This is a genomic window from Rahnella sp. JUb53 (genome assembly GCF_004346065.1).
GTDB lineage: Bacteria > Pseudomonadota > Gammaproteobacteria > Enterobacterales > Enterobacteriaceae > Rahnella > Rahnella variigena.
On record NZ_SLYT01000010.1, the window covers coordinates 1 to 57671 of the forward strand.

The 57671-nt window shown below is 52.8% G+C and carries 54 protein-coding genes (1 of these 54 running past the window's edge); 13 read left to right on the forward strand and 41 right to left on the reverse strand.

What is annotated here, in order from left to right; translation table 11 throughout:
• Positions 1-72: 72 nt before the first annotated feature.
• Positions 73-2490 carry a glycoside hydrolase family 31 protein gene (locus EC840_RS20090; RefSeq protein ID WP_132966758.1) on the reverse strand — a complete coding sequence of 806 codons (2418 nt, stop codon included), beginning with the start codon at positions 2488-2490 and terminating at the stop codon, positions 73-75.
• Entirely contained in the window at positions 2487-3800 is a 1314-nt protein-coding gene (locus EC840_RS20095; RefSeq protein WP_113875986.1) for an MFS transporter, read from the reverse strand. Before EC840_RS20095 ends, EC840_RS20090 begins: the two co-directional genes overlap by 4 nt.
• Before the next feature lie 214 nt (positions 3801-4014).
• Between EC840_RS20095 and EC840_RS20100 the strand changes: the two genes are divergently transcribed.
• The 3 genes from EC840_RS20100 (at position 4015) to EC840_RS20110 (ending at position 6613) form a co-directional block, all read left to right on the forward strand.
• Entirely contained in the window at positions 4015-5097 is a 1083-nt protein-coding gene (locus EC840_RS20100; RefSeq protein ID WP_132966760.1) for a LacI family DNA-binding transcriptional regulator, read from the forward strand.
• A gap of 136 nt (positions 5098-5233) precedes the next feature.
• The gene (locus EC840_RS20105) at positions 5234-6268 is read left to right on the forward strand and encodes a M4 family metallopeptidase (protein ID WP_132966762.1); all 1035 of its coding nucleotides are present in this window, start codon (positions 5234-5236) and stop codon (positions 6266-6268) included.
• On the forward strand, positions 6269-6613 hold the full coding sequence (locus EC840_RS20110; protein WP_113875984.1) for a protealysin inhibitor emfourin: 345 nt from the start codon (positions 6269-6271) through the stop codon (positions 6611-6613).
• A gap of 2 nt (positions 6614-6615) precedes the next feature.
• Here the strand turns inward: EC840_RS20110 and EC840_RS20115 are convergent, their stop codons facing one another.
• The 16 genes from EC840_RS20115 to trmJ form a co-directional block, all read right to left on the reverse strand.
• Positions 6616-6837, reverse strand: coding sequence for a zinc ribbon domain-containing protein (locus EC840_RS20115; RefSeq protein WP_112288922.1), 222 nt, complete (start codon positions 6835-6837; stop codon positions 6616-6618).
• A 12-nt stretch (positions 6838-6849) separates the two neighbouring features.
• On the reverse strand, positions 6850-7806 hold the full coding sequence (locus tag EC840_RS20120; RefSeq protein ID WP_132966763.1) for an AEC family transporter: 957 nt from the start codon (positions 7804-7806) through the stop codon (positions 6850-6852).
• 66 nt (positions 7807-7872) lie between these two features.
• A complete protein-coding gene (gene der / locus EC840_RS20125; protein ID WP_113875981.1) occupies positions 7873-9357 on the reverse strand; it encodes a ribosome biogenesis GTPase Der in 1485 nt (494 codons plus the stop codon).
• A 210-nt stretch (positions 9358-9567) separates the two neighbouring features.
• Complete coding sequence (bamB, locus tag EC840_RS20130; protein WP_113875980.1) at positions 9568-10749, reverse strand: outer membrane protein assembly factor BamB; 1182 nt, start codon at positions 10747-10749, stop codon at positions 9568-9570.
• 11 nt (positions 10750-10760) lie between these two features.
• Positions 10761-11381 carry a YfgM family protein gene (locus EC840_RS20135; RefSeq protein ID WP_112288926.1) on the reverse strand — a complete coding sequence of 207 codons (621 nt, stop codon included), beginning with the start codon at positions 11379-11381 and terminating at the stop codon, positions 10761-10763.
• Between the two features lie 13 nt (positions 11382-11394).
• A complete protein-coding gene (gene hisS, locus EC840_RS20140; RefSeq protein ID WP_113875978.1) occupies positions 11395-12669 on the reverse strand; it encodes a histidine--tRNA ligase in 1275 nt (424 codons plus the stop codon).
• A gap of 261 nt (positions 12670-12930) precedes the next feature.
• Entirely contained in the window at positions 12931-14052 is a 1122-nt protein-coding gene (ispG, locus tag EC840_RS20145; RefSeq protein ID WP_112288928.1) for a flavodoxin-dependent (E)-4-hydroxy-3-methylbut-2-enyl-diphosphate synthase, read from the reverse strand.
• 42 nt (positions 14053-14094) lie between these two features.
• Positions 14095-15093, reverse strand: a complete 999-nt coding sequence (gene rodZ / locus EC840_RS20150) for a cytoskeleton protein RodZ (RefSeq protein ID WP_132966765.1) — start codon at positions 15091-15093, stop codon at positions 14095-14097.
• Positions 15083-15820, reverse strand: a complete 738-nt coding sequence (pilW, locus tag EC840_RS20155; RefSeq protein ID WP_181955543.1) for a type IV pilus biogenesis/stability protein PilW — start codon at positions 15818-15820, stop codon at positions 15083-15085. The genes rodZ and pilW overlap by 11 nt, the downstream gene beginning before the upstream one ends.
• Before the next feature lie 100 nt (positions 15821-15920).
• Complete coding sequence (locus EC840_RS20160; RefSeq protein ID WP_243701102.1) at positions 15921-17120, reverse strand: bifunctional tRNA (adenosine(37)-C2)-methyltransferase TrmG/ribosomal RNA large subunit methyltransferase RlmN; 1200 nt, start codon at positions 17118-17120, stop codon at positions 15921-15923.
• Positions 17121-17378: 258 nt separating this feature from the next.
• Positions 17379-17804 carry a nucleoside-diphosphate kinase gene (gene ndk, locus EC840_RS20165; RefSeq protein ID WP_013574367.1) on the reverse strand — a complete coding sequence of 142 codons (426 nt, stop codon included), beginning with the start codon at positions 17802-17804 and terminating at the stop codon, positions 17379-17381.
• Positions 17805-18027: 223 nt separating this feature from the next.
• Entirely contained in the window at positions 18028-18891 is an 864-nt protein-coding gene (gene sseB / locus EC840_RS20170) for an enhanced serine sensitivity protein SseB (RefSeq protein WP_113875976.1), read from the reverse strand.
• Between the two features lie 82 nt (positions 18892-18973).
• Entirely contained in the window at positions 18974-20284 is a 1311-nt protein-coding gene (gene pepB / locus EC840_RS20175; protein WP_165353151.1) for an aminopeptidase PepB, read from the reverse strand.
• Positions 20285-20365: 81 nt separating this feature from the next.
• Complete coding sequence (locus EC840_RS20180; protein ID WP_132966767.1) at positions 20366-21535, reverse strand: IscS subfamily cysteine desulfurase; 1170 nt, start codon at positions 21533-21535, stop codon at positions 20366-20368.
• A gap of 323 nt (positions 21536-21858) precedes the next feature.
• Positions 21859-22353 (reverse strand): Fe-S cluster assembly transcriptional regulator IscR, encoded by a 495-nt coding sequence (gene iscR / locus EC840_RS20185; protein ID WP_113875975.1) that lies wholly within the window; start codon positions 22351-22353, stop codon positions 21859-21861.
• 215 nt (positions 22354-22568) lie between these two features.
• Positions 22569-23306, reverse strand: a complete 738-nt coding sequence (gene trmJ / locus EC840_RS20190; RefSeq protein ID WP_113875974.1) for a tRNA (cytosine(32)/uridine(32)-2'-O)-methyltransferase TrmJ — start codon at positions 23304-23306, stop codon at positions 22569-22571.
• A gap of 127 nt (positions 23307-23433) precedes the next feature.
• On the opposite strand from trmJ, the gene suhB reads away from it, so the two are divergent.
• On the forward strand, positions 23434-24237 hold the full coding sequence (suhB, locus tag EC840_RS20195; RefSeq protein WP_112288934.1) for an inositol-1-monophosphatase: 804 nt from the start codon (positions 23434-23436) through the stop codon (positions 24235-24237).
• Between the two features lie 106 nt (positions 24238-24343).
• Here suhB and EC840_RS20200 read toward each other — a convergent pair whose 3' ends face one another.
• Positions 24344-25363, reverse strand: a complete 1020-nt coding sequence (locus tag EC840_RS20200; protein WP_132966769.1) for a nickel/cobalt transporter — start codon at positions 25361-25363, stop codon at positions 24344-24346.
• The gene (locus EC840_RS20205; protein WP_243701108.1) at positions 25354-25932 is read right to left on the reverse strand and encodes a DUF1007 family protein; all 579 of its coding nucleotides are present in this window, start codon (positions 25930-25932) and stop codon (positions 25354-25356) included. The genes EC840_RS20200 and EC840_RS20205 overlap by 10 nt, the downstream gene beginning before the upstream one ends.
• Positions 25933-26204: 272 nt before the next feature.
• On the opposite strand from EC840_RS20205, the gene csiE reads away from it, so the two are divergent.
• Entirely contained in the window at positions 26205-27485 is a 1281-nt protein-coding gene (gene csiE, locus EC840_RS20210) for a stationary phase inducible protein CsiE (protein WP_113875970.1), read from the forward strand.
• Here the strand turns inward: csiE and EC840_RS20215 are convergent.
• Together EC840_RS20215 and glyA are read right to left on the reverse strand one after the other, a co-directional pair.
• Positions 27482-28642 carry a 3-phenylpropionate MFS transporter gene (locus EC840_RS20215; protein WP_129639133.1) on the reverse strand — a complete coding sequence of 387 codons (1161 nt, stop codon included), beginning with the start codon at positions 28640-28642 and terminating at the stop codon, positions 27482-27484. The genes csiE and EC840_RS20215 overlap by 4 nt on opposite strands.
• Before the next feature lie 163 nt (positions 28643-28805).
• On the reverse strand, positions 28806-30059 hold the full coding sequence (gene glyA, locus EC840_RS20220) for a serine hydroxymethyltransferase (RefSeq protein WP_113875968.1): 1254 nt from the start codon (positions 30057-30059) through the stop codon (positions 28806-28808).
• Between the two features lie 319 nt (positions 30060-30378).
• On the opposite strand from glyA, the gene hmpA reads away from it, so the two are divergent.
• A complete protein-coding gene (hmpA, locus tag EC840_RS20225; RefSeq protein ID WP_112288970.1) occupies positions 30379-31605 on the forward strand; it encodes an NO-inducible flavohemoprotein in 1227 nt (408 codons plus the stop codon).
• A gap of 67 nt (positions 31606-31672) precedes the next feature.
• On the opposite strand, the gene EC840_RS20230 is transcribed toward hmpA, so the two are convergent.
• The 8 genes from EC840_RS20230 to EC840_RS25300 all read right to left on the reverse strand — a co-directional run bounded on the left by EC840_RS20230 (position 31673) and on the right by EC840_RS25300 (position 40479).
• Entirely contained in the window at positions 31673-33076 is a 1404-nt protein-coding gene (locus tag EC840_RS20230) for a cytochrome c (RefSeq protein ID WP_112288940.1), read from the reverse strand.
• A 10-nt stretch (positions 33077-33086) separates the two neighbouring features.
• Entirely contained in the window at positions 33087-34688 is a 1602-nt protein-coding gene (locus tag EC840_RS20235) for a GMC family oxidoreductase (RefSeq protein WP_113875966.1), read from the reverse strand.
• A 26-nt stretch (positions 34689-34714) separates the two neighbouring features.
• Positions 34715-35236 (reverse strand): sorbitol dehydrogenase family protein, encoded by a 522-nt coding sequence (locus EC840_RS20240; RefSeq protein WP_112288942.1) that lies wholly within the window; start codon positions 35234-35236, stop codon positions 34715-34717.
• A 416-nt stretch (positions 35237-35652) separates the two neighbouring features.
• Complete coding sequence (glnB, locus tag EC840_RS20245) at positions 35653-35991, reverse strand: nitrogen regulatory protein P-II (protein WP_013574351.1); 339 nt, start codon at positions 35989-35991, stop codon at positions 35653-35655.
• 154 nt (positions 35992-36145) lie between these two features.
• Positions 36146-37483: a two-component system response regulator GlrR gene (glrR, locus tag EC840_RS20250; protein ID WP_112288943.1), complete on the reverse strand. Its 1338-nt coding sequence runs from the start codon at positions 37481-37483 to the stop codon at positions 36146-36148.
• Positions 37480-38256 carry a two-component system QseEF-associated lipoprotein QseG gene (qseG, locus tag EC840_RS20255; RefSeq protein WP_132966773.1) on the reverse strand — a complete coding sequence of 259 codons (777 nt, stop codon included), beginning with the start codon at positions 38254-38256 and terminating at the stop codon, positions 37480-37482. Before qseG ends, glrR begins: the two co-directional genes overlap by 4 nt.
• Positions 38257-38287: 31 nt before the next feature.
• A complete protein-coding gene (locus EC840_RS20260) occupies positions 38288-39724 on the reverse strand; it encodes a HAMP domain-containing sensor histidine kinase (protein ID WP_132966776.1) in 1437 nt (478 codons plus the stop codon).
• Between the two features lie 605 nt (positions 39725-40329).
• A complete protein-coding gene (locus EC840_RS25300; protein ID WP_159282031.1) occupies positions 40330-40479 on the reverse strand; it encodes a hypothetical protein in 150 nt (49 codons plus the stop codon).
• A gap of 400 nt (positions 40480-40879) precedes the next feature.
• Here EC840_RS25300 and EC840_RS20265 point away from each other — a divergent pair, with 400 nt between their 5' ends.
• Positions 40880-41635: a hypothetical protein gene (locus tag EC840_RS20265; RefSeq protein WP_132966778.1), complete on the forward strand. Its 756-nt coding sequence runs from the start codon at positions 40880-40882 to the stop codon at positions 41633-41635.
• 14 nt (positions 41636-41649) lie between these two features.
• Here the strand turns inward: EC840_RS20265 and mrdA are convergent, their stop codons facing one another.
• Positions 41650-43596 carry a penicillin-binding protein 2 gene (mrdA, locus tag EC840_RS20270; RefSeq protein WP_132966780.1) on the reverse strand — a complete coding sequence of 649 codons (1947 nt, stop codon included), beginning with the start codon at positions 43594-43596 and terminating at the stop codon, positions 41650-41652.
• Between the two features lie 221 nt (positions 43597-43817).
• Positions 43818-44183, reverse strand: a complete 366-nt coding sequence (locus EC840_RS20275; protein ID WP_112288972.1) for a hypothetical protein — start codon at positions 44181-44183, stop codon at positions 43818-43820.
• Positions 44184-44497: 314 nt separating this feature from the next.
• On the opposite strand from EC840_RS20275, the gene EC840_RS20280 reads away from it, so the two are divergent.
• The gene (locus tag EC840_RS20280; protein ID WP_132966782.1) at positions 44498-45274 is read left to right on the forward strand and encodes an alpha/beta hydrolase; all 777 of its coding nucleotides are present in this window, start codon (positions 44498-44500) and stop codon (positions 45272-45274) included.
• 1 nt (position 45275) lies between these two features.
• Here EC840_RS20280 and EC840_RS20285 read toward each other — a convergent pair whose 3' ends face one another.
• From EC840_RS20285 to EC840_RS20310, 6 genes are all read right to left on the reverse strand, one after another.
• The gene (locus EC840_RS20285) at positions 45276-45839 is read right to left on the reverse strand and encodes a DNA-binding protein (RefSeq protein ID WP_113875959.1); all 564 of its coding nucleotides are present in this window, start codon (positions 45837-45839) and stop codon (positions 45276-45278) included.
• A gap of 48 nt (positions 45840-45887) precedes the next feature.
• Positions 45888-46118 carry a hypothetical protein gene (locus tag EC840_RS25585; RefSeq protein ID WP_120161506.1) on the reverse strand — a complete coding sequence of 77 codons (231 nt, stop codon included), beginning with the start codon at positions 46116-46118 and terminating at the stop codon, positions 45888-45890.
• A 155-nt stretch (positions 46119-46273) separates the two neighbouring features.
• The gene (locus EC840_RS20295) at positions 46274-47287 is read right to left on the reverse strand and encodes an ABC transporter substrate-binding protein (protein WP_132966784.1); all 1014 of its coding nucleotides are present in this window, start codon (positions 47285-47287) and stop codon (positions 46274-46276) included.
• 18 nt (positions 47288-47305) lie between these two features.
• Positions 47306-49438 carry a TonB-dependent receptor gene (locus EC840_RS20300; protein WP_132966786.1) on the reverse strand — a complete coding sequence of 711 codons (2133 nt, stop codon included), beginning with the start codon at positions 49436-49438 and terminating at the stop codon, positions 47306-47308.
• A 14-nt stretch (positions 49439-49452) separates the two neighbouring features.
• Positions 49453-50229, reverse strand: a complete 777-nt coding sequence (locus tag EC840_RS20305) for an ABC transporter ATP-binding protein (RefSeq protein ID WP_132966788.1) — start codon at positions 50227-50229, stop codon at positions 49453-49455.
• Positions 50226-51275, reverse strand: coding sequence for an iron ABC transporter permease (locus EC840_RS20310; protein WP_132966790.1), 1050 nt, complete (start codon positions 51273-51275; stop codon positions 50226-50228). Before EC840_RS20310 ends, EC840_RS20305 begins: the two co-directional genes overlap by 4 nt.
• Positions 51276-51635: 360 nt before the next feature.
• Between EC840_RS20310 and EC840_RS20315 the strand changes: the two genes are divergently transcribed.
• From EC840_RS20315 to EC840_RS25305, 3 genes are all read left to right on the forward strand, one after another.
• Complete coding sequence (locus EC840_RS20315; RefSeq protein ID WP_113875953.1) at positions 51636-52886, forward strand: OFA family MFS transporter; 1251 nt, start codon at positions 51636-51638, stop codon at positions 52884-52886.
• Positions 52887-53022: 136 nt separating this feature from the next.
• Positions 53023-53226 (forward strand): hypothetical protein, encoded by a 204-nt coding sequence (locus EC840_RS20320; protein ID WP_113875952.1) that lies wholly within the window; start codon positions 53023-53025, stop codon positions 53224-53226.
• Positions 53227-53739: 513 nt separating this feature from the next.
• Complete coding sequence (locus EC840_RS25305) at positions 53740-53877, forward strand: hypothetical protein (RefSeq protein WP_165353153.1); 138 nt, start codon at positions 53740-53742, stop codon at positions 53875-53877.
• Between the two features lie 607 nt (positions 53878-54484).
• Here the strand turns inward: EC840_RS25305 and cspA are convergent.
• Both cspA and EC840_RS20330 read right to left on the reverse strand, forming a co-directional pair.
• Positions 54485-54697 (reverse strand): RNA chaperone/antiterminator CspA, encoded by a 213-nt coding sequence (cspA, locus tag EC840_RS20325; RefSeq protein WP_056781364.1) that lies wholly within the window; start codon positions 54695-54697, stop codon positions 54485-54487.
• 365 nt (positions 54698-55062) lie between these two features.
• The gene (locus EC840_RS20330; protein WP_165929053.1) at positions 55063-56124 is read right to left on the reverse strand and encodes a DUF1615 domain-containing protein; all 1062 of its coding nucleotides are present in this window, start codon (positions 56122-56124) and stop codon (positions 55063-55065) included.
• A gap of 176 nt (positions 56125-56300) precedes the next feature.
• Between EC840_RS20330 and EC840_RS20335 the strand changes: the two genes are divergently transcribed.
• Complete coding sequence (locus EC840_RS20335) at positions 56301-57029, forward strand: DUF3053 domain-containing protein (protein ID WP_132966794.1); 729 nt, start codon at positions 56301-56303, stop codon at positions 57027-57029.
• A 90-nt stretch (positions 57030-57119) separates the two neighbouring features.
• The gene (locus EC840_RS20340; RefSeq protein WP_113875950.1) at positions 57120-57392 is read left to right on the forward strand and encodes a hypothetical protein; all 273 of its coding nucleotides are present in this window, start codon (positions 57120-57122) and stop codon (positions 57390-57392) included.
• 68 nt (positions 57393-57460) lie between these two features.
• Here the strand turns inward: EC840_RS20340 and EC840_RS20345 are convergent, their stop codons facing one another.
• A protein-coding gene (locus EC840_RS20345; protein WP_243701103.1) for a sensor domain-containing diguanylate cyclase crosses the window boundary here: on the reverse strand, positions 57461-57671 show its final stretch. The gene runs 1412 nt beyond the window's last position; the window shows 211 of its 1623 coding nt (coding positions 1413-1623); its start codon lies beyond the right edge, outside the window — the gene reads right to left on this strand; it ends in the stop codon at positions 57461-57463.

The following is a 57671-nucleotide window of genomic DNA, read 5'->3' on the forward strand; positions in this document are numbered from 1 at the left end:
ATATGTGGCGACCTCATACCCATCTTGGTGGTCTTTCACCAAACGAATATGAGGTCGCCGCTTAATGGGGTGTCAACTTTTACTAGACCAGAACATCACACCATTGACCAACACTTCGCGCGTTTCACCTTCCGGCAACACGATATCCAGCGTTTTCCAGGCAGGTTTGAAATCGCCGCGCTGCGTCAGCGTGATATTGATTCGCTGCTCGTCACTGCAAATATCCCAGTTGAGCCACAGCGCATGATTCTGCTCCCAGCGATGGCTTTCGCCGTCGTCCTCAAACAACATGCCGGAAGAGGTCGCCTGACCCGGAGCCGGATACACATGCAATTCACGCAGTGCATCTTTGCTGGCATCAACATGTGCGAGACGGCAGGATTGCGGCAGTGCAGCGCCCGCGCGAACCAGCAGCGGCAATCTGTCCAGTGGTGCGTCGAGGATGATGGTCTGGCCACCCGCAAACCATTCGCCGGTATAGAAATCGCACCAGCCAATGCCGTTATCCGGCAGGTAAACATTCCGTTCACGCAGCCCTTCATCCACCACGCTGGCGACAAGTAAATCACGTCCCATCAGGAAATCGTCGGTTTCCGCGAAGGTGTTTTTGTCGTGCTCGTGATCGAGGAATGTAGGGCGCAGCATCGGCTCGTCATCCGCATGAGCCTGCCAAAGCAAGGTGTAGAAATACGGCAGCAGACGGTATCGCAGACGAATAGCGTCGCGAATAAGCGGCGTCACCTGCGGATACATCCACGGCTCATTAACGGTGTGATCGTCATTCCAGGAATGAATGGTGAAACGCGGATGCATCACGCCGTTTTGCACCCAACGGACAAACAGTTCAGCATCCGGCTTATCCCCTGAGAATCCGCCAACATCGTGCCCGACGTTATACAAACCGGATAAACTCATGCCGATGCCCATGCGCGTGTTGTAGCGCAGAGTCTGCCAGTTAGTGCGGTTATCACCGCTCCACGTTTGCACATAACGCTGCATCCCGGCGCAACCGGAACGTGAAATCAGATACGGGCGGGTTTCCGGCGCAAAACGTTGCTGCGCTTCAAAAGACGCCCGCATCATCAGCAACGGCATCACCGGACGGATATGTTTGATGGCGATAGACTTGCCGAAACCGTGGCAACGCGCATCGCTGTCCCAGACTTCGTATTCGTTATTATCATTCCACGTCGAACCAATGCCTTTTTCCAGCAACTGTTGCGTTACGCCTTTCTGCCACCAGCGCACTGCAGAAGGATGGGTGAAATCGAGGTGCGACCCCTCGTCGTCCCAGAAAACAGAACGTTCCGGCACATTGTTTTCGCTGTCACGGATAAACAGCCCCTGTTCCGCCACCTGCCCGTACTGCGGGTGATCCTGCAACAGACACGGTTTGATGTTGGCGGCCAGACGGATACCTGCATCGAGAAATGCCTTCGACATCACTTCCGGTTCCGGCACTTTGTCGTAGTTCCAGTTGAACACGTAACGCTTGTTGCCGATCGAGGTGTAACCCGATGAAAGCTGGAAGGAATCGCAGGGAATTTCATGTTGCTGACATAGCGTGATGAATTTCATCAGTTGCTGCTGGGCGTCCGGCGCATCGGTGTAATACATGGTAGAGCCGCTGTAACCGAGACTCCATTTCGGCCCGAAAGTGGTTTTACCGGTCAGGCGGACCAGCTTTTTGGTGACTCCCAGTGACGTCGGCCCGATGAACAGGTAGTAATCCAGATCGCCCGCTTCAGCACTGAAACGACGATAGGGCAGATGGTAATTATCCAGTTCATTGCCGAGATCAAGCCAGACATTGCTGAGATTGTCGTAGAAAACGCCAAAACTCACTTCATTGCGGCGCGTCATTGTAAACGGAATATGTTTGTACAGCGGATCGGTGCTGGCGGCGTTATAGCCCATGGCATCCAGATTACGCATTTCGAAACGACGACCGCTGCGGTTCAGATCGCCGGCTTTCTCTCCCAGTCCGTACACGCCGTCCTGCGCCTCACGCAGCTGATAGTGCGCCGACGCGTCGTTTTTCACGCCGAGCATATACGCGCCGGTTTTACGATCTTTCACCAGCGGTTGCCAGGCACCCGCCTCGTTTTTGTATTCCCATTCCAGCCACAATGGCTGATGAACAGTGACACGTAGCGCGTCAGTGGTCACTGTCAGACGGTCATCACTTTGTTCCAGCTGATAGCCCGGCAATGAAAAGCCTTCGTTGCTCAGACGGTCACGCCCTTCCCAGGGCACATCGTTCAGGGGCGCGATACTATTTTCGGGTGCGGTACTATTTTCGGGTGCGGTACTATTTTGCGGCGCGATGCTCCAGGTACGATCCAGCGCCAGTTCGCCGTTGCGCTGAATGAATACGCGGACTAAACCTTGTTCCAGTACACGCAGAGAAAACAGATGTTTGCCATCAACGCGCAAATCCACGCCTGCGTCATCCTGCCCGGCAAGCTCCCAGTGTTTTAACGTCTTCATACACTCTCCCTTTTTGCCGGATTGCGGCGTTCAGCGATCAGGGCAATCAGGAAGACTGCGCCAATCAAATCAAAGAAACCCATCGCGATAAACAGCGGATTGAAACCCATTTTGTCGGCAACTGCGCCGATCAACAGTGAAAACAGGAAGCTGGCGATCCATGCGGAAGAACCGCGCATACCGTTGACCGTCGCTACCTGACTTTTATCGAATGTCTCCACCACGACCGCGCTTAACATGCAGGAAATCACCTGATGACCGAATCCGCCGATGGAGATCAGGGCAATGGCGGCGTACGGGCTTTGCGTGACGGCGACCAGCGCCAGCGACAGCATCATGAATGCGCCCGTGACAGAGCTGGCAACAATGGAGTTGATGCGTGTGCAGCCAAATACTTTGCGGTACAGCGTGGTGAGATAGCCGCTGGCAATACTGCCCAGATCGGCGGCCAGGAACGGCAGCCAGGCAAACATCACGATGTGTTTTAAGTCCATCCCGCGTTCGTTGGCGAGATACAGCGGCACCCAGAAACTGAATACAGCCCATGCGGGTTCGGCCAGAAATGCCGGAATGGCGATACCGTAAAATTTCTTGTTTTTACAAACGATTTTCAGTGATTTGATAAACGGCAGTCGCGTTTGTTGCGGTTCGTTATCGGAACGGATCAGCGCCAGTTCATCTTTGCTTAAGTTCGGATGCGTTTCCGGTGAATGGTAGAACTTCCACCACAACAGAACCCACAGCATTGACAGCACACCGCAGAACAGAAACGCTCCGCGCCAGCCAAACGACACATGTGCGACCAGAATAATCGGCGGTGCCAGCATGGCACCAATCGAGAAGCCTACGCCCGCCCAGCCTGCAGCAACCGGACGTTCCTTACGCGGAAACCAGTCAGAAATCGCTTTGGCGTTGGCCGGTGTGGCCGCCGCCTCGGCGCTGCCCATAAAGAAGCGCAGAACGGCAAGCTGGATCCAGCTGCCGGCACCCGCGTGCATCATGCAAACTACCGCCCAGATTGAGGCACAAATCAGAAAGCCCAGCTTCAGGCCGATCACGTCAATCAGCCAGCCGCATAAAGGCTGGAAGATGGTGTATGCCGCCTGAAATGCCGCAACGATGTAAGAATATTGTTCAGTGGTCATGTTCAGGCTGGTTTTCAGTTCAGCCGCCAGCAGACCCAGAGAATTTCGCGTGACATAGTTCACCGTCACGCCAAGGAGAAACAGCGCCAGCATCCACCAGCGTAAGGCTTTTATTTTCCTGCGTTGTACAACCGCAGCCGTCCCGGTATTTATTTGAATTGTCATGTCCGCTCTCCCACCCGTCGGCCTGGCCGCAGATGATGTGTTATGTGAGGTACTTCTGCAGAGTAGGCAGCTGGATTTGTGAGTGAAACGTGATTTTTTGCAAAAGCTTTCACGCTATAACTGCAGGAGGAAGTCAGGGAGGATAAAAGCTCACAGGCAGCACATCTTCTGATATGAAAAATTTTGCATGGACGATTTTGAAGGAGATCACAGTTTGAAAGGAAAGTTAAATATCCAGCAAATTGCCGACCAGACAGGGCTGTCGATCAGTACCGTTTCACGTGTTTTAGCCGGAAAAAATAACACCAGCAGCAAGGCGCGCGACAGCGTGCTTGAGTGTGCCAAATCTCAGGGCGTGCTCAATCGTCTTTCCACCGGCAGGCTGATGCTCAATAACATTTTGATTTTCGCCCCCGCCCGCGCTTTTGATGTACGCAGCGATATTTTTTACTACAAGGTGATCCAGGGCATTCTGGCTGCCACCGCCCATCATGAAGTGCGTGTCCGCTACTGCGCGCTGGAGGAGGAAAACGCCGACGCCGCGCTGTTCATCACCAAAATGACCGATCCTCAGACCGAAGCCATATTGCTGGTCGGTATAGACGACCCGCATATTCATCAGCTGGCGGCCGAAATGGGCAAGCCGTGCGTGCTGGTCAATTGCCATGACCGGCACATGCGCCATGACAGCGTCAGCCCGGACCATCAGACGATGGGCGATTTCGCCTGCGACTACCTGTTTTCTCAGGGGCATAACCACATCGTGACCGTACAATGCCTGCGTCGTCATACGATGGAACTGCGCCTGACCGGCATCAGACAGGCGTTCGCCCGCCATCATCTGACTTTCAGTGACAGCCAGCATTTGCTGAATACCTCAGGATTCGGCGCGCAGGAAAGCGAACAGACATTACTGGAATACCTCGATGGTTTACCGCCCGGCCAGCCGATGCCAACGGCGATCCTGGCCGGTGGGGATTTTATGGCTTCCGGCGTAGTCGCCGCGCTGGCAAAGCGAGGTTTCTCTGTACCCGACGATATCAGTGTGATCAGCACCGACGGATTCAATCTGGCAGAAATTCATGACGTACCGCTGACGGCGGTGCATGTGCCACGCGATGAACTGGGCGCTGAAGCTATTTCCCTGTTGCAACGACGGATGTTGAGACCCGATGCGCCCCATACCACCCAGCTTTTACAGGGAAAACTGGTGGTGCGCGAGTCAGTCAGAAAAGCCAGCGGACGCGCCGTGACCTGTCATCCGCACACGTTGTATGACCCGCAGCCGGACAGATAAATCTTATCTTTAACAGACGAATCGCCCGACAGTCCTATACTGACCATTGATGACTAATCATTAGCCGTCTTTCAGTATCAGTCGGTCAGAACACCTTGCCTTCACCTTCGGGTGACCCTTGATAAGGAGATTCACGATGAATCATAGTTCAGCGAAGCGTTACAACAGCGTTATCCCGCCATACATGCTCAACCGCATTATTGAGCACGGCTCAGAACCTCAGCGCCGTTGCGCGAAACAGACTCTGGTCCACGTCAATACGTTAATGGCGCAGCCTTATGCGAAACCGCAGAAGATTGTGACTGCCAAAGCGGGTCAGGTTGAGCGTGATATTTACGATGCCAAAAACACCACGCACCTGCCCGGTGAATCGGTTCGTAAAGAAGGTCAGGCCAGTAACGGCGATGTATCTGTTGATGAAGCCTATGACTATCTTGGTGTGACCTATGATTTCTTCTGGCAGGCGTACCAACGCAATTCGCTAGACGGCAAAGGGCTGGCGTTGCTAGGCACGGTTCACTACGACAAAGGGTATCAGAATGCTTTCTGGAACGGTCAGCAGATGGTGTTTGGTGACGGCGACGGGGAAATCTTCAACCGCTTCACTATCGCCATTGATGTGGTGGGACACGAACTTTCCCACGGTGTGACTGAATCTGAAGCCGGTCTGAACTATAACGGACAATCGGGAGCGCTCAATGAATCCCTGTCAGACGTGTTTGGCTCGCTGGTGAAGCAGTTCCATCTCAGGCAAATCGCCGATAAAGCGGACTGGATCATTGGTGAAGACTTGCTGGCAAAAGGCATTCATGGAACCGGCCTGCGTTCGATGTCCCACCCCGGTACGGCCTATGACGATCCGTTACTCGGCAAAGATCCGCAGCCTGCCGACATGAAAGGCTATGTGAATACCCGTGACGATAACGGCGGTGTACATATCAATTCGGGGATCCCTAACCGCGCATTTTATCTGGCGGCCACTAAACTGGGAGGTAACGCCTGGGAACGTGCGGGTTACGTCTGGTATGACACGGTCTGCGATAAATCCCTGTCGAAAGATGCTGACTTTGTCGCCTTCGCTCAACTCACTGTCAAAAACGCGGGCAAACGCTTTGACGATTCAGTCGCACAAGCCGTTCGTGAAGCCTGGGAGCAGGTTGGAGTGATGTAAATGAAACCTTTAGATTCGCTGGAAAGTAATACGGTAATTGAAATCTACCGTGAGGGAGGGGTTGCTTTTATCCCCAAACTCAGCGGACCGCGACGGGTTGAGCTTTCAGGTATGAGTGATGACAAACGGCGGGAAATTTGCCAGCTCATCAACAAAGCTCTGCCTTATGCTCAGGAAAAAGAAAACGCCGGTCGGGGTGACCAGCGTTATTTCCGTCTCGAGATTTATTACGCGTCGGCAGAGCATTCCGCCAGTCTGGTGGTGATTATTCCCGAAACCGAGACTCCCGAAGAACTGGTGGATTTATGGAAACAGGCTCCGCCCGACGATCACTCTTGCGAATAGGGTCAACAGGGTGAATAGGTAAACGTTACCCGTTTTTTAGAAATCATTCCGTGCCCGTTTTGGCAGAAATAATCCACCGCGCCGCAGGCTTTCAGTTCCTGCAACGGTTGCTGACAATCCGGGCATAATGCCGTTTGCTGATAATCGGTATGGCACGCATCACAATGAAAGTGACCGCTTACCCAGCTCATCGGCTGGCCGCAAACCGGACAGAGCGCATCCATCGTACTTCCCCTCTAAATGACGCCCAGCGTCCGCAGTAAATACAGACCCAGAGCCGTCGTGAAAAATGATCCCAGCGTCGTGACGGCAATAATATTGGCCGCCAGCGTAGCATTACCGCCCATCGCACGGGTCATGACATAGCTGCCCGCCGCAGTGGGTGTACAGGAAAAGAGAAATATAACGCCGAGCGCCGCATCGCGAAAGCCAAACAGCCATGCACCGAAAGTCATCAGCGCGGGAACAAATATCACGCGTGAGGCTGAAGACCAGGCCGCCACGTTTGAGCTGCGGAACATCGCTTTCCAGTCAAGGCTTGCCCCGGCACACAACATCGCCAGCGGCAGCGCCATACCTGAAATAAAATCACCGGTGCTGGCAATCGTCGCTGGCATCGGTAAATGGCTGTACTGAAACGCCAGCCCGAGCACCAGTCCGATAATCAGCGGATTAGTGACGATGCCATGCATGATGGGTTTAAGGCCGATACGTTTGCCCTGCCCGCCTTTCAGGCTGCGGGTCAGCGTAATCACGGACAGCACGTTGAAGAGGATCACTGTGACCGCCAGATACATCGACCCCAGCGCAATACCCTCGCTGCCAAACGCCAGCGACGCATAAGCCAGCCCGGCAATACCGGTATTCGCTCGAAATCCGCCCTGCACAAAAATGCCGCGCTCACGCGGGTCTTTTACCAACTTAATCGCCACCAGTTCCAGCAGCAAAAAAGTCACGACGGTACCAAGTCCGCCATAAATGACGAGCGGCAAGTTAGAACCCGAGGAATCATGCCCTTGTGCCACGCTGAAAAAAAGCAGGCAAGGTAAGGCGATATTGAATACCAGACGGCTGGCTTTCTCGTTAAAACTGTCATCCATCAGGCCAGTGCGGCGTAAAAACACGCCCAGCAGCAAGATCAATAAATTGGGAATCGTAACGCCAAATGCAAAACTCCAGGTCTGCCAGAACATCCAGCCAGCTCCTTGCGGGAAAATGAAGACAAAAAAATGGGGTACATTTTCATGCACCCCATTCGTTTAGGATTTGTTTTTCAGGTGCTGCATCAGACGTCGGCGCTTACGCTGCTGGTGAGGAGAAAGCGAGTTTTTCTTGCCTTCATACGGGTTCTCACCTTCTTTGAACTGGATGCGGATTGGCGTACCCATCACTTTCAGTGAACGGCGGAAATAGTTCATCAGATAGCGTTTGTAGGAATCAGCCAGATCTTTCACCTGGTTACCGTGGATAACCACGATTGGCGGGTTATAACCCCCGGCGTGAGCATATTTCAGCTTAACGCGACGACCGTTAACCAGTGGTGGCTGGTGATCGTCAGCGGCCATCTGCATGATACGGGTCAGTAAGGAAGTACTTACACGCGTGGTCGCACAGGTATAGGCTTCGTTCACGGATTCAAACAGGTTACCTACGCCGCTGCCGTGCAGGGCAGAGATGAAGTGAATACGCGCGAAATCGACGAAACCAAGGCGCAGTTCCAGCTGGTCTTTCACCTGCGCACGCGCTTCTTCGTTCATGCCGTCCCACTTGTTGACGACAATCACCAGTGAGCGCCCGCTATTGAGGATGAAACCTAACAGCGAGAGATCCTGATCGGAAATACCTTCGCGGGCATCGATGACCAGCATCACCACGTTGGCGTCTTCAATCGCCTGCAGGGTTTTGATTACCGAGAATTTCTCAACGGTTTCAGTCACTTTTCCGCGCTTACGCACACCGGCGGTATCAATCAGAACGTATTCACGCTCGTCACGCACCATCGGGATATAAATACTGTCACGGGTCGTGCCCGGCATGTCGTATACCACGACGCGCTCTTCGCCCAGAATACGGTTAGTCAGTGTGGACTTACCTACGTTCGGACGCCCCACGATAGCCAGTTTGATTGGCAGAGACTGCGGGTCGAAATCGTCTTCCACGTCTTCAGGGATTTCATCCCCGGTGCCTTCCTGCTCAGCCCAGTAAGCGGCATTCGCCTCTTCTTCGGTGAGTTCGACTTCTTCCGGCTTTTCGCCCACGAACGGGATCAGAACGTGTTCGATAAGCTGCGTGACGCCACGACCGTGGGATGCGGCGATGGCATAGACTTCGCCAAGGCCCAGCGAGTAGAAATCGCCGGTGGCGCTGTCCGGATCCAAACCATCAGTTTTGTTGGCGACCAGGAAAGTGGCTTTTTCACGGCTGCGCAGATGCTGGGCAATGCCCTGATCGGCAGGCATCAGACCCGCACGGGCATCGACCATGAACAGCACGATATCCGCTTCTTCGATAGCGAGCAGAGACTGCCCCGCCATGCGGGTTTCAACGCCGTCTTCGGTACCGTCGATACCGCCGGTATCCACGATGATGAATTCATTACCCTCAATTTCGGCACGACCATACTTGCGGTCACGCGTAAGCCCCGGGAAATCCGCAACCAACGCGTCACGCGTTTTGGTCAAGCGGTTAAATAAAGTGGATTTACCCACATTCGGGCGCCCTACAAGCGCAACGACAGGTATCATTTTGAAGCCTCAGTTTTTTTAATATGGTGCAAAACGCAAATAGCGGGCCTGCAGAATTTCAATACAAACCACTATAATTCAAATTGTTACAACGCAATCGGTTTAAACCGTTTACGCAGATTTCAGAATACGAAACGGCCCCTGAGCAATTCAGGAGCCGTTTTAAAGCCCGGGATCAACCGATCTCAGAGCCTGACGCAAGTCGCGATATTAACGGGTGAAGGAGTAAACTTCGCCACCTTTCGCCTGCACGACCAGCTTGTCACTGGCCACAATCGGTCCGCTCAGGAAGCCATCACTGTCGACTTTCTGCTGAGCCACAAAGCGACCGTCTGTGGTGTTAATCCAGTGCAGATAACCTTCGGAATCACCGACCACAATGTAACCATTATACAACACCGGGGCTGTCAGGTTACGGTGCAATAATTCACTCTGACGCCACACGCTGACACCGCCCTGGGTATCAAGCGCCATCACGCGGTCATCCTGGTCAACCATATAGATACGGCCGCCATCAACGATGATGTCGTTGACTGAACCCACATCACGCTTCCACATGATCTGACCAGAACGAAGATCCATCGCCACCAGGTTGCCGTTATAGGCCAGTGCATACACAATGCCATCAACGATAACCGGTGTGGTATCCACATCGCTCAGACGGTCAATTTCAGTTGTACCGGTAGTCTGAGAGATACGTTGTTGCCAGATCAACTGGCCTTCTTTCATCAGCACTGCGCTGACACGACCGTTGTCACCACCGACGATAGCCGCACCAAACGCCACGGCCGGAGCCGATTCGCCACGCAGGGAAAGTGTTGGCATATCGAGGTTAGCTGTCCACTGGATAGTACCATCGGACTCACTCAGCCCCTGCAACATACCGTTGCCGGTATGCACCAGCACCAGACCATCGCTGACGACAGGACGGGAAAGCGCCTCACCCGCGACTTTAGTCTGCCATGCCACGGTGCCGTCAGTGGTGTTCAATGCATACACCACGGCTTTCTCGCTGCCGACATACACATGGCTACCGGAGACCGTCAGGCCGCCAGAAAGTTGTGCTGAAATATTACGGGAGAGGAAGCCGGTCTTTTGAGACAGATTCACGCTCCATTTTTCTTTACCGCTGTCAGCATCGAGTGCTTTAACCACACCAAAACGATCAGCAGCATAAATAGTGCTGTCCTGCCAGGCCGGACGCAGGTGGGAGTAGAAATCGCCTACGCCGTCGCCTACGGATTTGCTCCAGACTTTGGTCGGAGTAAATTGATTCTCAACTTTTGGCAGCGGAGACATTTTTACCACGTCTTCTTCGCTGTTAAACAATGAACAGCCACTCAGCAGGGCAACTGAAACCCATCCTACCAAGAGTGTTTTACGCAATTGCATCGGGGTTCCCCTTAGCTGGCTAAGTTGTTCAATTTCATACGCAGCATAGTTTGCAGCGTTTGAGAGGGTTTAGAATCGAGTCCTTTGCTGTAGGCTTCACGTGCGCCTTTTGCATCGCCTTTCGCAAGCAGAACATCACCACGGATGCCTTGCTGCATAGCCGCCCAGCCTTCACCCTTCACGCCATCTAACGTTTTGAGTGCATCATCAAATTTGCCTTGCTGCATCTGGATACGAGCCAGACGTAAATTCACCAGCGAACGTAAATTGTCTTCTTTAGCCTGACCTTGCGCCTGGACTAACTGCTTTTCAGCATTCGCGAAATCTTTGGTCTCAACGAAATGATCAGCCAGTTGCAGGGCAGCAAACACCCCGTAATTATTGTCATTGCTCTGAGCAAACTTCTCGAGACTGGCCACGCCTTGCGCATTATTACCCGTCATCGACTGATTCGCTTTCTGGAAAGACGCAGAAGCTTCCGTCAGGGCTGTGTCCTGGTGACTCTGCCAGAAACGCCAGCCGCCCAGGGCTGCAATACCCAGAACAACGCCGATGGCCAGCGCTTTACCATTTTCGGCAAAGAAGCGACGTACAGCATCAACCTGTTCATTCTCAGTGGTATAGACTTCCACAGTGTCCTTCTCCTTAACCCAACATCGAAGCCAGACGCGCGGCGATTTCGCTCTGCGCCAGCGTTTCTTGCGTTCCACTTTGCAGGTCTTTTACTACAACCTGCTGATTAGCAACTTCATCTTCGCCTAATACCAGGGCAACGCGCGCACCCCATTTATCTGCACGGGCGAATTGCTTTTTGAAGTTACCACCACCGTAGTTAGTCATTACTTTCAGCTCAGGCAGCGCGTCACGCAATTTTTCAGCCAGTTGCATGGCCGCGCTTTGCGTTCCGGCACCGGAAGAAATCACGTAAGCGTCAACAGTTGCCGGTGCTTTGAAGTCCGGGTTTACGGCCTGAACCAGTAATACCAGACGCTCCAGTCCCATCGCAAAACCGACGGCCGGCGTTGCACGACCGCCCAGTTGTTCGACCAGACCGTCGTAACGACCACCGGCACAAACGGTACCTTGCGAGCCTAAGCTGTGAGTTACCCATTCGAACACGGTGCGGTTGTAATAATCCAGACCGCGCACAAGTCGCTGATTAACCGTATATGGGATACCAGACTGCTCTAAAAGTTCACACAGACCTGCAAAGTGTTCTCTTGATTCTTCATCAAGATAATCACCGAGTTCCGGTGCATCGTTTAATAACGCCTGAATGTCCGGATTTTTAGAGTCCAGAACGCGCAGCGGATTGCTGTACATGCGACGTTTGCAGTCTTCATCCAGCTTGTCTTTATGCTGTTCAAGGAAAGCCACCAGCGCGTCACGATAGTTGGCGCGTGCTTCCAATGAACCGATAGAGTTCAGTTCCAGTGCGACGTGTTCGGAAATCCCCAGCGCACGCCACCAGCGGGCTGTCAGCAGGATTAATTCTGCATCAACGTCCGGGCCTTGCAGACCAAAGACTTCCACACCCAGCTGATTAAACTGACGATAGCGGCCTTTTTGCGGGCGCTCGTAGCGGAACATCGGACCGATGTACCACAGACGCTGTTCCTGATTGTACAGCAGACCATGTTCAATACCGGCGCGCACGCAGCCCGCCGTACCTTCCGGACGCAGCGTCAGGCTTTCACCGTTGCGGTCTTCAAAGGTATACATTTCTTTTTCCACGACATCGGTCACTTCGCCGATAGCGCGTTTAAACAATGGGGTCTGCTCTACAATCGGCATACGGATTTCATTGTAGCCGTAGCTGCCAAGCACCTGTTTCAACGAACCTTCGATGCGTTGCCACAGTGCAGTGTCTTCTGGCAGGTAGTCGTTCATGCCGCGAATGGCCTGGATATTCTTTGCCACGTCAGTTCTCTATCGTTTTATAAAAAATGAACCCGATTATAGGGGCTTTATGGGCTGTGGTTCAACGCACAGACGCCATTACCCCATTCGGGTTCAATATAATTATGCAGGTCTATACCCGTCATTCTTCGAGTCGCAGATGCGTTGGCCGCCTTCACTTATCCGAATCACTTACCTGAGTAAGCTCATCGGGATTCGTTCGATTGCCGCCTTTGTGCATCACGAATTATTGGGTATAAGTATTATGACCCGCAACCGATGTTACTTTTCAAGATGATTGATAACGATACGTTTACTCTCATCCATCAGCGCTGCTTTGGCGCGAATTTTAGCTTCTAACTGGTCGATCATGTCGTTGTTGTCAAAGCGCTCTCTCTGACGAACACCGTCTTCGTAGAAACCGCTTTTGTTATGACCGCCGGTCACGCCCATAGTGGAAACCAGCGCTTCGCCCGGACCGTTAACCACACAGCCGATAATCGAAACGTCCATTGGCGTGATGATATCTTCCAGACGTTGCTCCAGCGCATTAACGGTGCCGATGACATCAAACTCCTGACGCGAACAGGTCGGGCAGGCAATAAAGTTGATACCACGGGAACGGATACGCAGGGATTTGAGGATATCAAAGCCGACCTTAACTTCTTCAATCGGATCAGCCGCCAGCGAAATACGCAGCGTGTCGCCGATGCCTTCAGACAGCAGCAACCCTAAGCCAATCGCCGATTTAACGGAACCTGCACGCAGGCCACCCGCTTCCGTAATCCCCAGATGCAATGGCTGAACAATCTGTTTGGCCAGCAAACGGTATGACTCAACGGCCAGGAATACGTCAGATGCTTTAACGCTGACTTTAAACTGGTCAAAGTTGAGACGGTCGAGAATATCGACATGACGCATCGCCGATTCCAGCAGCGCCTGCGGCGTGGGTTCGCCGTACTTTTCCTGGATGTCTTTTTCCAGAGAACCGCCGTTCACACCGATACGGATAGGAATATTTTTGTCGCGCGCGCAATCCACCACAGAGCGGATGCGGGATTCGTTACCAATGTTACCCGGGTTAATACGCAGGCAATCTACACCATATTCTGCAACCTGCAGGGCAATGCGGTAATCGAAATGAATATCAGCGACCAGCGGGACATTAACCTGCTGTTTGATAAGTTTGAATGCTTCTGCTGCATCCATCGTAGGCACAGAAACGCGAACAATATCGACACCCACGCGTTCCAGTGATTTGATCTGTGCGACAGTCGCCGCGACATCTGTGGTGCGGGTGTTGGTCATCGATTGCACTGCAATCGGTGCTCCGTCACCTACAGGCACCTTGCCGACATAAATCCGGGTTGATTTGCGACGGGTAATGGGTGACTGGTTATGCATTACTTCACTCTCCATCGTTGCAATCGTCTGACAAACTGCCGATTACTCGGCAGCTAAGGTCAGGCGCGCAACACGGCTTGATTTTACAAAACGACTTAAATCAACCGGTTTGCCCTGGAACTGGATATCTACTGCACCCGGCGCACCGATTTTCAGTTTATACGGCGCAGTGCCCTTCACGCTGAAGGTTTCACCGCCTTTCTTCATGCCGCTGAACAGGGTTTTGCCTGACGCGTCATCAATCTGGAACCAGCAGTCAGCTTTAAAGGTAAAAGTGACCGCTTGTGGATCCGCACCCGCTGCCGCAGCAGTTTGTGCATCGCCGGTTGGCAGACCGTTTTCAGCGGTGGCTGCTGGCTGGCTGGTAGAAACGGCAGCAGGTGCCTGTTCAGCTGGCGCAGTCGTCGTCGCTGGCGCACTGTTGGCGGTCACCGCCGGTGCTGTGTTCAACGGAATGCTGTTCTGTGCTTGCGGTGCATTTGCAGCAGTCGCTGGCTCAGAAGCCGTATCGTCTGTGGTCGGTGCAGAATTTGCGTTATCGCCCAGAGGAATGGTCTGCCCCTGGCCGTTATCCTGATTCAGCTGTGCCGATGACTGATCGGCCATGGTGGCGATTTCCTGCTGCTGCGCCTGATGATTTTGCCACCACCACGCACCCGTCAGGCCAATCACGACAAACACCACCAGCCAGGTAAAGCCCATCAGCCAGCCATCGCGTTTTTTGCGAGACTTACCGAGAGAGAACCCTTGCATTGACGCCACTTTAGGCACTTTGATCGGCGCTTGTTTACCGATCAGACCTAATAATTCTTCTTCAGGTACATGAACCAGCTTGGCATAAGAACGGAGATAACCACGCAGGAAAGTCGGCGCAAGATCGGCCGGCGTCGTTTCTTCTTCAATTTGGCGAATAGTCGAGACTTTCAGACACAGGCGTTCTGCAACGGCCTGATGACTAAGACCTAACTGTTCACGAGCCTGACGCAGACGTTCGCCTGTTGTCAGTTTTGCATTATTTTCTTGAGGGGCTTCAGTATTCATTGGCTAAGAACTGCTGGTACTGTTTAGATTGTGGATAACTACGCGCAAGTTGCTTACCGTAGCGTTGAACGCTATCCGGGTTGCCCGCTAACGCAGCGAATCGAATTTGCAACATGAGACTCTCAGCGGTGGCTGGCAGAACATGTTGATATACATCCAGTAAAAGTTTCGCCTGAGCGCGGTTCCCTTCCCCAAATTCTTTGGTTGCCTCAGTCAGCAAGGGTGCGCCTTTATCGGGATCAACTTTCAATGCCCGGCTCAGTAACACTCGCGCTTCCTCATTCTGATTGGCCTTCAGAAAACAGTAGCCTGCATTTTCCAGACTGTCAGCAACCTGACCGTAATCAGGCGCATTAGCTGCGGCGCTAAACTGCTGTTGTGCCGGTACATACTGCCCTAAACTACACAAAAACGCACCGTAATTATTTAACACCGTCCCATTTTGCGGCGCCAGCTTCAGCGCCTGCTGGTAGCGGCTTTCTGCGGCTTTCTGATTGCCGTTTTTTTGCTCGTAAAGCGCCATCCCCAGCTGCGTCCGATAATCCTGCGGCGCACCGTCAACGGCTTTCTGCAAATTCTGTTTTGCCGCGTCCATGTTCCCCTGATTCAGGTAAGCCATACCCAACTCCAGGCGCGTTTGTGCTGCGCCACTGGCCGGTTGCGACTCCTTGGGTGAACTGGAACAGCCTGCCAGCAAAGCCACCGACATGCCTGCAGCTATCAACATTTTCACACTGCCCTTCATTGTCATGCTTAATTCCCTTTACCCTGCCAGCGACAATAAAACAGCGGGCTTCGACGGAATACCGTGGCGAAGCCCATTGGAATCAGACGGCTTTTACGGAAATCTGTTGCTCGCCTGCCATTTTTTTCTTCAATGTACGTTTGGTACGGTCGATAACATCACCGGCCAGCTGACCACACGCGGCATCAATGTCATCGCCACGTGTTTTGCGCACGATAACTGTAAAGCCATAATCCATCAGCACTTTAGAGAAACGATCGATACGGCTGTTGGAGCTGCGGCCATACGGCGCGCCCGGGAACGGGTTCCATGGGATCAGGTTAATCTTGCATGGCGTGTTTTTCAGACGCTCTGCCAGTTCGTGCGCATGCTCGGTGCCATCATTGATGTGATCCAGCATAACGTACTCGATGGTGACGCGCCCCTGGTTGGCGTTAGATTTGCCAATATAGCGCTCAACCGCTGCCAGGAAGGTATCGATATTGTATTTGCGGTTAATCGGCACGATTTCGTCACGAATGGTGTCGTTCGGCGCGTGCAGGGAAATCGCCAGTGCGACGTCAATCATATCGCCCAGTTTATCCAGCGCAGGCACGACGCCTGATGTGGAAAGCGTTACGCGACGTTTTGACAGACCAAAACCGAAATCGTCGAGCATGATTTCCATCGCCGGAACCACGTTATTCAGGTTCAGCAGAGGTTCGCCCATGCCCATCATCACCACGTTGGTAATAGGACGCGTACCGGCCACTTTCGCGGCACCGATAATTTTTGCCGCACGCCACACCTGACCGATAATTTCGGACACGCGCAGGTTACGGTTAAAGCCCTGTTGCGCCGTGGAACAGAAAGTACATTCCAGCGCACAACCAACCTGAGAAGAAACACAAAGCGTCGCACGGTCGCCGTCCGGGATATACACGGTTTCGACCAGTTGTCCGCCTACCTGAATGGCCCATTTGATGGTGCCGTCAGTGGAACGTTGTTCTGAAGCGACTTCCGGTGCACGAATTTCGGCAACGCGGGCCAGCTTTTCACGCAGCACTTTGTTGATATCGGTCATTTGCTCGAAATCATCGCTGCAGTAGTGGTACATCCACTTCATGACCTGATCAGCACGGAACGGTTTTTCGCCCATGTTGATGAAGAACTCACGCATTTGTTTGCGGTTAAGGTCAAGAAGGTTAATTTTTGCGGCAGCAGGCGCGACAACGACAACGGCTTCTGCGGAAGCTTGGGTAGTCTCAGACAAGGTTTGCTCGGGCGTGTTGAATTCTGACATGAAAAAATGGCCTCGTTGTTACACGTTATGGCGTATTGGAAGTGCAGAGCCGGATGTATCTTTTGCATATATCTTTTACATATAGTGCAATCAGTACAAACAGATGGCCTGCAAATAAATTGCGCCCCGAAGAGGCTGGCTCATTCGGGGCGCAACATTGTACAAATTTTAGGGCACGGTTGCCATGTTTGGTAGGCGCCTGTTACAAAATTCTTACGAATTTGCGGCACATCTTCCAGCAAAGCTCACCCAAAAATCTTAACGCGGGCAGATTTCGCTTTCGGTGAAGAAATAAGCGATTTCGCGTTGTGCAGATTCTACAGCGTCAGAACCGTGAACCGCATTAGCAGTGAAGCTGTCAGCGAAGTCTGCACGCAGGGTGCCTGCCAGAGCGTTGTCCGGGTTAGTTGCGCCCATGATGTCACGGTTACGCTGAACTGCGTTTTCGCCTTCCAGAACCTGAACCATGATCGGGCCAGAAGTCATGAACTCAACCAGACCGTCGAAGAAAGGACGGCCTTTGTGTTCTGCGTAGAAGCCTTCAGCTTGTTCTTTAGTCAGTTTCAGCATTTTAGACGCGATGATAGTGAAACCTGCGCGTTCGAAACGTGCGTAGATAGCACCGATGTCGTTGTTAGCTACGGAGTTTGGCTTGATGATGGAGAAAGTACGTTCGATAGTCATGAAAAAACCTCTGTCTGACTTTTATAGGTAGGGCCGGTTAATTTAATGTTATACCTGCCGTAAAATGGCGGTGATTATAGGGAGCGAAGTTAAGATTGCCTACCCGAATCACAACATTTAATTAAAAAAATGTGTGATTGATTCACTATCAAACCTAAACCGCCTATTTCCCTTAAACAAAACAAGGGCAAAACGGCGTTCTGCCCTGCTTTATCCCCTGATTCTATGCCTGACCGGACGACGGAATAATGTTCCGTAACCAGCTTCCCCACTTGCGCTGGTAGAACGGCTGCGTGTGGCTGATCAGATAATGGCTGATACCGCGCTCCTTTTCGGAAACGATACAGAAATCCACCGGACGATCATCGGGTGACGTTTCGCTCGCCACATTCCCCGCCTCGCGGATCAGCGCATCGATTTCCTGCTCATCACCGTCAGCCTCAACACCAATTAACAGGTTCGGCTGATCGTCCACGGCTTTATCATGGATCAGTGCCATAAAGGCGCGGCGCACCGGCTTTTTCTGCGTGAACAGTGTGGTCAGCGCGTCGATCATAGCGGAAGGATATTCCTCCGGCTGACCAATCAGCAGCTGGCTTTCTTTATCCAGCACCAGCTCCGACGGCGCATTCAGCCCGCCATTGCTCAGCAACAGCGTGACTTCATTTGGGGTGAATTCTTTGCCGTATTCCGACTTGGGATTCAGAAACAATTCTTCCCCTTGTGTCATTTCAAACAACACACGGGCAGGCAGCGCGACAAACGCCTGTTCATCCGGGCTTTCACCGGCACTGGCTTTTTCCAGGACATCAACCGAAGAAAAGAAAGGAATGATCGAACTGCCATCCTGCTTTTCCCAGTGCAAAATATTCAGTTCACTGCCTGCGGTGATCGCCACACTGCCCTGCTTTTCAGCGTCATCCTGCCCTGCATCACCCAGCACAAAAACGGTGGATTCCAGCAAAGTTTGATAAAACGCCGGACGCCATGCCGGTGCGGTGACAGACAGGCGAAGCAGACGCTCCAGCTCGTTTTCACCGTCGGTAGCCGCCGCGCCAGCAGGAAGATGATCGTGTGGGACACTCATGATTCTTGACTCCGGTAGTAGTATAAAACGGGGCGCCGTTAAGCGCCCCGTTGTGCATCATGTATGCATTGCTTTCTGAAACTTACTTCGCTTTAGCTAACAACAGGTTAGCCACGGTACGCACACCCAGACCGGTTGCACCGGCAGACCACTGATCCGCTGCGCTTTTGCGATAAGTCGCAGAACAGTCGATGTGCAGCCAGCCTTTCTTATATTCAGTGACGAAATGAGACAGGAACGCCGCCGCCGTGCTCGCGCCCGCAGTGTGTGCAGGACCGGCAATGTTGTTCAGCTCTGCAAAGTTAGACGGCAGATGTGAACGGTGGAACTCTTCCAGCGGCAGGCGCCAGAACGGTTCGTGTTCAGCTTTCGCGCTTTCCAGCAGTTCACCTGCCAGTGCATCGTCAAAGCTGAACAGCGCGTGATAATCGTTGCCCAGTGCCGTTTTTGCCGCACCCGTCAGCGTTGCCGCATCAATGATCAGTTCAGGATTTTGCGCAGACGCGTCGATCAGGCCATCGGCCAGCACCAGACGGCCTTCGGCATCGGTGTTCATCACTTCTACGGTTTTGCCGTTACGGTAACGGATGATATCGCCGAGTTTCAGCGCGTTGCCGCTGACCATGTTATCCGCGCAGCACAGGTAGAGTTTTACGCGCTTGTTCAGGCCGTTAGCCGCCGCCAGCGCCAGTGCGCCAGTCAGGGTGGCTGCGCCGCCCATATCGGCTTTCATGGAATCCATGGAAGCGCTTGGTTTCAGGCTGTAACCACCGGTATCGAAGGTGATACCTTTGCCGACCAGACAGGCATAAACCGGGGCATCCGCGTCGCCGCTCGGGTTGTAATCCAGTGCCAGCAGGACCGGCGGACGGTCAGAACCACGACCGACGGTGTGGATCCCCATATAACTTTGCTGACGCAGATCGTCGCCTTTGGTGATGCGGTAGCTGACTTTTTCGTTGCCAAATTCACACATCAGATCAACGGCGCGGGTCGCCAGTTGTTCAGGAGACAAATCTTCTGCCGGGGTATTGATGGTGTTACGCACCCAGTCGATAATTTTCAGACGTTGTTTCAGCGTGTTCGCGTCATCTTCAGACAGTTCAGCCCATTCAACATTGCGTGTGCCTTTCGGACCACGGAAGCCCTGCCAGAATGCCCAGCTGTTTTCGAGATCCCAGCCTTCACCCGCCAGTTTGACGTTTTTAACGCCCTGACCGTCGATGCGGCGGGCAGCGCGGGAAATAGCCGTCAGCGCCTCGCCGTCTTTCAGGTGAATGGTCATACCGGCGGAATCCGTGCTCAGTGTTGCCTTTTCGCCCCAGCGTGCATCAGCTGGCTCAGAGGAAAGGAAGACGGACATCGCTTCATTGGTCGTTACTTCGGAACTCATAACAGGACTCCTGATTGTTTTTATCTTCAATGAATATTCATTATCAATGACAGGCAAATCACCCGTTCAGCGGGTGGCACTTCATTTCGTATAAACAGGGGGCAACTCACGCAGGCGGCGGACTGATTTCACCACCAGCGCAATCGCATAATCAATTTCTTCTTCCGTTGTCCAGCGCCCGAGGGAAAAACGGATTGAGCCATGTGCCAGCTCTTCGCTTAATCCTATGGCTCGCAAAACGTAGGAAGGTTCAAGGCTGGCAGACGTACAGGCAGAACCGGACGACACCGCCAAATCTTTCAGCGCCATAATCAGGGATTCACCTTCAACATCGGCAAAACTGACGTTAAGAATGTTTGGCGCGGCATGTTTCGGCGTACCGTTGAGAAACACCTGATCAAGCTGCTGAATGCCTTTCCACAACCGATCGCGCAATGCGCTCAGACGCGCTACTTCCGTGGTCATTTCCTCTTTGGCGATACGATACGCTTCGCCCATACCGACAATCTGATGCACCGGCAAGGTACCTGAACGCATACCGCGCTCATGACCGCCGCCGTGGATTTGCGCGTCTATCCGCACTTTCGGTTTACGGCTGACATACAGCGCGCCAATCCCTTTCGGGCCATAAATCTTATGCGCGGAAAATGACATCAGATCCACTTTCAGCTCACTGACATCAATCGCAATCTTGCCCACGCTCTGGGTTGCATCCACATGGAAAAGAATGCCACGACTGCGGCACAGCTCACCGCTTGTCGCAATATCCTGCACCACGCCGATTTCATTATTTACCTGCATGATGGATACCAAAATGGTGTCCGGGCGCAGTGCCGCTTCAATCATAGCTGGAGGGATAAAACCGTCAGCCTGAGGCGCTAAATAGGTGACGTCGAAGCCTTCGGTTTCCAGCTGAGCACAGGTGTCCAGCACCGCTTTGTGCTCCGTCTGGCTGGTGATGATGTGTCTGCCTTTCTCACGCTGCGCGTGGGCGGCACCTTTAATCGCCAGATTGTCCGATTCTGTCGCGCCAGAGGTGAAGACAATTTCACGCGGGTCGGCATTAATCAGCTCGGCAATCTGGTTGCGCGCCACATCCACCGCCTCTTCGGCCTGCCAGCCAAAACGGTGAGAACGGGAGGCCGGATTACCGAAAGTACCGTCGAGTGTTAAACACTGCATCATCATTTTCGCCACACGCGGATCAACCGGCGTGGTAGCAGAATAATCGAGATAAATAGGTAATTTCATGGCAGGTAAGCTCCGGACTGCGCGTTCGGCTTCGAACGAAAGAATTAAAAAAACGACAACCAGTTTAAAACGGGTTCACAGATTCTTAAAAGGGAAATGACACTTTGCGGGCACTAATCGGTAAGAATTGACGCCTGAAAAGCAAAAGCCCGCGGGAATCTGCATTTCCGCGGGCTTTTAGAACATAAATATACGGTGTAATCCCTAAATCATTAGAGTTGTATCAAGGCGGCAACTGAGTGAATCCCTGGAGCATACACAAGTATGTGACCGGGGTTCGCGAAGGCAGCCAACGCAGAGACAGCTCGAAAGATGACGGGGTATCAGGCGCGTAAATTTACATTAATCGTTTCGATTTGTCGGCCATTCGGCTGACGACGGATTTCACCGTTCTGACGGTCGGCCACTTCCAGGATTTCCTGGTTGTTGACCAGTTCTGCCAGTGTAATGTTGTTCAGGAAGCCGCTGATGCGCTCGCTAAGATCACGCCACAACGTGTGAGTCAGGCAACGTTCGCCATTCTGGCAGCCTTCTTTACCCTGGCAACGGGTCGCATCGACAGATTCGTCAACGGCTGTGATCACAGCACCTACCGCGATATCGCCAGAATCTTTGCCTAACAGATAACCACCGCCCGGACCGCGAACACTGGCAACCAGACCATTTTTGCGTAAGCGCGAGAAAAGCTGCTCCAGGTAAGAAAGGGAAATACCCTGACGCTCAGAAATGTCAGCCAGTGGTACTGGTCCTTCCTGTGAATGCAGTGCAACGTCGAGCATAGCGGTCACGGCATAACGGCCTTTGGATGTCAGTCTCATAGCATGGTTACCTGTTTAAAATGACTTAAAAATTCAATAGTGCGGAACATGCAAACGAGTCTGCCATTCCCGAGTAAAACAGTCAACTATTTAACCTACTGTTTTACTCAAGTATTACAAACCCGGCCATTACGCACTAATTTTGTCATTCACGAACAACGCATAACCTTTTGATTAAAAAACTGAATACTGTTTTTATAATCAAATCCCTTTGCTTATTCTTTGTTGCTATTTGTCTTTTCAATCGACGTCAGGATACCGCGCAGGATGTTTAATTCCTGAGATTCAGGTCGCGCACGGGTAAACAGACGGCGTAATTTGCTCATCACCTGCCCCGGATGTGCCTGACGAATAAAGCCGGTTTCCAGCAAGGTTTTTTCCAGATGCTGATAGAAACGTTCGAGATCGTCGACCAGCGGATACGGCGTTTCTTCGTATTCGATTTGCGGTTTTTCCGCTTCCAGCAACGCCAGATGCGCAACGCGCACTTCATAGGCAATAATCTGCACGGCCATCGCCAGATTCAGCGAGCTGTATTCAGGGTTCGCCGGAATACACACGTGGTAGTTACATTTTTGCAGTTCTTCGTTAGTCAGCCCGACGCGTTCGCGACCAAACACCAGCGCAACCGGCGCGGTTTGTGCCGCTTTCGCACTGTGCTCACCACATTCACGCGGCTCAAGCATCGGCCACGGCAGTGTGCGGGAACGCGCACTGGTGCCGATCACCAGACTACAACCGGCCAGCGCTTCGTCGAGGGTATCAACAATTGTCGCATTACCGATGACATCACTGGCACCGGCCGACAAAGAGATAGCCTGAGAGTCAGGTTTTACCAGCGGATTCACCAGATAAAGACTTGATAAACCCATGGTTTTCATGGCACGGGCGGTAGAGCCCATATTGCCAGTGTGAGACGTTTCTACTAATACAATGCGGATATTGGGCAGCATAGGAACTCTTAGCCAGACGGAAAATCACAACAGCCTAACACAACGGTAGTTAATTTTCAGAACCCCTGCTATACTGCGCGCCGTTTCCCGTATTCCCGTTCTTTAACATCCTAGTTGGAAGATATCCATGCATCCGATGCTCACCATCGCCGTGCGCGCTGCGCGCAAGGCCGGTAACCTGATTGCCAAACATTACGAAACGCCAGACTCTGTAGAATCTACACAAAAAGGTACCAACGATTTTGTTACCAACGTAGACCGCGATGCAGAACACATGATTATCGATGTCATTCGCAAATCCTATCCAAAACACACCATCATCAGTGAAGAGTGTGGCGAACTGGAAGGCGAAGACAAAGACGTACAATGGATTATCGACCCGCTGGATGGCACCACCAACTTCGTTAAACGCTTCCCACACTTCGCTGTTTCTATCGCCGTGCGCATCAAAGGCCGCACTGAAGTCGCGGTAGTTTACGATCCAATGCGTAACGAACTGTTCACCGCAACCCGTGGTCAGGGCGCACAGCTGAACGGTTATCGTCTGCGCGGTACTAACGCGAAAGATCTCGACGGCACCATTCTGGCGACCGGCTTCCCGTTCAAAGCAAAACAACACGCGACCAGCTACATGAATGTGGTTGGCAAACTGTTCACCGAATGTGCAGATTTCCGTCGCACCGGTTCTGCTGCGCTGGATCTGGCTTACGTGGCGGCTGGCCGCGTTGACGGTTTCTTCGAGATCGCCCTGAAACCTTGGGATTTCGCCGGTGGCGAACTGCTGGTTCGTGAATCAGGCGGCGTTGTGACTGACTTCGTTGGCGGCCATAACCACTTCTCGTCTGGCAACATCGTTGCAGGCAACCCACGCGTCGTTAAAGGTATTCTGATGACCATGCGTGATGAACTGAGCGAAGCGCTGAAGCGTTAATTTCGCCGGTTATTGATAGAAAGAAATACAAAGAAAAACGGACGTCCTTTCGGGCGTCCGTTTTTTTATGTCTGCTGTTTATCCCATGAAGGTTGCGCCCCGGAACTTATCCCCGGAAAGGTCCGCCGGTGATTGGCGAAACGTCTCCGCCGCCGGTGCTGTAGAGCACTATCCCCGCCACCAGCAATACCATCCCACCGGTCAGCGCCAGCAACGACCAGGTGATCCGCTGCCAGGCCGCAGGCGTGCGGGTTGCGCTCAGTTTCACCGCCAGCGCACGGCTGTAAAACACCAGTACGCCAATCAGCGAGACGGTCAGCGAGGTGCCGATGGCCATCGTAATGGCTGAAATCACGCCCCAGCTGTACACGCCGATCACTTTGGAAAACAGCAACACCATGATCGCACCGGAGCACGGGCGTAATCCCATCGCCAGCACAATCGCTATCTGTGTGCGTAAATCGCCGCCCGCCTGAAGTTGCTGATCGCTCGGTACATGCTGATGTCCGCAGCCGCAATGTTCATCGTGGACATGTGTTTCACTGCCCATCGGCGACAGGCTGTGGATTTTCATTGCCGGCGCGGGACGCAGACTTTTTATCGTCTGCCACACCCGTTTCAGCGCCCGCCAGCACAGCAATAACCCGAGCAACATCACCAGAATGAAGCTGCCCCGCTCCATCCAGAAACTGCTCTGATGCAGCTGACGCGAGGAAAGTTGCAGCACACCGAGCACCACGCTGACCAGCAATATCGCCACCAGTCCCTGCACTATCGCCGAGGCAAACGTCAGCTTGAGGCTGCTTTTCAGTCGCGAAGGATGGGTTGCCAGATAGGTGGTGATGACAATTTTACCGTGCCCCGGCCCGATGGCGTGGATCACGCCATAAATCAGGCTGAAACCGGCCAGCGTCATGCCCGACTGCATCGGATTTTCTTTCACCTGCCGCAACAGCCCGGCCAGTTCCTGATGCAATTCCCGCTGCCAGATAATGCTGCTCAGCAAAATCCTCGGCCAGTAGTGGATGAGAAGAAAAATGCCGCCCGCCAGCAGCAACAGAAATATCGCCAGCGGCCACAGATCGCGCCATGACAGTGTTTTCGGTGGTGTGGAGATTAATGACATTCCAGCGTGACCTTCTGAGCAAATTGCTGACCAAGATCCATATCTTCCGGCGGGGCATCAGCCTTATCGAGAGACAGCGCGTAGTTTTGCAGCGAGGCATCAGGCTTGGGCGTAAACAGCGCCAGCGTGCAACGTTTTTCCAGTTCCGGCGGCAGATGCAGTGCGGTTTTATCCTTATACGTCATATCAACAAAATACGAAGGATCGAAGGTAGAGAATTCCATCGGTTTACCGGCCAGTGTCTGAGGCTTCGCCAGCGGCAACACGAATTCCAGCACCGCCTGATCGCCTCTACGCGACAGCTGATATTCGCTTGGCAAGTCGAGATATTTAACCGGTTTACCTTCGCGATAAAAGTCAGTGAAGTAATGCTGACTGAGCACCCGCGCCATGACTTCCGCCGCCAGTTTTTTCCAGATATCTGAACCGGGTTTGGCGTTCTGCGCGTCGTACAGCAAATCTGCGGATGTAATTTCGTCCATCGTCCAGACCATTTTCAGCCCGGTCAGCGAGGTGTCATTCGCCACCAGCGTCGTCTGCATATCGATGAAACTGTGCGGGTGCGCCATGACCGTGGCGGGCAGGCAGAACAGCGCAACTCCCAGCCATTTGCCGTAACGGGAGAAAGGCCGGTTCCGGGCCTGGTGTAACGTCATTTCCATATCAGCGCCATATATTGTTACTAAGTAACACTATTTTGCTGTGCATTTAAGCGGTCGTCAAAAATATCTGTGATCTGAGTTGTAAGCCGGAGTAAAACCCAATCCCCGCCCCCTAATGCGGGCTTTCGCTTTGCTATGCTTGACTAATAATTTCAGGCGATACCTTTCCGGCAGGTGATATGAATCCAGACAAACAGCCCTCCCCAGCGCTTTCCGCTACGCAACGCCGCTGCCACGTGTTGCTGATGCTGTACGCGCCGCTGACGGCAGTTCAGCTGGAGATCATCAGTGAAATTAACGGCGTCGGATTAGCCACCACCTGGGACGATCTGGCAGAAGTGACCTGCGAAATTCAGCGCATCCATCAGCTTGATGTGCTGCAATACAGCGAAAAAGAATGCCGCATTCAGGGTGACTCCCTCGCCCAGCGGCTGTGTTTATTTCAGGGATTACGCCGCACATTACGCATTTCACCGGACTTCGTTTCCCGCCATTTTATCCCCTGGCTGCACATCGCCTTCGAAGGCCAGACCTGCCCGAAGGCGGCACTGCGCACCGATCTTCTGGGCATGATGCTGGAAGACTGCGGCACGTTATTACCCAAACCGCTGAGCGGTCATGACCGCCAGCTGATGCTGATTTGTCTTCAATACTGTCTGTGGCAGAACAATGATCAGACCGGTTTACGCTTTACCGAACAACAGCGGCGCTGGCTGCGCGAAAAGCCCGAATATGCTGCCGCCCGCGAACTGTTTATCCAGTTACAGGAACTCAGTAACGGCCTGCTGGATGACTGCGAATGTGAGTTTTTTACCCTGATGTTACGGATGCTGAAAAACCACAGTTATCAGAGTTCCGGTTCGACGGAAGATCAGCGCCTGCTGTTAGAAATTGAAAATATGGTGGCGCGTTTTCAGGACATCGCCGGGATGAAATTCAGCAGCTACGAAGGGCTGGTCGGCCAGCTTTTCGCCCATCTGGGTCCGGCGATTGAACGCTGTCATTTTGGCATTGGCATCGACAATCTGATGCAGGAAGAAGTGAACCGTATGTATCCGCGACTGGTGCGCACCACCCGTGAGGCGTTGGCGGGGTTTGAGCACGAATATCTGATTACGCTTTCAGAGGATGAAATCGGATTAGTAGCGATCACCTTCGGCGCATGGCTGATGCAGGGTAACGCCTTGCAGGAGAAACAAATTCTGCTGCTGACGCATGATAATCCTGAACTGGAAGAAGCGGTCGAACAGCAAATCCGCGAGGCGACTCTGCTGCCGCTGAACATCAAATATCAGACGCTTGCGGATTTCTATAAATTTGGTGCCCCGAGCGGCGTGGCGATGATTGTCACACCTTACGCCACCCGCAGCACCGACGCCGATCCGCTGGTGATCCACACGCAACTGCCACTGGCCAAAGAGCAGCGAAAACGTATCCGCTCGCTGCTCGAAGCCCCCTAGCTGGCTGACACCTCCGGCGCTGACGGCGTGACCTGCGGACGCAGGAAAATCGCCGGCACCACCAGCAGCGCCATCACCCAGAACAATCCCGCGTGCAGATGTTCGAACAGGAAGCCGGACACCATGGTCATCACCGCCACACCGCCGCCCATTGCCAGCGCGGAATACACCGATTGCAGGCGGATAACCTGATCTCGCGGACGCGCCGCGATAAACCGCATCCCCGCCAGATGGCATACCGTGAAGGTACCGCAGTGCAAAATCTGAATCACGATCAGCCACGGCAATGCGGTAAATGCGCCCATCATGCCCCAGCGCACCACGCCACACACGGCGGATAGCAGCAACATATTGCGCGCCGACCAGCGGCTGAATAGCTGTTTACTGAAAGTGAAGACCAGCACTTCAGCGACCACGCCGAGCGACCATAAATAGCCGATGGTGGTCGAAGAATACCCGATATCCTGCCAGTAAATCGCGCTGAAACCGTAGTATGCGGCGTGTGCGCCCTGTAATAACGTTACGCATAACAGGAACCGCCAGACCGGTTTTTCGCCGAGTAATGCTTTCCACGAAATGGCCGGCGCACCGCTGGTTCGCGGTTCTCCCACCGGTTTTACGCTTGGGCGCAGTAACATGCCCAGCAACATGGCAGCCACGCCTGCGGTCAGCGTATAGAGGATCGCGTTGTGCCCGTAGACCTCCACCAGTTTACCGGTGACCGCCGAGCCAATCACAAAGGCAATCGAGCCCCAGACGCGCACTTTGCCGTAATCCATATTGATCTGGCGTTGCAGCGTACCGGCCAGCGCATCGGTCAGCGGAACCAGCGGACCAAAGAACAGGCTGAAACCGGCAATGTTGATCATCAGCCACGCCCAGCCGTTGCCAAACCAGAACCCGACGGCAAACGCCAGCGTGAGCAACGCGAGGATGCGTAAACCGGTGATGAGATGCGAAGGGTCTTTGATGGAGGGAGAAATGATTAACGTGCCAAGAAAACGGGCGACTAAACCGGCGCCGAGCAACAGGCCGATGCTTTCGGAGGAAATACCCTCGCCTTTAAGCCATAAGCCCCAGAAGGGAAGAAAAATACCGTAACTGAAAAAATAGGTGAAATAACTGAGTGCAAGCCAGCGCGTGGAACGCAATTCCATAAATCCTCCGGTGTGAGGCCAATACTTTGACAAAGCTCACAATCGCTAGCAATCCGCAGACGCTTTCATACTCCAGTAATGTCTGCCAGCTCACAAATTCTGATAGATGCCCATAAAAAAACCCGCCGGAGCGGGTTTTAGCAGCTTTACGGCTTCGCAAATATTACGCGTAAACCGGGAAGCGTGCACAGATGTCGAGAACTTTCTGTTTAACGCGTTCGATAGTGCCTTCGTCGTTCACGTTGTCCAGCACGTCGCAGATCCAGCCAGCCAGTTCACGCGCTTCAGCTTCTTTAAAGCCGCGACGGGTGATAGCCGGAGTACCGATACGTACACCGGAAGTCACGAACGGGCTCTTCGGATCGTTAGGCACGCTGTTTTTGTTCACAGTAATGTTAGCGCGGCCCAGTGCGGCATCGGCTTCTTTACCGGTCAGGTTTTTATCAACCAGATCCATCAGGAACAGGTGGTTGTGCGTACCGCCGGAAACCACTTTGTAGCCACGTTCCAGAACCACAGCGACCATTGCCTGAGCATTTTTAGCCACTTGCTGCTGGTAGGTTTTGAACTCAGGTTCCATCGCTTCTTTCAGTGCTACCGCTTTACCGGCAATCACGTGCATCAGCGGGCCGCCCTGGCCACCAGGGAAGACAGCGGAGTTCAGTTTTTTGTAGAACTCTTCATCACCGCCTTTCGCCAGAATCAGACCACCGCGTGGGCCAGCCAGCGTTTTGTGCGTGGTGGTGGTCACGATGTGCGCGTGCGGAACCGGGTTCGGGTAAACGCCCGCAGCAATCAGACCGGCAACGTGTGCCATGTCGACGAAGAAGTAAGCACCAACGCTGTCGGCGATTTCACGCATTTTTGCCCAGTCAACGATACCGGAGAACGCGGAGAAACCGCCGATGATCATTTTTGGTTTGTGCGCTTCGGCCTGACGTTTTACGTCGTCATAATCGATGTCGCCGCTTTCGTCGATGCCGTAAGGCACCACGTTGTACAGTTTACCGGACAGGTTAACCGGTGAACCGTGCGTCAGGTGACCGCCATGGCCGAGGTTCATCCCCAGAATGGTGTCGCCCGGTTGCAGCAGTGCGGTGTAAACCGCGAAGTTCGCCTGTGAGCCGGAGTGTGGCTGAACGTTAGCGAAATCTGCACCGAACAATTCTTTTGCACGGTCGATAGCCAGTTGTTCAACGATGTCGACGTACTCACAACCACCGTAATAACGTTTGCCCGGATAGCCTTCGGCATATTTGTTGGTCAGCTGCGAACCCTGAGCCTGCATAACACGCGGGCTGGTATAGTTTTCTGACGCAATCAGCTCGATATGTTCTTCCTGACGAACAACTTCTTTTTCCATTGCTGCCCACAGCTCAGCATCATAATCGGCAATGTTCATTTCACGCTTTAACATCCGCATCTCCTGACTCAACAAACTAAAAATAAAAGCCCCTTCCGGGTTCTGCGCAACAGTGTAAATGTTTAAGCGCCCTTCGGATAGGGTCAGTTTGAGGTTTTTAGGCAAACGATTGGCTCCAGATACAGCAAGGCTTTGATCTGCGAACCTCTGCCCGTAATCAAGGGATAAATATTCATCTGAACATGTACAAATTTCAGCTTTGTGACTCAGCCCCCATCGCACTGCTCCATCACACTCTTCACCTTAAAAAGCCCTTACCCCTTTAGGGGGGTTTACAGAAATTGTGGGTTTATATAAGATGTATTTAAAATACATGTTTAATGAAATCGACAAAGACACGGAGTTCACTATGCTTGATTCAGCCACTATCGCTACCGTTAAATCCACTATTCCTTTGCTTGCAGCGACCGGTCCGAAACTCACCGCGCACTTCTACGACCGCATGTTCGAGCACAATCCCGAGCTCAAAGACATCTTCAATATGAGCAACCAGCGCAACGGCGATCAGCGTCAGGCGCTGTTTGATGCCATCTGTGCTTACGCCGCCAATATCGAAAATCTGGCGGCACTGTTGCCTGCGGTGGAGCGCATCGCGCAAAAGCACACCAGCTTTACCATTCAGCCGGATCAATACAACATTGTCGGCGAACATCTGCTGGCAACGTTGGATGAAATGTTAAGCCCGGGTCAGGAAGTGCTGGATGCGTGGGGCAAAGCCTACGGCGTGCTGGCGAATGTGTTTATCAACCGTGAAGCAGAGATTTATCAGGACAGCGCAGAAAAAACCGGTGGCTGGCGCGGTACGCGTGAATTCCGCATCGCCGAAAAACAACCGCAAAGTGAACTGATCACCTCTTTCCTGCTGGAACCTGTCGATGGATTGCCGGTGGTGGATTTCCAGCCGGGACAATATCTGGCGGTGTATATCCGCGATGCCTCGCTGGAAAATCAGGAAATCCGTCAGTATTCCCTGACGCAGGCACCGAACGGTAAAACCTACCGCATTGCCGTTAAACGCGAAGGCCAGGGCGCGGTATCAAACTTCCTGCATCACTTTGCGCAGCCGGGCGACATCATTCATCTGGCAGCCCCGCACGGCGATTTCTTTATGGATATCAGCGATACCACGCCGGTCGCGCTGATTTCTGCCGGTGTCGGTCAGACGCCGATGTTAGGTATGCTCAATACGCTGGCAGAACGCGGACATCATGCGCCTGTTCAGTGGCTGCACGCGGCTGAAAACGGCGCGGTTCATGCGTTTGCCGGTGAAGTGAAAAGCGCGCAGAAAAACCTGCCGCAGCTGGAGAGCCATGTCTGGTATAACCAGCCACAGGCAAATGATTTGCCGGGAGAGGACTTTCAGTATCAGGGGCTGATGGATCTGAGCAAAGTCAGCGAACAGCTGAATGATCCGGCGATGCATTTCTACCTGTGCGGTCCCGTCGGCTTTATGCAGTTCGCGGCCAAACAGTTGCTGGCGATGAACATCAGCGAAGCGAATATTCACTACGAATGCTTCGGTCCGCATAAAGTAATTTAATTCCTGCCCTGAAAAGAAAAAGGCTGACACAGAATGTCAGCCTTTTTTATCGCTGCGCCAGTTTGGATTAATGACGACGGCGACGGCGAACAAAGAACAGCGCAATCAGCAGGATAACCAGCAGCCCTGCAATGCCCATTCCCCAGTGCGCCAGCTCCAGCAACGGCGAAGGTTTACCGCCAGCGCGCAGTTCTTTCACCCGCTGCGGCGTCACACTCGCCTGATCGTTACCAAACTGCTGCAACAACTGATTACTCAGCGTGGCAACCTGTGTGTCTGACAATAAATGCTCAAACGCAGGCATCGCCACATCTTTGCTTTCCGCGCCGCGCTGTACGCCGTGCAAAATCGCCATCACCAGATTGTCGCTGTTCAGATGCCCCAGCGCAGTGTTGTTGATGAGCGATGGCAAGCCGCCATCCTTGCTGCCACGCCCGTCGGGCTGATGGCAACTGGCGCAATAGCCGTCATACACCTGCCAGCCGGTCATTTTGTCAGCATCAGCAGGACGCGGAACGCCACGCAAAGTATCGACATAATTCGCCGGTGAGCCGAACTGGTCCGCTGCCCTCGCCTGCCCTTGCTGACTGACCGGCGTGGTTTGTTTCAGCCACACGGCAATCGCCTGCAAATCACTGTCGCTCAGATGGCTGAGGCTGTGGTCGATCGCTTCCGCCATCGGCCCTGCCGCCTGCGCCTTGCCCGGCGCATGACCGGTTTTCAGGTAACCGGCGATTTCATCGGTGCTCCAGTTACCTGTTCCGCTGACCGCGTCCGAGGTAATGTTTGGTGCAAACCAGGTGCCCAGACTGCTGCCGCCCAGCGCTTTATCCCCCTGCTCCGCCATCAGCGCATTACGCGGCGTATGGCAGGTGCTGCAGTGCGCCAGCGCTTCGCCAAGATACGCGCCACGGTTAACCTGATCGCTTTTCGACGGATCGGCTTTAAACGCGCCTTTCTCGAGGAACAGCAGATTCCAGCCAGCCATCGACAAACGCACGTTGAACGGGAACGGCAGCGCCGTCGGCGTTGACGGGGCATCCACCGGTTGCACGCCCTGCATAAAATAAGCGTACAACGCTTTCATGTCGTCATCGCTGATTTTGGCATACGAGGTGTACGGCATTGCCGGATACAGATTCGCACCGTCGCCGCGCACACCGTCACGCACCGCGTGTTCAAACTGCTCCAGTGTGTAATTACCGATACCGTCTTTTTTAGATGGCGTGATGTTGCTCGAATAAATGGTGCCCAGCGGCGTTGCCAGCCCGAGGCCACCGGCGAACGGTTTGCCGCCTTCGGTGGAATGGCAGGCCACACAGTCACCGGCTATCGCGACGTATTCGCCTTTCTTGATCAGCGCATCCTGTTCCGGCGAAAGCGCGGCGTAAGCCGTGCCTGCCATCAGGCTCAGGCCAAAGGCCAGCAATGCGCCCGTCAGACGTTTTTGAGATAAACGATTCAGAGTCATTTCAGTCAGCCTATAGCGCAGTTTTGGCAAGATGATCAGCGGTACGTAACGCCAGTGCGACGGCGGTCAGCGTGGAGTTGACCGTGGCCGACGTCGGCATCACGCCGGTACTGGTGATGAACAGATTTTCGTGGTCATGGGTGCGTCCGAACGCATCCACCACGGAGTCTTTCGGGTCATGCCCCATGCTCATCGTGCCGGTAATGTGCTGGTTGTTGCCGTAAACGCCCGGCTTACTGAAACGCAAATTGGTGCCGCCCATCAGTCTGGCGATCTCGGTATATTCCTTCACGGCTCGCGCCATACCGCGATGCACGTAATCGTCCATGTGATAAATCGCTGCCGGTTTAGGGATACCCAGTTTGTCTTTTTTGTCGCTGAGAATGATGCGGTTATCGTAGTTTGGCAGCTGTTCCATCACGTTTTTCAGGCTGGTCTGGTGCGACGCACGGCGACGGATTTCGTTATCCAGGCTGATGCCGTAAACGCCTTCCGCCAGCAAATCCTGCGTCACTGACTGCACTTGTGAAGAGTTGGCGATATCGATACGGAACGAGGCGTAATCTTTGCGGAAATCGCCGTCGCGCAGGCTGTTGATGGACGCCGGACTCATTGGGCCCCGCCCCGCCCACAGCGGTTCTTCAGTTTCAAACGTCAGCGAGTTGCTTGGGTGATCCATCAGGTGACGCCCGACGGTGCCGGAACTGTTTGCCAGTCCGTCCGGGTATTTATCGCTGGCGGAAATCAGCAGCAGTTTCGGACTTTCGATGCCGTTGGCAGCCAGAACGAAGTTTTTCGCCGTGACTTTATGCTCACCTTTATCGGGATCGTAATAATGTGCGGCGACAATACGCCCCTTTTCGTCATGCTCAAGGCGATACACCACCGCGCTGGTAATCAATTTTGCACCCGCCGCTTCCGCAGCCTGCGCAGCGATACCGCCGTGATATTGCGCATCAATCGGGCAGATGGGCATGCAGTTGTTGTTGCCACAACAGGCCGGACGCCCGTCGTAGTTACGGCTGTTACGTGCGGTGGTGTTCACGATCACGTCATAACCGCCCGGCGCCAGACGCTCGCGAAAACGCTGTTGCAGCCAGGATTCAGCGACCGGTTCCATCGGGAACGGCTGGGTACGCGGTGAACCGTTATTGGGTGCGCCGGACACGCCCATTTTCACTTCGGCTTCGTAATAAAACGGTTCCAGCTCGTCGTACGATAGCGGCCAGTCACGCCCGACGCCGTACAGGGTTTTGATCTTCATATCGTTGGGCAAAACACGCCACGCCTGCGCCGCCCAGTGCCAAGTGGTGCCGCCCATAATGCGGATATATTCCGCCGGGAACGGATACGGCCCCTGCTGTTGCAGGTAATCATTATCTTCCGGTTTATACACCGGATGCGGCGACCAGTCCGAGTACGGATACGGCGACATAAAGTCTTTTTTGCGCGGCGAATTACGGAAATTTTCGGTCAGCGTACCGCGATCAATACGCGGGCCGGATTCGAGAATAATGACGGAAATGCCCTGTTTTGCCAGACGCTGTGCGACCAGCGAGCCGCAGATCCCCGAGCCGATGACGACGACGTCAGCGGAAAGTTGTTCACTCATTGCTTAACCCTTTTTGAACGTTATTTTCAGACAGGCTGTTTTGCCCAGGTACCGTAAGCGCCGTAGGCATAGCTCGGTGGATTGAGGTGATCGCGTACCGCGACATTCATCAGCGCGTTTTCATACGCCAGACAAACCGCCTGTTTGCCATCGCCGACCACGCCGAGATACCACGCCTGAAGGATGCTGCGCGGCAATTTCGCCAGCGCGGGCTGCTGTGTATCCAGCGCTTTTTGCAGGTCAGCGGCATCAATGTGACTGGCCGTGATAAACGCCTGCAACGCCTGAACCTGCGCGGTGAAGTCCGGGTACAGCTGCAACATAGTCTGGTAATAACGTTCAGAAAGGGCCGGATCCAGCTGGTCATGACCGGTCAGATACAGCGAGAGTTGGGTGAAATCCTGTTTTGCCTGCGACAAGCCCGCTACCGGCGCGGCATAAACCGGGCTGAGCAAAAGCTTGTTCATCAGCGGAACGGAAAGCGCCGCCAGTGCGCCCCCTAAAAATACGCGACGGGAAATGCGTATGGGTTTTTCTGGTTGTGACATTGCAAAGCCTTTTGAATGGGTGTGAAAACCACGATCAACGGAGATCAATCCACACCAGTTCCGGCAGCCAGATACTTTCACCCTGAATTGTTTTAGTCGGTGATTACAACGTATCTGACAGGTTTATCGAACTGGTATAACAACAAACGTGATTTTACTCGCACTTTTTCAATGAAGTCACAATAAAAACCCCACAAACTTCACATAAAACTAACAAATAGCATTTTTTGTGATTGCTGGCGCAGAGGAACTTTGGGTGCTGATGAGCAGAAATAACGGCTAAAAACCGGATAAACAATGAGTTGAGAAGTGACTAGGTTAAAAAATGATTGGTATAACAAGATAGGAGGGAAAGGGAGAATAACAGAGGAAATACTCAGGGCCGGTAACATGACATTACCCGCCCTGATGAAACATTAAATCGCTTCTTCGTCCTGCTCGCCGGTACGGATACGCACTACGCGCGCCACATCGAACACGAAGATTTTACCGTCGCCGATTTTACCGGTCTGCGCAGTGGTCATGATGGTTTCCACGCAGGTATCCACGATGTCATCCGCCACTACGATTTCGATTTTTACTTTTGGCAGGAAATCGACCATGTATTCCGCACCACGGTACAGTTCTGTGTGACCTTTCTGACGGCCAAAGCCTTTCACTTCGGTCACGGTCATCCCGGTAATCCCAACTTCAGCCAGTGCTTCACGGACATCGTCGAGTTTGAATGGCTTGATAATCGCATCAATCTTTTTCATGGCGGACCCTTATAATCATTCGTTTGCTCTCCGCCTTCCTGAGCGGCAGCATGGTTCACAATCTGGTTTCGGATGCCAGAGGCATGCGAAGGCGCTAAAGGTATCATAGTTCAGCCGCAGGAATGTACCTCCAGCCTCTGAAAGTAAATTCCCGTTACTCTTTAAAATCGGTCGCTTCCAGCTCATGGCGTGACAGCAACTTATAAAACTCAGTGCGGTTGCGCCCGGCGATACGTGCCGCCTGCGTGACGTTGCCTTTGGTAATTTGCAGCAACTTGCGCAGATAATTCAGTTCGAACTGATTACGCGCATCGGCAAATGTCGGCAGCGCGGTGTTTTCACCTTCCAGCGCCTGCTGAACCAGCGCTTCGCTGATCACCGGTGCAGACGTCAGCGCCACGCATTGCTCGATCACGTTCACTAACTGGCGCACATTGCCCGGCCAGCTGGCGGCCATCAGACGTTTAAGGGCATCGGTTGAAAAGCTGCGAACGAAAGGTTTATGCCGCTGCGCCGCCACGCGCAGCAGATGATTAGCCAGCAGCGGAATATCTTCAGAGCGTTCGCTCAGGGTCGGCAGTTTCAGGCCGACAACGTTAAGACGATAGAACAGGTCTTCGCGGAACTCGCCCTTCTCCATCGCTTTCGGCAAATCACGGTGTGTCGCAGAAATAATGCGCACATCAACATCCACATCATGATTGCTGCCCAGCGGACGCACCTTGCGCTCCTGCAACACACGCAGCAATTTCACCTGCAACGACAGCGGCATATCGCCGATTTCATCGAGGAACAACGTGCCGCCGGTCGCCGCCTGGAACAACCCTTCGCGGCTGCTTACCGCGCCGGTAAACGCACCTTTGGCATGACCAAATAATTCGGATTCCAGCAACTGTTCCGGCAACGCACCGCAGTTAATGGCAATAAAAGCTTTCTTGCCACGCGGGCTCGCCCCGTGAATGGCCTGCGCCAGCACTTCTTTACCGGTGCCGCTCTGCCCGTTAATCAGCACGCTGACGTCAGACTGCGCGACCATATTGGCCTGTTCAAGCAACCGCAGCATGATCGGGCTGCGGGTAACAATCGATTCGCGCCAGCTTTCATCGGCCGACGGGCTGGACTGTGCCAGCGCTTCATCGATGGCTTTATACAGCGCATCGCGATCGACCGGCTTGGTGAGGAAACTAAACACACCCTGCTGGGTCGCGGCCACCGCATCGGGAATGGAACCGTGCGCAGTCAGAATAATCACCGGCATTCCGGGCTGGAATTTCTGGATTTCAGCGAACAGCGCCATGCCATCCATTTCATCCATACGCAAATCACTCAGCACCAGATCGATACGTTCACGGTGCAGCACACGCAGCGCTTCCGCCCCGCTTTCGGCGGTGGTGACACGAAAACCTTCACTGGTCAGGCGCATTCCCAAAAGCTTCAGTAAGCTCGGATCGTCATCGACCAGCAATAAACTGGCTGCTTTACGTAACGTCATTTTGCGTTCGAATCCTTAGCCGGTGGCGTGTAAGTCTCGGCCGGTTTTACCGGATTATCCGAAGCCGCTTTAGCAGGCGCAGTCGCCTCGTTATCCGGCAAATCGCCCTGGATCTGTTTGCGCGAAGAGAGCTGTCGCTCAATGTCCGTCAGGTTTTCCAGCTTACGGCGGGTATCGGCGAGATTATGTTCCAGAACCTGCTGCTGTTCAGTCATCGCCTGAAGTTTTTCTTCATTCACTGCCTGCTGGCGGACATTACGGGCTTTTTCATCGCCCAGCACGACCTGTAAATTCTGACGTTCTCGCCATAACTGCACCAGCGGACGAATTTGTCCCGGCATCTGGCCACGATACGCGCTGACTTTTGCCAGTAACGCACGGCGCTGCTGCTGATCGGGATCCGCACCGGAGAGCAGAATACTTTGTTTAAATACCTGATCCCAGGTCGTCGCTTGTATCTGCTGCGCCTGATAGCGCGCCTGCGCATCACTCATACGATCGGCGCAGTCCATCGCCCGTAACCAGTACAGTGAGTTCGTTACGGCGTCATTGTCATCGAGTGTCCAGAGGGTTTCACAAGGAGCGATACGAAAGTCGATCACTTTGCTGTCAGGGACGACCTGATCAGACACCTGCTGGAAATAACGGTTGTCGGCAGAATGCGGGACACAGCCCGCCAGCGCCAGTGGCGCACTGAGTAAAAACGCCCGGCTGCGCAGTACGGCGCGCACCAGACGGGTGGTGATATGGGTGATAAAAGACAATGCGCTCATCAGACGCACCAGTCAGCAAATAGCATCATTATTATTTCTTCTCAGCCGTCAGGGGTAATTCAATACGGAAACAAACGTCCGCATCTTCAACGGCAACCAGTTGCAGCTCTCCATGCATGCGGCGAATACAGTCCTGGGCGATACTCAACCCCAGACCGCTGCCTTTCACAGCCCCTTTTCGTTGCTGGCTACCCTGGTAAAAAGGTTCAAATATCATCGCGCGCTCGGCCTGCGGGATCGGGGTTCCGGTGTTTGCCACCTCGATAATAACCCGTCCGTGTAATTCCCGGCTGCGGACCCAAATAGTACCGGATTCAGCCCCGTAGTGCACCGCATTGGAATAGAGATTGTCCACCACGCGCCGCAATAATGTCGGCTCAGCCAGACAGGTCGGCGCATCAATCGTGACCTCACTGCGGATCTTCTTGGCGCGTGCCGGCAGGCTGTTAGCCGTCACGACATCATCAACCAGCGATTTCAGATCAACGGCCACACTGAGCGTCGGCACATCAGCCAGTTGGCGATTGTAATCAAGCAGTTGTTCGATAAGCGTCTGCAAATGGCGGCTGCTGCTGTTGAGGATAGCCACCACTTCTTTTTGATCTGACGTCAGCGGACCGGCGACTTCATCCGCCAGCAGTTCTGTCCCTTCACGCATGCTGGCGAGCGGGGTTTTAAGTTCGTGGGAAATATGGCGCAGGAATTCGTGACGCTGCGATTCCAGCCATGCCAGACGCTCGCTCAGCCAGACGATGCGCTGCACCAGAGAACGGATTTCGCGTGGCCCTTTAAATCGGGTGACATCCCCCAGATTACGCCCTTCCCCCAGCCGGTTAATCATCCGTTCGACGCCTTTTACCGGCCCGATTATCATGCGGGTGAACAGCAGCACCAGCGCGCCACTGAGCAGGAAAAGCACCAGCGCCTGCCAGCCAAAGAACTGACCGCGTTCGGCAATCGCGCGCTGAAGTTGTTGTCCGCGTGAGAATACGACTTCCCGCGTCGCCTGTACCATTTCGGCATTGGTGCGCGAGAAATTCTCAAGACGCGCAGAAGCGTCTTTATCCGGGGAGTTATTCTGGCAGGTCGGCTGTGTAAGCTGCGTCAGCAAGGTGCGCAGCGTCTGATAATAACGTAAATCCGGCAGTACTGAGGCATGCGCATCCAGCAGCTGGGAATATTGTTTGTGCTGATTCTGATAAAGGCGGGAAAGTGTCGGATCGTCGAGAACGCAATACTGGCGATAACTGCGCTCCATTTCCAGCGCAATACTGGACATCGATTCGCTGCGGCGGGCGTCACTGAGCGTAGTCCGGTTGATTCGCGCCGCCTGACGGCTCAGTTGATCAAGGCTGTCATAGGCCTGATAGGCGAGCACCAGCAAGGGCAGCAGCACCAGCAGGAAAGCCATCAGTACCAGCTGACGTAGCGAACCGGGGAATAAACGTCCTCTTTTCAACGCATTCATCTCATTTATCACAGATAAAGTCATGCTAGCGGACAACGGTTTAAACAGCCAGTGTCTGAGAGGATACGAAAAGTGTTTAAATGGGCGAAGTATGAGAAGTATGAGAAGTATGAGAAGTATGAGAAGTATGAGAAGTATGAAGGGTGGGTATTGCTGAACATCCAGACGGATGTTCAGCAAACCGGAAGAGGTGGTGCCTCACTCAACGTGTCGTTCGATGTTTGATAACGTGCTTGCGCAACGATTATCGGTCGGGTGAACGATAGGCACCGTTTCTTTGGCGTCATTCGGACATTATGAGCATATCAACGCTTTCGCGTGAGCCAATCATAATCAGGTGAATGAGCAACTCCGCTAATCTAGCACGTTCCGTGCCAATGTTTAATAAAAATTATCATATAGCTGTATTTAAAGGATATTTATAGTTAAATCATTTTCAGGCACCGGCAAAAGCACGGTTAACTTGATGAATAAACAACCTTTGCGTCGCCAAAAAACAACACAATTGAGAAATAAAAAAATATCCTTTAAATATCATAAAATTAAATGTCGCCAAAAAGAGACAACAATAACGTCCATTGTCGTCATTTTATGACATCTGGCTGTCAGTGGTTGATCACAACCTTTTTACTAAGCTGTTTATGGCTGTACATCGCCTGATCAGAATCTGCCAGTAAGGCCTGCACACCCGGATCGCCGGTCTCCAGCGGATTATCATAAACACACTCATCGCGTTGGGTGCTGTGTACAAGCATGATGGCATTATCGAGAATGGCATGTGCGCAGAAGATGGGAGTGCGCCGCTAGTTTTAAATAAGATTAAATTAGGATTTTTATTACCAATAATACTTTTCGATACATTGAAACGCCCGTAATACGCTGAAGATGGCATCGTCTTCAGAGAAGTCTGTAAAGTAAAACAGGCGCCATCAGCAATAAAGGTAACAACCCGCATCCTCCGTTCTGATTTCCAGCCCAACATTACAATCCCTCAGACAATATCGGGCTGTTAATGTAAGAGGTTTCCCCCTGTAATTATTCTTAATATGTTATTAACTATATGAAAAACATGAACATGATATATTTTTCATCTGTTGTCGCTTTGTTTGACTCTCCCGAATCAATAACAATACGCACGTTTACAGGATGTAGAAAATGCCATTTCTCAAAAAAAAAACCGCAAAACTATCCCCGGAAGGACTACTGCTAGCTGAGCAGGAAAATAAAAAAATGCTCGAAATGCAGAGAATGGCCACCCTGCAAAGCTGGTCTGTTCTTCCTGAGGACCATGTCTTAGTCCACACTTTCCAACTGCACGAAAGTCCGTTCTGCCGCCAGGATGCCGCTTCTTTGTTTAATGGCTGGGATATCTTCAGCACATCACTGGTTGATTTAAAAGATATTAAAAAACTCACGGCAGAGACCTCAAGGTACACCGGGATGTATCACAACGTCGCGCTGGTACTTGAAGTCCCCCGACAAAATATACTCGGCACATTCCCGCGTGACGTTAATTTTATCAACCATGCAGGACGGGAATACTACAACCCCGCAGGAGCGGTGGTCAGACCCTACGAACTTGTGGACTGTATTAAGAGCGGCAGAGGGAAAGGGAAATTCAGATGTGCCGGTGGATACCAGCAACTTTTAACGCCTGCAAATCTCATGACGCAAGATAATCTGATTCGTAAACAATACAGCCACAATGAAATACTCGTTATCGGACGCCCGGGCCTGAATTTATATGCAGGGCTGCCTCCCACTCAAAACATCCGGGTGACCAAAGTGTTAGGCGTCGATAGAACCCTGTTCCCTGACTACAGTAATGTCCATTTTGATCACATGAAGACCACGGAAGAGATCGGAAAACACGTTGCCCGGCTCAACAACGTGCCCTTCGAGATGATCTGACTCAACGGCCGGCATCAATGCTCGCTAAAGCCCAGCGAATTAGGTGTCGGAACCGGTTGTTCGCAGTCTGCGGGATTATCAGCTTTCGCCGGATCACACATCACCGCCTGCGGTGGCAGGAAGATATGGTCGAGGATCGCCCGCGCGGTCGGCCCGGCCACCACACCGTCGCCGCCGCCATTTTCCATGATCAGCGCCATCACCACCGTCGGATGTTTGTAAGGCGCAAACGCCGTGTAGAAGATGTGGTCACGTAAGCGAACCGGCGTCATTTTAGCGTTATAAACCTGATTCTCACGCAGGCTGAAAACCTGCGAGGTGCCGGATTTCGCCGCAATCTGATAAGGCGCGGTGTGGAATAATTTATAGCCGGTACCATTCGGGAAATTGGCCATGCCAAACATGCCGTTTTTCACAATCCCCCAGATTGGCGATTTCGGATCCGCTATTTGCTGCGTCGGCGGCATTTTATATGGCGTAATCACTTTGCCGCTTTTTGCTGAATAAAGCAGATGGGGCGTTTCCAGCTTACCGTTATTCACCAGCGCACTGAGCGCACGCACCATCTGAATTGGCGTCGCAACCCAATAGCCCTGCCCGATGCCGACAGAAACCGTATCCCCCTGATACCAGCCTTTTTTATGGACTTTCATTTTCCATTCACGACTTGGCAGCACGCCACTATATTGCTCGTCGAGATCTATCCCGCTCGACTGCCCGTAGCCAAATTTACTCAGCCAGGTATGAATACGATCGATGCCCATTTCATAGGCCACCTGATAGAAGAAGGTATCGGCAGACTCCTCAATCGCCTTGGTCACGTTCAGCATACCGTGGCCGGTTTTCAGCCAGTCGCGGTAATGGCGTTCGGTGCCCGGCAGCGTCCAGGTCGGCGCACCAAAGAAGGTGGTTTGCGGAGTGATCACCCCTTCAAACAACGCCGACGTGGCCATAAAAGGTTTGACCGTGGAAGCTGGCGGATAAAGCCCCTGCGTAACACGGTTGATCAACGGCAGGTCAGGGTTTTTCAGTAACGCACTGTATTGCTTAGTGGAAATTCCGTTCACAAACGGATTCGGATCATAACTCGGGCTGGAGACCATGGCTTTAATGCCGCCGTCCCGGGGATCCATCACTACGACCGCCGCACGCTGACCTTTCAGGACTTTCTCGATGTACTGCTGCAACCCCAGATCCAGCGTCAGATAGATATTTTGTCCGGCCTGCGGCGGAACCTCTTTGAGCAGGCGCACCACGTGGCCGTGGTTATCCACTTCCACTTCCTGATAACCGGTACGGCCATGCAGAATATTTTCATAGTACTTTTCAACGCCCTGCTTGCCGATATCGTGGTCAGCAGCGTAATTCTCCGAAATACCTTCGGCATCAAGACGTTTGGCATCTTTATCGTTAATTTTAGACACGTAGCCGACCACGTGCGCCAGCTCCGCGCCATAAGGATAACGACGCTGCTGATACGTGCTGATGGAAACGCCGGGGAAATCAAACTGGTTCACGGAAAAACGGGCGACTTCCACATCGGTCAGCGCCAGCTTCAGCGGTATCTGTGCAAAACGACGGCCGTGGATCATGGCATCGTGGAAACTGTCCAGATCGTCTTGTGTGAGATCGACAATCGGTTTCAGTGCGTTCAGCGTGGCGTTAAGATCCGGCACTTTGCCCGGGATCACTTCAATCTGATAGAGGGTAATGTTTTGCGCCAGCACCACGCCGTTGCGATCCATAATCAGCCCGCGGCTTGGGGCGATCGGCAGCATTTTGATGTCATTCTGATTTGAGCGGGTCTGGTAAAAATCGTGCATGCCCACCTGCAGATGGTACAGATTGAACACCAGCGCAGAAGACAGCAGGATCACGACCAAAAATGCAATCACGGCACGACGAACGAAAAGGACGGACTCGGCGGTATGGTCGCGAATTTCGTCGTTAAGTAAGGCCATAAGCGGGCAAATACCTTTTTTGTCTGCTTCTTGAAGCGGGCGAAATGAATAAACGGAGACTGGAAAAGTGCGAAAGGATAGCCCGTCATGCCACGGACGACTATAAGAAGTGTGCTAATGAACTGGCAGGAGTGTTTCTATTTATTGCAGTGCGATATTGCAGGGCGCTGAGACATGGCTCATGCGCCCACAGGGATCAGAAAACGCCCGGATAAAGATTTTTACTTCGCGGTATTCACTTTGCAATCACCGTAAACATACCCTTCGGTCTGGGTTGCCACAACAAAGCTGTCTTTGACGTGAATATACATCAGGTTATCTTGCGCGCCCGCTTTCATGGGCTGATTATCTTTGCCGATGATATCCGTCAGTTCAGGGCTGGTGACCATTTTGCTGCCATCAGGGGAGAAACTGAACGTATTCCCCGCATCATAAACCTGGGCATTTTTGTTCACGACTTCAGAAACATCATTGCCATCATCAGACTGAGTATGATGAGTTAACACGCACTGATACTGCGTGACAGCCGATGCTGAAAACGACGCCAGCGCCAAAATCACCGTCACACAACTGCCTAACCTGACCATCAGATGAATCCATAAAGTGAGCAAGAGGCCCATGCTATCACTTGTCTGGCTGATAGAAAGAGCCTGTCGAAGAAATATTCACAGGCTAAATACTTTAAGCCAAATTATTGAATAAGCACCGGTGATGTGATGATTATCTGGACAAAAAAGGAAAGCTTTTTGCCTGTTTTCGTACTCTGTTTGTTTACTTATTATTTGTACTGCCGGTAAGGAAGTTTCTGCCTATAATTCGCAGATTGTACTTAAGCCAGATTGTTCTTAAGCCAGATTGTTCTTAAGCAAAATAGTACGTGAGCCGTCAGCAAAGGATCGAGATGAAATCGTTTAAAGTACCCGGTACGCAAATGCATTTACGCTTCCATGAATTGTCCGGGATGGGGGTTCCGCTGGTTTTTATTCACGGTCTGGGATGTGCGTCTTCCTGCGATTTTCCGCGCGTGGCGACTGATGCGTCATTACGTCCGCGCCGCTCACTGTTGCTCGATTTGGCAGGTTCAGGCTACAGCGATAAGCCCGATGATTTCAGCTACAGCCTGCAGGCACATGTTGATTGCGTGATTGTCTGGCTTGAAAGCCTCGGCGTACCGCAGGTCAACTTAATCGGTCATAGCATGGGCGGCAGTATCGCCATTATGGTGGCGGCGCAACGTCCTGATCTGATCCAGCGTCTGATTGTCGCCGAGCCGAATCTGGACGCCGGGGGCGGAATATTCAGCCGCGCAGTTGCCCAGTATTCTGAAGAAGACTATCTGCGCGAAGGCCACGGGCATCTGATTAAGGTGGCGGTTCGCGGAAATGATCACATCTGGGCAGGATGCATGGGCATTGCCTCACCGCTGGCGATCCACCGTCAGGCGGTCGGGCTGGTCAATGGCGAAAAGGTGTCGTGGCGCGAACAGCTTTATCAACTGAAAATGCCCGCGACCGTATTGTTTGGTGAGTTTTCACTTCCGGAGCCTGATGTCGCCGTTCTGCCGCTGCATGGCATTCAGACCGCTGTCGTGCCGCAGGCAGGTCATTCGATGATGTGGGAAAACCCGACGGGTGTGGCGGCGGCAATTAATACCGCGCTGAATGCACAGGTGTTGTAAGTCATAACGAAAAAACAGTGATATCTTCCTGATGCTCAAGCAGGTACGCAAACTGGCTGACTTGTTTGGGCTCAGGAGCAGAACGCAATTGCAGTGCCAGATTAATGTTTTCCAATATTCCTGCGCTTTCAACCAGCACATCACTGGCCGTGATACGTCCTTCGCTGACCAACCAGCCCGCAACGTCTTTCCATCGCCAGAGAGGCGAATTCCCCTTAAGCCGCTGGACAGGATTGGGGAAATTACGCGGACCTCTTGCACCTTCCTTCAATAACGCCACTGACTGCCGGGTCAGTCCCGTCAGCCCGGCAATATCACTCAACCCGACTAAAACAGTATCCACTGACTCAACACGTGCATTCAGGCCTGCAGATTCAATGTCACGGATAGCTGTCATGATTGCTTTTGCCAGGGAATCACTTTCCCGGTCAAATTCCAGATAAACTGAGGTGCCATAAAAGGCAATCAGGGCATCGTCACAACCGCTCTCGAAGAGCGCATCTTCCAGCCTTGTAGTATCGGAGGTGACACCTGAAAGTGTCAGTGTGAAGTTATGAAGTGGCAAAGAATTTCCTTATTCAGGGGGCAGAAAAAGGCGGTTTCCCGCCTAGAATTACGGCTTATCGGGAGAGCAAGGTTCTACCCTTCTGACGATCTGAGCAGCATGATTTTCCGGATTTCGGGGAGTAGACCAGATACTCATCATATGTTCCCGATGAGCAGGTATTCCACACCGAATCCGACCAAAGCAGTGTGAGCTGCTGCCGCCACCGACAAAATGCCAGCCTTTAGAAATCGCATATTCAATGGCTGCGTGAATATGTTTATTAGGATGTGCCTTCATTGGCCTCCTGTTGCTGTAGTATAACCACCCGTTGACATTCGTCAACACCAGCGTGCATACGTCCTCATGCACGCCGGAAGTGTATCCCTGCAACAGGGACTAAAACCTTGAAAAAATGACAATTTGAAAAATATATATTGCGGCTTTTAATCCGCTTAAAATTTCCCTGCCAGAATCTTCTGTGCCTCTTCCGGCGTCAGGGGATAATCAAAGAAACGGCGGTAAAAGTCCTGGGTGGCCTGCACCATATTCAGATCCGGGAATAGCGCCGGATGCAGCTTCTGAGCCGCCCACTGGATTTGTAGCGCGGTCTCCGTGCCATAACGATCCCAGGGAAAAACGCCTGCCGGATTTCGCCACACGCGCCCCCGTTTCACCGCGTCCAGCAGCGCAAACTGACTGGCATACGCCGATGTTGAAATATCTCCGGCGCTGGCAGCCAGAATAATCACATCCGGCTGCCACGCCAGCAGTTGTTCAGCGGAGACCGACTGCATATTGCCCTTCAGCCCGTCGGCCGCATTACGCCCCCCAGCCGCGCGGATCCACTGGTCGATCAGCGTATCGCTGCCATCCACTTTCAGCGGATCCAGTGACTGAATATGTAATACACGCGGACGCTGCTGTACGTTCAGGCTTACCGTTTTCGAGGCAATCGTCTGTAAATGATCGTCCAGATAATGAATGTAATCCTCTGCACGTTTTGCAGCCTGCGGCGTGCCCAGCACCTGCGCGGTGGTGCGCAGGGAATGCTTCATGGAATCGAAATCGGTGAATTTCATCTCAACCACCGGTAAACCAGCCTGACGCAGCGCAACCGCATCACGGTTACCGGCACTGACAAACACTACATCCACTCTCATCGCCAGCAGACTTTCAGCATTAAAGGTGGTGCCTTTTACCGACAGCGCCTGATTCAGCGACGGCTGAATGTGAAACATCCACGGCTGGCTTTCGGGATGATTTACCGTAGCAACGATTTCCCCTCCTGCGCCGAGCGTCATCAGCAGGGAATGATGCGCGTACCAGGCATCAGCGATCCGATCCACCCTGGCAGGCAGCAAAACCTGTTTTCCTGAATCATCCGTCACTTCGCGGGTTGCACTGATGCTGCCCAGACTGAAAAGACTCAGCCCGAGCGCCAGAATCAAACCTGTCAGTAATTTCATTTCTGTTCCTCAGAGGACTTAAAACTCAAGCTGCATCGATACCTGCGCCATGCGTGGCGCGCCGAGTTGTGCTGAAGCATTACCCGCACCGCTGTAACCGTTCAGGCCACCGGGCACAATATTGGTCCAGTAATGGCGATTGGTCAGGTTAGTCAGATCGAAGCGGAACGTGGTGTTGGTATTGAACAGACGCGTGCGGTAGCTGCTTCCGGCATCAAACACTGCGTAGCTGCCAACCCAGTTATCGTTGGCGTTATCCGTCGGGCGTTTGCCGACATAATGCACGTTCGCGTCCAGATCCAAACCTTCAACCTGTGGCAGACTCCAGACTGTCAGCAGATTTGCGGTCACACGGGACAAGCCGACGATTTGTTTGTTCTCGCTGGAAGCCGACGCGGTATCACGCAGTTTTGGATCAAGGAAGGTCACGCCGCCAAAAATGTGCACGTCGCGGCTCACGTTGCCATCTGCCATCAGTTCCAGCCCACGGTTGCGCTGATTGCCGTCGTTGGCAAACTCGCCGTCCTGCAACGTGTAAGCAAACGGACGATCAATCTGGAACAGCGCCGCCGACAGATTCGCTTTACCGACACGCAATTTGCTGCCGACTTCAATCTGCTTGCTGCGGTACGGTGCGGTGATTTGCCCTGCGTTGGTCGAGCCAGCCGGCGCGGTATCGCCCTGCTGCAGGCTGTCGGCGTAGGTGGTATAAAGCGTCAGGTTATCAACCGGTTTATACATCAGACTGGCCGAACCGCTGAAACCGCTGTCGTTTGAGTCGCTGGTGCGCTGACGGGTTTTGGCATAGTTCGCCGAGGTCAGGAAGCTTTCGCTGCCTGCCAGTAACAGACTCCATTTTGGCGAGAAGGTCAGCGTATCGCCCACCGAGAATGCCTGCTGGGTGCTGGTCGCGGAATGATAACGGTCAGAGAAATCGGGGTAATCCGGCTCGGCGAAATGTTGCAAATCATTGATATTGCCGCTGCCCAGCGTCGCTGTACCGCCATTAATCGGGTTGTAGTTTTTCCACACGAAACCGCGCATACCCAAGGCTACATCATGCTGCAGCCAGCCGGTATTCACCGTGCCGTTCAGGGTCGCCATATAACTGTTGATGACAAAACGCGTCGCCGTCGCGCTCGACACCGTGGTTTTGTAATCGCCTTTATTATTGACCAGCGTATTGGTCACCGCCGTTGACTGGCGATCGGCAACCTGATGCAGGAAGCCAATATCCGACTGCCAGTTACCGTCAAAATCATGTTTGAGATGCGCGCTGTAGGTGCTGGTGTGATTGTCATCACCGGCATAAGTTTGCCCAAGATTACGCTGCGTCGGGTTCATGGCTTTCGGGAATGCCACGCCGCTCGCCAGTGCAAAGGTGCCAGGCAGGCCTTTTGTCACATAGCGGTAATAGCTAAAATTGGTTTCCAGTACGGTCTGATCGGTGAGCTGAAAATCCAGCGCCAGACTGGCAAGCTGGCGTTTTTTACTGCTGCCGGAGGTATAACTTCCGCCCTGATCATTGAGCAGATTCAGGCGATAACGTACGCGCTCGCCGCTGTCCAGCGGACCGCTTACATCCAGCGCACCCAGTCCGGAAATCCCGGTTCCCATACCCAGCGTCAGGCTGTTTTTCGTGGTGTAGCCCGGACGTTTGGAGACAAAATTAAACATCCCTGCCGGGTTTGCCGGCCCGTAAAGCGAACCCGCCAGCCCGTTGAGCACTTCAATTTGCTGGAACTGTTCCGCCGGATAATCGGTGGTCGATACGACATTCAGTCCGTCGATCATTGAGTTCTGCACCACGCTGCCCTGGATCCCACGCGTCTGCGGGCGGGCGCCGTCACCCTGTACCGATGGCAGATATTTGTACACGTCTTTGACGCTTTTGACCTGCTGGCGGGTGATGACACTTTCCGGCACGGACTGTACGGAATAAGGCGTATTGAGCACATCGCGTTTGCCCAGCACGCCCATCGTGGCGCTTTGCGAACTGGAGGCGGAGGGATCCCCGGCATCGATGTCGGCATTTTTCGCACTGCCGTTAACCGTAATGGTGTCGGATGTTCCGGCTGCCAGCGCGGATCCTGCAGACAAAAGAAGGCCGCAAGCGCCAGCCAGAAGCGGCGCCTTTATTTTACTTTGCATTTGTGTTCAGTCCCTTAAGGAATAAAAAAACGGTGTCCGCTGTTCAGATCGATTTGTTGTACCTGTGTCTGATAAATGCGGGAAATCAACGCACTGTCCACCACTTCTGACGGCGCGCCATCGGCTATCAGCCGACTTTCGTGCAGCACTAATGCCCGGCTGGCGGCCATCAGTGCGTGTTCCGGCTGATGAGTGATCATCAGTAACGTGTAACCTTTTGCAGCCAGGGTTTTAAGCTGCGTCAGCAGATGCAACTGATGACCGTAATCGAGGCCATTCACCGGTTCATCGAGCAGAATGACCGGCGTGTCCTGCACCAGCGCGCGGGTGATCAGCACCCGCTGGCGCTCGCCGCCGGAAAGATCGGTGTAAATGCGTGCAGATAAATGTGCGATACCGTTGTCTTCAAACGCCAGCTCAACGCGCGAAATATCCTGCGGCGACGGGCTTCTGACCATGCCATTTACGGGCAATCTTCCCTGCATGACCACCTGCCAGGCAGTGAAGGGAAAATGGGGCTGATGATGTTGCGGGACATAGGCAACATGACGGGCTATTTCGCGCCGTTTCAGGGTGGAAAGCGGCATTCCAGCCAGTTCAATGTGGCCGCTGGCGGGCGCTATCAAGCGCAACAACAATTTCAGCAGCGTGCTTTTTCCCGCCCCGTTCGCGCCAAGTAACGCCACGCATTCTCCGGCCTTCAGGTCGAAAGAAATGTTATCGAGCAAGGTGTGCTGACCCAGCCGATATGAGAGATTTTTAACCGAGAGACGTTTAGCAGAAGCAGTCATGCCCAGCCCCGCCGGACAGTTTTCAGCAGCGCGATAAATGCCAGCGCACCGAGAAGTTCGGTGATGATGCCCAGCGGAATTTCGCCCGGTGCCAGCGTCCGCGCCAGACCGTCGCACAGCAGCAGAAAACAGCCGCCCAGACAGACCGCCACCGGCAATAACCAGACGTTACTCGCGCCCACCAGCAGACGAGTCAGATGCGGGATAAGTAACCCGACCCAACCCACCATACCGGCAATACTGACCGTCAGCGCAGAGATCAGCGTCGCCAGAATAATGATGCCATAGCGGTAAAAACGCACCGGCACGCCAAGGCTGTATGCCTCATCCTCACTGAGTGTCATCACATCCAGCACCCGCCCGATAGCAGCCAGCAGCACAATGGCGACAACCAGCACCGGCGCGGTCAGCAACAGCGCGTGATTATCGACCGCACTCAGACTTCCGAGCATCCAGTACACAATCGCGGGCAACTGATCCTGCGGATCAGCGACGTATTTCACGATCGACAACAGTCCGGTAAACAAGGCATTGCTGATGATGCCGCCCAGGATAAGCATCAGAATGGACGATGAGGCAAACAGGCTGGCGATACCCACACCCAGCGCCACCGCCAGTAAACCCGCCGCACAGGCCAGCGCGGGGATCCACAAACCGTTTAGCCCGATCACGATGCCGAGCGCCGCACCGAATGCGCAACCGCTCAGCACGCCAAGCAAGCCCGGCGACACCAGCGGATTACGAAACACAGCCTGATACGCTGCACCGGAAACCGACAACCCGGCGCCAACCAGCACCGCTGCCACAATCCGTGGCAAACGTGAATCAATAATAATGTTATGCAGCAGCGCGTGATCCGGCGCTGACGCATCAGAGCCGATGAAATTCATCAATATGCCAAATGAAACCGGATATCTGCCAATGGTCAGTGAATACATTATTCCGGCCAGCAACAGCAGCAGGCTGAGAATAAAACACCGGCGTGGCGTCAGAAGTCGGGCGCGCTGGAGCGGTGACGCAGGCGCCGGTTCCACAGAAAGAGTCATTTGTTAGCACTGAAAGTAAAAATGAGGAGTGCCGGAAGGGTACGACCAAATGCCGGTGAGCACAACGTTATGTACCAAATGATACAACGAAACCTTTGTAACAAAATTTGTAACCGCGACTGAAAAACTAAATGACGGATTAGTGATCCAGATCAACTAAAACCCGCGCCCCGCAAGGGCTGCAGCGGTGTTTTAAGTCCAATTCCGGGGTGTTTTTAGCCCAAAAATGGCGACTCATACCGTCATGGATGCATTTCATTCCGCAACTCATGCATCTCACTCCGCAAATGCGCCGCCCCACATCGCCAGACTTATCATAGCCACAGTTAATTGAATCTACTTCGCTCGGGAGAACCCACTATGAGTGACAAATCTGGCATCCAGAATTACAACCGCACACGCGTGCTAACGTTAATCGGCACTATCCTGACTCAGCTTGCACTGGGTTCCGTTTATACATGGAGTCTGTTTAACGGTCAGTTGTCTGAGAAACTGGGTGAACCGGTGAGCCGCGTGGCACTGACCTTTGGGATCCTGAGCCTGTGTCTGGCGCTGGCCTCTTCCGTCGCCGGTAAACTTCAGGAACGTTTTGGCGTGCGCACCGTGACCATTGCCGCAGGTTTGCTGATGGCTGCCGGTTTTGCACTGACTGCACATTCTGACAATGTTCTGATGCTTTACATCAGCGCCGGTGTGCTGGTCGGTCTGGCGGACGGTGCCGGTTATCTGCTGACGCTGACCAACTGCGTGAAATGGTTCCCTGAACGCAAAGGTCTGATCTCCGCCTGTTCAATCGGCGCTTACGGTCTGGGCAGTCTGTTATTCAAATTCGTTTGCGGTCATTTGCTGGCGACAGAAGGCCTGCAAAATACCTTCATGATCTGGGGCGGCATCGCGATGGTGATGGTTATTGCCGGTGCGATGATGATGAAAGATGCGCCGAAACAGGAAACCGCAGACGTCACCCGCGAAGAAAACAGCCTGAATGACAGCACCAATGACACCCGCGATTTCACCCTGGCAGAAGCCATCCGCGCGCCGCAATACTGGATGCTGGCACTGATGTTCCTGACGGCCTGCATGAGCGGTTTATATGTGATTGGTGTGGCGAAAGATATCGGTCAGAGCCTGGTAAAACTGGATGCAATGACCGCCGCCAACGCCGTAACCGTGATTGCGATTGCCAACCTGAGTGGTCGTCTGGTGCTGGGTGTGTTGTCCGACAAAATGCAGCGTATCCGCGTTATTTCCATCGCGCAGATTGTGTCACTGGCAGGGATGAGCCTGATGTTGTTCACTCAGATGAACGAAATGATGTTCTTCCTCTCCGTCGCCTGCGTCGCCTTCAGCTTCGGCGGGACTATTACGGTTTACCCGTCACTGGTCAGCGACTTCTTTGGCCTGAACAACATGACTAAAAACTACGGTCTGCTGTATCTGGGCTTCGGTATCGGCAGCATCTTTGCTTCCCTGGTCGCTTCCCTGTTCGGGGGCTTCGCGGTGACGTTCAGCATCATCACCGTATTATTGATCGTATCATTGGTTCTTTCTGCCACGATTCGCTTACCGAATAAATCAGAAGCAGGTCATAATACGCTCCAGCACGTGTAAAGCAGCAGTTAATCGCAGCATAAATGATGAACGGGAGCACAATTTGCTCCCGTTTCTTATGAATAAAGCAGTTAAAATCGGCCGCTGAATCACGCAACCCTTATGACAAAATGTGAACAGACCGGACACCTGCAAAATGAAACGCACCACCCTCGCTCTTTTTAGCCTGATGATCGTAATGACCACTTTCAACAGTTTCGCCCAGGCTTATCCCTCCAGCGCACAGGAAGTGGCTTCCGAAATTAACCGTAAAGCCAGTGAAAGCGGTACCCGCCCTTCCACAACCATCGACGCCAGCGCGCATACCAAACTGACCGCCAGCAGCGATTACCTGAAATAAATCCTTTGCGCTTGCCCGGCGTTTTGCGGTCAAACGTCCTCCTGACCGCACTTCATGAGATTTTTCAGACTAAGTGATCAAAATTAGAGCAGATATTTATCCCTATAATTTCTATGTTTGATATAATTTCTGCGGTGAATTGATTATCTGAATGATCAAACCTACACAAGGAGTGTGAAATGAAGGCAACTGCATTTTGGTTAATGATGGCCGGAGGCTCTGTCGGGATCGGCTATATGATGGCTTTGATGATGGAGTTTCTCTAATCCTGCAACGTTGTATGCATCAGAAAAATAAGGATATTAAATGAAATTCTACAGCCCTAAACGCATTATCCTCTATACCGCCGCTGCGATTGCGCTACTGATCATCATCGGTCTGGTCACGCATTTCACTGTCACCCACCTGGCCGCGTAACGTTTTTTCTTCCGTTTTCCGTTTTGCCACGTGGCGATACAACCGGTATCGCCGCATAATGCTGCCATTGAGCAGTCAAAGCGGAAGGATTGAAACATGACCTACAAAGGATTAATCATTGTTGCCGTCGTCATTGTACTGGCAAGCATAGGTTCTGAATCATTGATTCAGAAAGGAATTGCGCTGGCGGACGCCAAAATCGATCAGGTTATCTCACATTACGCCGACAAATAAGCCTTACATCTGCTGGACTAACCTTACCGGGTGATGACAAAACCATACACAGCGTTTGATATCTTAAATCCATCAAATGTTGTGTGATGTCCCTGTGTAATACCCCTGTAGAACCCTGTTATTTTGCCCGCCGCGTGCGGGCTTTTTTTTGCCTGTTTTCCGGCAAAGACGCACGTAACCAATTCCCGCAAGCATTTGCGGTTGGATTAAGGCGGCAACAGAACGAGTCCCCGGGAGCATACATTAGTATGTGACTGGGGTGAGTGATGGCGGCCAACGCAGAGCCAGCCCAAAGGATAAAGGGAATTTGCCGGTGCTTTCCCGGCCGTCATATTATGGTGCAAGCGTCCATCGTACACTCCGACATTGCACGGCCTGAGCACGGCCTTTTCACAACAGAAAAATCGACTGAGAGATAAATAATTCAACCGGCTTTTCTGTTGTGGCTCCTGGAAATAAATTCCGAAGCTTTTAAATAATAAACCCCGGCGTTGGCCAGGGCTTATTTTTGTCATTGAGTATGTCGATACTGAAATATTTATTCTGTCTGCTCCGGGTTTAACCCATCTTCGCTATTGCAGAGTATTCACTTCAATATCTGGCGACATTACAGAACGACAACGTTACCGGCTGATGGGCCTTTCTGACCTTGTTCGATGGTGAACTCAACGTTCTGACCTTCGTCCAGGGTTTTGAAATCATTGCTCTGGATTGCAGAGAAGTGAACGAACACGTCTTTGCTGCCATCTGCAGGGCTGATGAAACCGAAACCTTTACCAGCGTCAAACCATTTTACTAAACCAGTCATTTTATTAGACATAGGAAATACCTTCTTCGTTTTTATTTTATGATGCCATAGGGCAATATAGGTCTGTTTTTATTTGAAATACTTATGGATGCATCAGAGAAGGAAATTCGTCGGAGAAAGGATTTGCTATATCACTTGAACCAGGAACTGCTTTACTAAAATGTCTTACATAAATAGGTCTTAACCACAAACCGTTGACGCTATTTACACATAGTGGGATTTATTAAGCAAGCGTTAATTTCATCGGAATTATATTCATGGGATTTGTATTTCTGTATGAAATAACGCACAGCCCGCCACTGACGGTGGCTGCAGCCTGATCAGGAGGATATTAAGCCTGCCAATATCTGACAGGCTTTAAGAATCTTTACCTTACATTAGCTGGCGTTAGCGCGTTTTACACAGTCCGCACGTCGCCCGTCTACCCGTTTTGCGAACCAGGCGGTGGTCAGTTTGCGGGTGATTTTTGGACTTTCCAGCGTAATCCCCGGCAGCATTTCACGCGGCTGACGTTTACCGGTGGTTTTATCCGCCAGTGCATAAACCTGCTTATAGAGCGTCGTGTCTTCGAATTCCAGCTGCTCACCCTTCTCCAGCGCTTTACGGATTGCGCCGTTGCTGATATCCAGACGTTTACTCAGCGTGCGGACCGCCAGCTCAGTGCTGCCCGGTTTATCGGTGCCGTAGTTTATCAGGTCGCCGTCCAGCGCCAGCGGAATGCCAGACACTTTACTGACCGCGCTCTGGAACGCGGCGTTACGGCTGGCGTACCAGCCGGCATTGAAATCAGCAAAGCGGTAAAGTGATTGCGAGTAGTTGGTCGGATAGCCCAGCAGATGTTTCACGCCGAACCACACACCGCCACGACGGCTGAAGACTTCGTGACGAATTGAGCCGTCAATTTTATACGGATATCCCTTAGCATTCTGCTCAGCGAACGCGATGCTGACCTGCATCGGACCGCCGGTATGCACCGGATTCAGGTTGCCAAACAACGTCTGTCCCATCGGCACCATATCAATGAAGTCATCGAAAATCGCGCTCAGTTGCTTCTCTGTTTTTACGTTATCCAGCCGCTCGCTGTAGGATTTTCCGTTCGGCGATTTTAACAGCAGCGCGGTATGCACCAGGAAATGAGGCACATGAACCGCATCGGCGCGACGGTCAATTTCTTTCCACGCAATTTTGCCTAAGCCCGGCACAGGCGCATCCGTATTGAAATTGGACTCCTGCTGCGCAACCGCCAGCACCGAACAGATGTTTTCGGTAGTCGCCGGAATGTTTTGCGTGGTGAATGCGACGGTAATGTCTGTCGCCCAGCCTTTTTTGTCCGGCGCGCTGGCAGGCATCAGCCGCACAATGTCCGCTTTCACATCATGCGGATTTTGCGCCGGTGCCTCACTTTTTTTCGTTGATGTACAACCGGCAAGGATCATCATAGCCAGCACTGGCGCAATGTGTTTTATCGAAAATGACTTATGCTTCAAAGTTATACATTCCCTGAATTAATGACTCTGAGAGTGACGTTAACGAAGATAGCCATGCTGATCTAGCAAAAAATTATCTTTATGCGTTAAGGTTAAAGCTCTGATGATGGAGATAAAGGAACAAGGAAATGATGCATTCTGCGACCCGGACAACACCCCTGCACCGCGTATTTTTGCTGCCTTTTATGCTGTTACTGATGATGTTTGCCCTCAGCGGCTGTGGCGATAAAGAGCCAGCACAGAGAAATGCATTCATCGATTTTCTTCAGACCCGTATTCTGGATAAACCCGTGCTTGCCGTGCCGCAGCTGACCGAGGCGCAGCAGAAAGAGTTTGGCGATTACAGTAAAGATTACGCCATCATCACCGGCTTTCATCATCAGATGAATATTGAACTGGATTCCTCGCTGGTGCCGGTGTTTGCAGGGATGAACGGCGTGAACAGCGTCAATAACCTGCTTGAACAACGCGACGATTTAAAGAAAATGGCGGACAGCAGCGAAAGATGGAAAGAAAAAATCACGCTGTTAAAAACGCAGGCCGACACGCAACATGCGGCACTGAAACAGCCTGATGATCTGAAAAAAGTCTATGACCAGGCTTACGATAAAACCATCGTTCAGCCTTCGGCGATCACCGGACAGGTATTCGACTTACTGCCGCAGGTGCTGAACCTGATTGTCGAGAAAGCCGATTTCATCAAAAGTCAGGGTAAGAATGTCACCATCACCGGCAACCGTCTGCAATTTGCCAACCAGAAGCAACTGGATAAATACAATGCTATCCAGCAAAAGCTGGTGCCGCTGAATGCGCAGCTGATGCAGCTGAGCCGCCAGATGCAACAAATGGTGCGTTAAACCCGCAGCCAGCATACAGACCGCCGTAAGGCGGTTTTTTCATGGCGGTGCTTTTGTTATGGTGTGCGGCAATTAAATAAGGAGACACCTATGAATGACGATACCCTGAACAAACGCGTTGATCAGCTCGAGCGCGTAAACCGTGAACTTCTGGTGCAGATTTCTGCCATGCGCCTGCTGTTTGGCAGCGTCGGCAATGTGCTCAATGCCAGCCAGGAAAACGCGTTTACTATCGCCGTGAATCAGGCGCTGGAAGCCAACCGCGCTGACGTCGCGAATCAGGCAGATCTCGATGAAGCTTCCCGCAAATTCCGCGAAGATGTCTTCAAGTGCACAGAGTCTTTGTTGCCGGGCTCGCGCTAAAACACAAAAAGGCCCGGGCAATCTGCCTGAGCCTTTTCATCGCTATCTGCTATTAAAACCATTCGCCATTACAGATTGATTACCCGGTTACGCCCTTCATTCTTGGCCTGATACAACGCTTTATCCACCGCTTTCAGTGCGCCGTCGATATTATCCCTGCCGGGATAGAAATGCGTTACGCCGAGCGAAATTGTGACGTTACCCGCTCCCTCAAAATGATGAGACTCGACCTGACGCCGTAACCGTTCCGCCAGCTGGATAGCCTGCGTGACTGACGCG

What these genes read in the sequence shown, in the direction of transcription:
- EC840_RS20090 (WP_132966758.1), bottom strand. Translation starts at nt 2,490, where the DNA reads ATGAAGACGTTAAAACACTGGGAGCTTGCCGGGCAGGATGACGCAGGC.
- EC840_RS20095 (WP_113875986.1), bottom strand. Translation starts at nt 3,800, where the DNA reads ATGACAATTCAAATAAATACCGGGACGGCTGCGGTTGTACAACGCAGG.
- EC840_RS20105 (WP_132966762.1), top strand. Translation starts at nt 5,234, where the DNA reads ATGAATCATAGTTCAGCGAAGCGTTACAACAGCGTTATCCCGCCATAC.
- EC840_RS20110 (WP_113875984.1), top strand. Translation starts at nt 6,269, where the DNA reads ATGAAACCTTTAGATTCGCTGGAAAGTAATACGGTAATTGAAATCTAC.
- EC840_RS20115 (WP_112288922.1), bottom strand. Translation starts at nt 6,837, where the DNA reads ATGGATGCGCTCTGTCCGGTTTGCGGCCAGCCGATGAGCTGGGTAAGC.
- EC840_RS20120 (WP_132966763.1), bottom strand. Translation starts at nt 7,806, where the DNA reads ATGTTCTGGCAGACCTGGAGTTTTGCATTTGGCGTTACGATTCCCAAT.
- der (WP_113875981.1), bottom strand. Translation starts at nt 9,357, where the DNA reads ATGATACCTGTCGTTGCGCTTGTAGGGCGCCCGAATGTGGGTAAATCC.
- bamB (WP_113875980.1), bottom strand. Translation starts at nt 10,749, where the DNA reads ATGCAATTGCGTAAAACACTCTTGGTAGGATGGGTTTCAGTTGCCCTG.
- ispG (WP_112288928.1), bottom strand. Translation starts at nt 14,052, where the DNA reads ATGCATAACCAGTCACCCATTACCCGTCGCAAATCAACCCGGATTTAT.
- rodZ (WP_132966765.1), bottom strand. Translation starts at nt 15,093, where the DNA reads ATGAATACTGAAGCCCCTCAAGAAAATAATGCAAAACTGACAACAGGC.
- pilW (WP_181955543.1), bottom strand. Translation starts at nt 15,820, where the DNA reads ATGTTGATAGCTGCAGGCATGTCGGTGGCTTTGCTGGCAGGCTGTTCC.
- EC840_RS20160 (WP_243701102.1), bottom strand. Translation starts at nt 17,120, where the DNA reads ATGTCAGAATTCAACACGCCCGAGCAAACCTTGTCTGAGACTACCCAA.
- ndk (WP_013574367.1), bottom strand. Translation starts at nt 17,804, where the DNA reads ATGACTATCGAACGTACTTTCTCCATCATCAAGCCAAACTCCGTAGCT.
- sseB (WP_113875976.1), bottom strand. Translation starts at nt 18,891, where the DNA reads ATGAGTGTCCCACACGATCATCTTCCTGCTGGCGCGGCGGCTACCGAC.
- pepB (WP_165353151.1), bottom strand. Translation starts at nt 20,284, where the DNA reads ATGAGTTCCGAAGTAACGACCAATGAAGCGATGTCCGTCTTCCTTTCC.
- EC840_RS20180 (WP_132966767.1), bottom strand. Translation starts at nt 21,535, where the DNA reads ATGAAATTACCTATTTATCTCGATTATTCTGCTACCACGCCGGTTGAT.
- iscR (WP_113875975.1), bottom strand. Translation starts at nt 22,353, where the DNA reads ATGAGACTGACATCCAAAGGCCGTTATGCCGTGACCGCTATGCTCGAC.
- trmJ (WP_113875974.1), bottom strand. Translation starts at nt 23,306, where the DNA reads ATGCTGCCCAATATCCGCATTGTATTAGTAGAAACGTCTCACACTGGC.
- suhB (WP_112288934.1), top strand. Translation starts at nt 23,434, where the DNA reads ATGCATCCGATGCTCACCATCGCCGTGCGCGCTGCGCGCAAGGCCGGT.
- EC840_RS20200 (WP_132966769.1), bottom strand. Translation starts at nt 25,363, where the DNA reads ATGTCATTAATCTCCACACCACCGAAAACACTGTCATGGCGCGATCTG.
- EC840_RS20205 (WP_243701108.1), bottom strand. Translation starts at nt 25,932, where the DNA reads ATGGCGCACCCGCACAGTTTCATCGATATGCAGACGACGCTGGTGGCG.
- csiE (WP_113875970.1), top strand. Translation starts at nt 26,205, where the DNA reads ATGAATCCAGACAAACAGCCCTCCCCAGCGCTTTCCGCTACGCAACGC.
- EC840_RS20215 (WP_129639133.1), bottom strand. Translation starts at nt 28,642, where the DNA reads ATGGAATTGCGTTCCACGCGCTGGCTTGCACTCAGTTATTTCACCTAT.
- glyA (WP_113875968.1), bottom strand. Translation starts at nt 30,059, where the DNA reads ATGTTAAAGCGTGAAATGAACATTGCCGATTATGATGCTGAGCTGTGG.
- hmpA (WP_112288970.1), top strand. Translation starts at nt 30,379, where the DNA reads ATGTTTAATGAAATCGACAAAGACACGGAGTTCACTATGCTTGATTCA.
- EC840_RS20230 (WP_112288940.1), bottom strand. Translation starts at nt 33,076, where the DNA reads ATGACTCTGAATCGTTTATCTCAAAAACGTCTGACGGGCGCATTGCTG.
- EC840_RS20235 (WP_113875966.1), bottom strand. Translation starts at nt 34,688, where the DNA reads ATGAGTGAACAACTTTCCGCTGACGTCGTCGTCATCGGCTCGGGGATC.
- EC840_RS20240 (WP_112288942.1), bottom strand. Translation starts at nt 35,236, where the DNA reads ATGTCACAACCAGAAAAACCCATACGCATTTCCCGTCGCGTATTTTTA.
- glnB (WP_013574351.1), bottom strand. Translation starts at nt 35,991, where the DNA reads ATGAAAAAGATTGATGCGATTATCAAGCCATTCAAACTCGACGATGTC.
- glrR (WP_112288943.1), bottom strand. Translation starts at nt 37,483, where the DNA reads ATGACGTTACGTAAAGCAGCCAGTTTATTGCTGGTCGATGACGATCCG.
- qseG (WP_132966773.1), bottom strand. Translation starts at nt 38,256, where the DNA reads ATGAGCGCATTGTCTTTTATCACCCATATCACCACCCGTCTGGTGCGC.
- EC840_RS20260 (WP_132966776.1), bottom strand. Translation starts at nt 39,724, where the DNA reads ATGAATGCGTTGAAAAGAGGACGTTTATTCCCCGGTTCGCTACGTCAG.
- EC840_RS25300 (WP_159282031.1), bottom strand. Translation starts at nt 40,479, where the DNA reads ATGCTTGTACACAGCACCCAACGCGATGAGTGTGTTTATGATAATCCG.
- EC840_RS20265 (WP_132966778.1), top strand. Translation starts at nt 40,880, where the DNA reads ATGCCATTTCTCAAAAAAAAAACCGCAAAACTATCCCCGGAAGGACTA.
- mrdA (WP_132966780.1), bottom strand. Translation starts at nt 43,596, where the DNA reads ATGGCCTTACTTAACGACGAAATTCGCGACCATACCGCCGAGTCCGTC.
- EC840_RS20275 (WP_112288972.1), bottom strand. Translation starts at nt 44,183, where the DNA reads ATGGTCAGGTTAGGCAGTTGTGTGACGGTGATTTTGGCGCTGGCGTCG.
- EC840_RS20280 (WP_132966782.1), top strand. Translation starts at nt 44,498, where the DNA reads ATGAAATCGTTTAAAGTACCCGGTACGCAAATGCATTTACGCTTCCAT.
- EC840_RS25585 (WP_120161506.1), bottom strand. Translation starts at nt 46,118, where the DNA reads ATGAAGGCACATCCTAATAAACATATTCACGCAGCCATTGAATATGCG.
- EC840_RS20295 (WP_132966784.1), bottom strand. Translation starts at nt 47,287, where the DNA reads ATGAAATTACTGACAGGTTTGATTCTGGCGCTCGGGCTGAGTCTTTTC.
- EC840_RS20300 (WP_132966786.1), bottom strand. Translation starts at nt 49,438, where the DNA reads ATGCAAAGTAAAATAAAGGCGCCGCTTCTGGCTGGCGCTTGCGGCCTT.
- EC840_RS20305 (WP_132966788.1), bottom strand. Translation starts at nt 50,229, where the DNA reads ATGACTGCTTCTGCTAAACGTCTCTCGGTTAAAAATCTCTCATATCGG.
- EC840_RS20310 (WP_132966790.1), bottom strand. Translation starts at nt 51,275, where the DNA reads ATGACTCTTTCTGTGGAACCGGCGCCTGCGTCACCGCTCCAGCGCGCC.
- EC840_RS20315 (WP_113875953.1), top strand. Translation starts at nt 51,636, where the DNA reads ATGAGTGACAAATCTGGCATCCAGAATTACAACCGCACACGCGTGCTA.
- EC840_RS20320 (WP_113875952.1), top strand. Translation starts at nt 53,023, where the DNA reads ATGAAACGCACCACCCTCGCTCTTTTTAGCCTGATGATCGTAATGACC.
- EC840_RS25305 (WP_165353153.1), top strand. Translation starts at nt 53,740, where the DNA reads ATGACCTACAAAGGATTAATCATTGTTGCCGTCGTCATTGTACTGGCA.
- cspA (WP_056781364.1), bottom strand. Translation starts at nt 54,697, where the DNA reads ATGTCTAATAAAATGACTGGTTTAGTAAAATGGTTTGACGCTGGTAAA.
- EC840_RS20330 (WP_165929053.1), bottom strand. Translation starts at nt 56,124, where the DNA reads ATGATGATCCTTGCCGGTTGTACATCAACGAAAAAAAGTGAGGCACCG.
- EC840_RS20335 (WP_132966794.1), top strand. Translation starts at nt 56,301, where the DNA reads ATGATGCATTCTGCGACCCGGACAACACCCCTGCACCGCGTATTTTTG.
- EC840_RS20340 (WP_113875950.1), top strand. Translation starts at nt 57,120, where the DNA reads ATGAATGACGATACCCTGAACAAACGCGTTGATCAGCTCGAGCGCGTA.